At 64.6% G+C, this 57,112-nt stretch carries 54 protein-coding genes (2 of these 54 cut by a window edge); 32 read left to right on the top strand and 22 right to left on the bottom strand.

What is annotated here, in order from left to right; translation table 11 throughout:
• The 7 genes from MWU77_RS08330 to MWU77_RS08300 all read right to left on the bottom strand — a co-directional run.
• Nucleotides 1–649 carry the 5' portion of an alpha/beta hydrolase gene (locus MWU77_RS08330; protein ID WP_247273400.1) on the bottom strand. Its footprint begins 290 nt before the window's first position, so the window shows 649 of its 939 coding nt (coding positions 1–649); the start codon lies at nt 647–649; the stop codon falls past the left edge of the window.
• Nucleotides 646–2,307 (bottom strand): OB-fold domain-containing protein, encoded by a 1,662-nt coding sequence (locus MWU77_RS08325; protein ID WP_247273452.1) that lies wholly within the window; start codon nt 2,305–2,307, stop codon nt 646–648. Before MWU77_RS08325 ends, MWU77_RS08330 begins: the two co-directional genes overlap by 4 nt.
• Nucleotides 2,308–2,435: 128 nt before the next feature.
• Nucleotides 2,436–3,800, bottom strand: a complete 1,365-nt coding sequence (locus MWU77_RS08320; protein WP_247273399.1) for a cytochrome P450 — start codon at nt 3,798–3,800, stop codon at nt 2,436–2,438.
• Nucleotides 3,801–3,818: 18 nt separating this feature from the next.
• Nucleotides 3,819–4,010, bottom strand: coding sequence for a ferredoxin (locus MWU77_RS08315; RefSeq protein ID WP_169687391.1), 192 nt, complete (start codon nt 4,008–4,010; stop codon nt 3,819–3,821).
• An 85-nt stretch (nt 4,011–4,095) separates the two neighbouring features.
• The gene (locus tag MWU77_RS08310) at nt 4,096–4,956 is read right to left on the bottom strand and encodes a mycofactocin-coupled SDR family oxidoreductase (protein WP_247273398.1); all 861 of its coding nucleotides are present in this window, start codon (nt 4,954–4,956) and stop codon (nt 4,096–4,098) included.
• A 104-nt stretch (nt 4,957–5,060) separates the two neighbouring features.
• Complete coding sequence (locus MWU77_RS08305) at nt 5,061–5,765, bottom strand: SDR family NAD(P)-dependent oxidoreductase (RefSeq protein ID WP_247273451.1); 705 nt, start codon at nt 5,763–5,765, stop codon at nt 5,061–5,063.
• A complete protein-coding gene (locus MWU77_RS08300) occupies nt 5,762–6,577 on the bottom strand; it encodes a TauD/TfdA family dioxygenase (protein ID WP_247273397.1) in 816 nt (271 codons plus the stop codon). Before MWU77_RS08300 ends, MWU77_RS08305 begins: the two co-directional genes overlap by 4 nt.
• 218 nt (nt 6,578–6,795) lie before the next feature.
• Here MWU77_RS08300 and MWU77_RS08295 point away from each other — a divergent pair, with 218 nt between their 5' ends.
• The 11 genes from MWU77_RS08295 (at nt 6,796) to MWU77_RS08245 (ending at nt 19,673) form a co-directional block, all read left to right on the top strand.
• Nucleotides 6,796–8,295, top strand: coding sequence for an aldehyde dehydrogenase family protein (locus MWU77_RS08295; RefSeq protein WP_169687388.1), 1,500 nt, complete (start codon nt 6,796–6,798; stop codon nt 8,293–8,295).
• A complete protein-coding gene (locus MWU77_RS08290; protein ID WP_247273396.1) occupies nt 8,292–9,497 on the top strand; it encodes a CaiB/BaiF CoA-transferase family protein in 1,206 nt (401 codons plus the stop codon). Before MWU77_RS08295 ends, MWU77_RS08290 begins: the two co-directional genes overlap by 4 nt.
• Nucleotides 9,498–9,530: 33 nt before the next feature.
• Nucleotides 9,531–10,733 carry an OB-fold domain-containing protein gene (locus tag MWU77_RS08285; RefSeq protein WP_247273395.1) on the top strand — a complete coding sequence of 401 codons (1,203 nt, stop codon included), beginning with the start codon at nt 9,531–9,533 and terminating at the stop codon, nt 10,731–10,733.
• On the top strand, nt 10,730–11,887 hold the full coding sequence (locus tag MWU77_RS08280; RefSeq protein ID WP_247273394.1) for a beta-ketoacyl synthase N-terminal-like domain-containing protein: 1,158 nt from the start codon (nt 10,730–10,732) through the stop codon (nt 11,885–11,887). The genes MWU77_RS08285 and MWU77_RS08280 overlap by 4 nt, the downstream gene beginning before the upstream one ends.
• A 270-nt stretch (nt 11,888–12,157) precedes the next feature.
• The gene (locus MWU77_RS08275; RefSeq protein WP_132474016.1) at nt 12,158–13,111 is read left to right on the top strand and encodes an ABC transporter permease; all 954 of its coding nucleotides are present in this window, start codon (nt 12,158–12,160) and stop codon (nt 13,109–13,111) included.
• Nucleotides 13,108–14,010, top strand: coding sequence for an ABC transporter permease (locus MWU77_RS08270; RefSeq protein WP_247273393.1), 903 nt, complete (start codon nt 13,108–13,110; stop codon nt 14,008–14,010). The genes MWU77_RS08275 and MWU77_RS08270 overlap by 4 nt, the downstream gene beginning before the upstream one ends.
• Before the next feature lie 57 nt (nt 14,011–14,067).
• Nucleotides 14,068–15,654, top strand: coding sequence for an ABC transporter substrate-binding protein (locus tag MWU77_RS08265; protein ID WP_247273392.1), 1,587 nt, complete (start codon nt 14,068–14,070; stop codon nt 15,652–15,654).
• A gap of 28 nt (nt 15,655–15,682) precedes the next feature.
• On the top strand, nt 15,683–16,696 hold the full coding sequence (locus MWU77_RS08260) for an ABC transporter ATP-binding protein (protein WP_374229832.1): 1,014 nt from the start codon (nt 15,683–15,685) through the stop codon (nt 16,694–16,696).
• Nucleotides 16,686–17,732 (top strand): ABC transporter ATP-binding protein, encoded by a 1,047-nt coding sequence (locus tag MWU77_RS08255; protein ID WP_169687380.1) that lies wholly within the window; start codon nt 16,686–16,688, stop codon nt 17,730–17,732. Before MWU77_RS08260 ends, MWU77_RS08255 begins: the two co-directional genes overlap by 11 nt.
• A gap of 11 nt (nt 17,733–17,743) precedes the next feature.
• On the top strand, nt 17,744–19,195 hold the full coding sequence (locus MWU77_RS08250) for an MFS transporter (RefSeq protein ID WP_308198777.1): 1,452 nt from the start codon (nt 17,744–17,746) through the stop codon (nt 19,193–19,195).
• Between the two features lie 16 nt (nt 19,196–19,211).
• On the top strand, nt 19,212–19,673 hold the full coding sequence (locus tag MWU77_RS08245) for a pyridoxamine 5'-phosphate oxidase family protein (RefSeq protein ID WP_169687379.1): 462 nt from the start codon (nt 19,212–19,214) through the stop codon (nt 19,671–19,673).
• A gap of 84 nt (nt 19,674–19,757) precedes the next feature.
• On the opposite strand, the gene MWU77_RS08240 is transcribed toward MWU77_RS08245, so the two are convergent.
• From MWU77_RS08240 to MWU77_RS08225, 4 genes are read right to left on the bottom strand one after another with little or no spacing between them, the layout of a single operon-like run.
• Complete coding sequence (locus MWU77_RS08240; RefSeq protein WP_169687378.1) at nt 19,758–20,048, bottom strand: DUF3263 domain-containing protein; 291 nt, start codon at nt 20,046–20,048, stop codon at nt 19,758–19,760.
• Nucleotides 20,049–20,083: 35 nt separating this feature from the next.
• Nucleotides 20,084–21,511 carry a FadD3 family acyl-CoA ligase gene (locus MWU77_RS08235; protein ID WP_247273390.1) on the bottom strand — a complete coding sequence of 476 codons (1,428 nt, stop codon included), beginning with the start codon at nt 21,509–21,511 and terminating at the stop codon, nt 20,084–20,086.
• Nucleotides 21,508–22,689, bottom strand: coding sequence for an amidohydrolase family protein (locus tag MWU77_RS08230; RefSeq protein WP_169687376.1), 1,182 nt, complete (start codon nt 22,687–22,689; stop codon nt 21,508–21,510). Before MWU77_RS08230 ends, MWU77_RS08235 begins: the two co-directional genes overlap by 4 nt.
• A gap of 31 nt (nt 22,690–22,720) precedes the next feature.
• A complete protein-coding gene (locus MWU77_RS08225) occupies nt 22,721–24,271 on the bottom strand; it encodes an AMP-binding protein (protein ID WP_247273389.1) in 1,551 nt (516 codons plus the stop codon).
• Between the two features lie 164 nt (nt 24,272–24,435).
• On the opposite strand from MWU77_RS08225, the gene MWU77_RS08220 reads away from it, so the two are divergent.
• Both MWU77_RS08220 and MWU77_RS08215 read left to right on the top strand, forming a co-directional pair.
• Nucleotides 24,436–25,152 carry an enoyl-CoA hydratase/isomerase family protein gene (locus MWU77_RS08220; RefSeq protein ID WP_169687374.1) on the top strand — a complete coding sequence of 239 codons (717 nt, stop codon included), beginning with the start codon at nt 24,436–24,438 and terminating at the stop codon, nt 25,150–25,152.
• A 270-nt stretch (nt 25,153–25,422) separates the two neighbouring features.
• Nucleotides 25,423–26,151 (top strand): M23 family metallopeptidase, encoded by a 729-nt coding sequence (locus tag MWU77_RS08215; RefSeq protein WP_374229837.1) that lies wholly within the window; start codon nt 25,423–25,425, stop codon nt 26,149–26,151.
• A gap of 64 nt (nt 26,152–26,215) precedes the next feature.
• Here the strand turns inward: MWU77_RS08215 and MWU77_RS08210 are convergent, their stop codons facing one another.
• A complete protein-coding gene (locus tag MWU77_RS08210) occupies nt 26,216–28,183 on the bottom strand; it encodes a M13 family metallopeptidase (protein ID WP_247273388.1) in 1,968 nt (655 codons plus the stop codon).
• A gap of 180 nt (nt 28,184–28,363) precedes the next feature.
• On the opposite strand from MWU77_RS08210, the gene MWU77_RS08205 reads away from it, so the two are divergent.
• Entirely contained in the window at nt 28,364–29,536 is a 1,173-nt protein-coding gene (locus MWU77_RS08205) for a serine hydrolase domain-containing protein (RefSeq protein ID WP_247273448.1), read from the top strand.
• Here MWU77_RS08205 and MWU77_RS08200 read toward each other — a convergent pair.
• From MWU77_RS08200 to MWU77_RS08190, 3 genes are read right to left on the bottom strand one after another with little or no spacing between them, the layout of a single operon-like run.
• Nucleotides 29,514–30,449, bottom strand: a complete 936-nt coding sequence (locus tag MWU77_RS08200) for a PaaI family thioesterase (RefSeq protein WP_169687372.1) — start codon at nt 30,447–30,449, stop codon at nt 29,514–29,516. The genes MWU77_RS08205 and MWU77_RS08200 overlap by 23 nt on opposite strands.
• A gap of 33 nt (nt 30,450–30,482) precedes the next feature.
• Nucleotides 30,483–31,121, bottom strand: coding sequence for a response regulator transcription factor (locus MWU77_RS08195; RefSeq protein ID WP_247273387.1), 639 nt, complete (start codon nt 31,119–31,121; stop codon nt 30,483–30,485).
• Nucleotides 31,118–32,344, bottom strand: coding sequence for a sensor histidine kinase (locus MWU77_RS08190; protein WP_247273386.1), 1,227 nt, complete (start codon nt 32,342–32,344; stop codon nt 31,118–31,120). Before MWU77_RS08190 ends, MWU77_RS08195 begins: the two co-directional genes overlap by 4 nt.
• Nucleotides 32,345–32,459: 115 nt before the next feature.
• On the opposite strand from MWU77_RS08190, the gene MWU77_RS08185 reads away from it, so the two are divergent.
• A complete protein-coding gene (locus tag MWU77_RS08185) occupies nt 32,460–32,996 on the top strand; it encodes a hypothetical protein (RefSeq protein ID WP_247273385.1) in 537 nt (178 codons plus the stop codon).
• Between the two features lie 8 nt (nt 32,997–33,004).
• Complete coding sequence (locus MWU77_RS08180; RefSeq protein WP_247273384.1) at nt 33,005–33,142, top strand: hypothetical protein; 138 nt, start codon at nt 33,005–33,007, stop codon at nt 33,140–33,142.
• Nucleotides 33,143–33,145: 3 nt separating this feature from the next.
• Here MWU77_RS08180 and MWU77_RS08175 read toward each other — a convergent pair whose 3' ends face one another.
• Nucleotides 33,146–34,195 carry a sigma-70 family RNA polymerase sigma factor gene (locus tag MWU77_RS08175; RefSeq protein ID WP_281499224.1) on the bottom strand — a complete coding sequence of 350 codons (1,050 nt, stop codon included), beginning with the start codon at nt 34,193–34,195 and terminating at the stop codon, nt 33,146–33,148.
• Between the two features lie 76 nt (nt 34,196–34,271).
• Here MWU77_RS08175 and MWU77_RS08170 point away from each other — a divergent pair, with 76 nt between their 5' ends.
• From MWU77_RS08170 to MWU77_RS08135, 8 genes are all read left to right on the top strand, one after another.
• The gene (locus MWU77_RS08170) at nt 34,272–35,825 is read left to right on the top strand and encodes an AarF/ABC1/UbiB kinase family protein (RefSeq protein WP_247273383.1); all 1,554 of its coding nucleotides are present in this window, start codon (nt 34,272–34,274) and stop codon (nt 35,823–35,825) included.
• A gap of 118 nt (nt 35,826–35,943) precedes the next feature.
• Nucleotides 35,944–36,753 carry a crotonase/enoyl-CoA hydratase family protein gene (locus MWU77_RS08165; protein WP_169687366.1) on the top strand — a complete coding sequence of 270 codons (810 nt, stop codon included), beginning with the start codon at nt 35,944–35,946 and terminating at the stop codon, nt 36,751–36,753.
• A gap of 24 nt (nt 36,754–36,777) precedes the next feature.
• Nucleotides 36,778–37,935: an acyl-CoA dehydrogenase family protein gene (locus tag MWU77_RS08160; protein ID WP_169687365.1), complete on the top strand. Its 1,158-nt coding sequence runs from the start codon at nt 36,778–36,780 to the stop codon at nt 37,933–37,935.
• A 2-nt stretch (nt 37,936–37,937) separates the two neighbouring features.
• Nucleotides 37,938–39,506, top strand: coding sequence for an acyl-CoA synthetase (locus MWU77_RS08155; RefSeq protein WP_247273382.1), 1,569 nt, complete (start codon nt 37,938–37,940; stop codon nt 39,504–39,506).
• Complete coding sequence (locus MWU77_RS08150) at nt 39,503–40,120, top strand: TetR/AcrR family transcriptional regulator (RefSeq protein ID WP_169687363.1); 618 nt, start codon at nt 39,503–39,505, stop codon at nt 40,118–40,120. The genes MWU77_RS08155 and MWU77_RS08150 overlap by 4 nt, the downstream gene beginning before the upstream one ends.
• Nucleotides 40,117–41,262: an acyl-CoA dehydrogenase family protein gene (locus MWU77_RS08145; RefSeq protein ID WP_247273381.1), complete on the top strand. Its 1,146-nt coding sequence runs from the start codon at nt 40,117–40,119 to the stop codon at nt 41,260–41,262. The genes MWU77_RS08150 and MWU77_RS08145 overlap by 4 nt, the downstream gene beginning before the upstream one ends.
• Nucleotides 41,259–42,287 carry an acyl-CoA dehydrogenase gene (locus MWU77_RS08140; RefSeq protein ID WP_247273380.1) on the top strand — a complete coding sequence of 343 codons (1,029 nt, stop codon included), beginning with the start codon at nt 41,259–41,261 and terminating at the stop codon, nt 42,285–42,287. Before MWU77_RS08145 ends, MWU77_RS08140 begins: the two co-directional genes overlap by 4 nt.
• Nucleotides 42,288–42,371: 84 nt before the next feature.
• The gene (locus tag MWU77_RS08135; protein WP_169687360.1) at nt 42,372–42,899 is read left to right on the top strand and encodes a DoxX family protein; all 528 of its coding nucleotides are present in this window, start codon (nt 42,372–42,374) and stop codon (nt 42,897–42,899) included.
• A gap of 92 nt (nt 42,900–42,991) precedes the next feature.
• Here MWU77_RS08135 and MWU77_RS08130 read toward each other — a convergent pair whose 3' ends face one another.
• Nucleotides 42,992–43,768: a CoA-transferase subunit beta gene (locus tag MWU77_RS08130; RefSeq protein ID WP_247273379.1), complete on the bottom strand. Its 777-nt coding sequence runs from the start codon at nt 43,766–43,768 to the stop codon at nt 42,992–42,994.
• The gene (locus MWU77_RS08125) at nt 43,765–44,685 is read right to left on the bottom strand and encodes a CoA transferase subunit A (protein ID WP_247273378.1); all 921 of its coding nucleotides are present in this window, start codon (nt 44,683–44,685) and stop codon (nt 43,765–43,767) included. The genes MWU77_RS08130 and MWU77_RS08125 overlap by 4 nt, the downstream gene beginning before the upstream one ends.
• Before the next feature lie 109 nt (nt 44,686–44,794).
• Here MWU77_RS08125 and MWU77_RS08120 point away from each other — a divergent pair, with 109 nt between their 5' ends.
• A complete protein-coding gene (locus MWU77_RS08120; RefSeq protein ID WP_169687357.1) occupies nt 44,795–45,688 on the top strand; it encodes a LysR substrate-binding domain-containing protein in 894 nt (297 codons plus the stop codon).
• Between the two features lie 53 nt (nt 45,689–45,741).
• Here MWU77_RS08120 and MWU77_RS08115 read toward each other — a convergent pair whose 3' ends face one another.
• Nucleotides 45,742–47,178 carry an MFS transporter gene (locus MWU77_RS08115; protein WP_169687356.1) on the bottom strand — a complete coding sequence of 479 codons (1,437 nt, stop codon included), beginning with the start codon at nt 47,176–47,178 and terminating at the stop codon, nt 45,742–45,744.
• 234 nt (nt 47,179–47,412) lie between these two features.
• Between MWU77_RS08115 and MWU77_RS08110 the strand changes: the two genes are divergently transcribed.
• The 3 genes from MWU77_RS08110 (at nt 47,413) to MWU77_RS08100 (ending at nt 50,248) form a co-directional block, all read left to right on the top strand.
• Complete coding sequence (locus MWU77_RS08110; protein WP_169687355.1) at nt 47,413–48,627, top strand: CaiB/BaiF CoA-transferase family protein; 1,215 nt, start codon at nt 47,413–47,415, stop codon at nt 48,625–48,627.
• Nucleotides 48,628–48,764: 137 nt separating this feature from the next.
• Nucleotides 48,765–49,961: an acetyl-CoA C-acetyltransferase gene (locus tag MWU77_RS08105; protein ID WP_169687354.1), complete on the top strand. Its 1,197-nt coding sequence runs from the start codon at nt 48,765–48,767 to the stop codon at nt 49,959–49,961.
• Between the two features lie 11 nt (nt 49,962–49,972).
• Entirely contained in the window at nt 49,973–50,248 is a 276-nt protein-coding gene (locus MWU77_RS08100) for a WhiB family transcriptional regulator (protein ID WP_169687353.1), read from the top strand.
• 63 nt (nt 50,249–50,311) lie between these two features.
• Here the strand turns inward: MWU77_RS08100 and MWU77_RS08095 are convergent, their stop codons facing one another.
• Both MWU77_RS08095 and MWU77_RS08090 read right to left on the bottom strand, forming a co-directional pair.
• Entirely contained in the window at nt 50,312–50,809 is a 498-nt protein-coding gene (locus MWU77_RS08095) for an SRPBCC family protein (protein WP_169687352.1), read from the bottom strand.
• A gap of 75 nt (nt 50,810–50,884) precedes the next feature.
• Entirely contained in the window at nt 50,885–51,577 is a 693-nt protein-coding gene (locus MWU77_RS08090) for an SDR family NAD(P)-dependent oxidoreductase (protein WP_169687351.1), read from the bottom strand.
• A 188-nt stretch (nt 51,578–51,765) separates the two neighbouring features.
• Between MWU77_RS08090 and MWU77_RS08085 the strand changes: the two genes are divergently transcribed.
• From MWU77_RS08085 to MWU77_RS08070, 4 genes are all read left to right on the top strand, one after another.
• Nucleotides 51,766–52,482, top strand: a complete 717-nt coding sequence (locus tag MWU77_RS08085) for a dienelactone hydrolase family protein (RefSeq protein WP_169687350.1) — start codon at nt 51,766–51,768, stop codon at nt 52,480–52,482.
• 119 nt (nt 52,483–52,601) lie between these two features.
• The gene (locus tag MWU77_RS08080) at nt 52,602–54,557 is read left to right on the top strand and encodes a 2-oxoacid:acceptor oxidoreductase subunit alpha (RefSeq protein ID WP_247273446.1); all 1,956 of its coding nucleotides are present in this window, start codon (nt 52,602–52,604) and stop codon (nt 54,555–54,557) included.
• A complete protein-coding gene (locus tag MWU77_RS08075; protein WP_247273445.1) occupies nt 54,557–55,654 on the top strand; it encodes a 2-oxoacid:ferredoxin oxidoreductase subunit beta in 1,098 nt (365 codons plus the stop codon). Before MWU77_RS08080 ends, MWU77_RS08075 begins: the two co-directional genes overlap by 1 nt.
• Nucleotides 55,655–55,703: 49 nt before the next feature.
• Nucleotides 55,704–56,603, top strand: a complete 900-nt coding sequence (locus tag MWU77_RS08070; RefSeq protein WP_247273377.1) for an LLM class flavin-dependent oxidoreductase — start codon at nt 55,704–55,706, stop codon at nt 56,601–56,603.
• A 4-nt stretch (nt 56,604–56,607) separates the two neighbouring features.
• On the opposite strand, the gene MWU77_RS08065 is transcribed toward MWU77_RS08070, so the two are convergent.
• Nucleotides 56,608–57,112: the end of an amidohydrolase family protein gene (locus MWU77_RS08065; protein WP_247273376.1), read on the bottom strand. 896 nt of this gene lie beyond the right edge of the window; 505 of the gene's 1,401 nt are visible here — the last part of the coding sequence; its start codon lies beyond the right edge, outside the window — the gene reads right to left on this strand; the stop codon is at nt 56,608–56,610.

The following is a 57,112-nucleotide window of genomic DNA, read 5'->3' as shown; positions in this document are numbered from 1 at the left end:
CGGCTTCGTAATCCGGTGTGCGAGAGGAGATTGCCGATCCTCCCATGATGTCGGAAGGATAGAGGTCCTCTGCCGGAGTCCAGATCAACTCGCCAACACCTTTTGCCTGGGCGTAGCGCTCGCGCGTGCCGAGGATCCCGGCAGCCAGTTCGTGGTGCTCGCGGCCGGTGCCGGAAATTGCGAGGCCGAGAAGGCCGTGGCCGTGGTCGTCTGTAGCCATCCGAACCGCCAGTTCGCTACCGACCGAGTGGCCCCACAGGAACAGTCCGCTCTTACAAGCACCCGAGCCGAGCACGGCGTCCACCGCAGCGTACGTGAGGTCGGCCCGGCGCTGCGAGTCGCGAAGTTCCTCGGCGAACGGTCTGGACGTGCCGTAGCCGGGACGGTCGAGCGCGAGCACCGTGTATCCGTGCAGCGCGGCGGAGCGCATCATCGACAGTTCGGGGTGACCGGGGCAATCCCAGTAGGCGGAGAACGAGGCACCTCCGTGAAGGGCAACGATCACCGCCCGCGGTTCGGGGGCCTCGAGGAGCAGCCCGGAGATCGGAATACCCTCGATATCGACGACGCGGGAGACGGGTGAGGAACTCCACGCGCCGCCGACACCGGCCTCCTCGATCGGTGAGGACTGTGGGGATGCGAAAGTCATGAGTCGGTCCGCAGAAGCATCGCGCCGCCGGGGGACAGTCCGCCGGTCGCGGCCACCGCGACGCGCGCACCGGCAACCTGCCGCGCACCGGCTTCGCCACGTAGTTGGGTCACGGCCTCGTGGATCAGACCCATGCCGTGTGTGCGGCCGTGTGACAGCTGGCCACCGTGGGTGTTGAGGGGGAGGATTCCGTCGCGGGCAATGTTCTTGCCGCCTGCGAGGAAGTCCTTGGCTTCGCCGATACCGCAGAATCCGAGTCCTTCGAGCCACGACAGGCAGTTGAAGCTGAAGCCGTCGTAGAGCTCGGCCACGTCGACATCCTCGGGCTTCATCGAGGTGCGCGACCACATGTGGGCAGACGGCCCGAGCGAATGAGGTTCGTGGGTCAGAGTGCTCTGATCCCAGTCCATTCGTTCGATGATCTGGGTGCCGACGGCCTCGACGAGCACCGGAGTCTGCGGGAGATCATGCGCGGCGTCGATGGCCGAGACGATGACCGCGATCGAACCGTCGCACGGGACGTCGCAGTCGTAGAGGCCGAACGGCGTGGTGATCGGACGGGCCGACATGTAGTCGTCCATCGTCATCGGGTCGCGGTAGATCGCGGTGGGGTTCAGTGCCGCGTTGGCGCGTTGGTTGAGCGCGATCCACCCGAGTGTTTCGCGGTCGGTTCCGTAGCGATGGAAATGCCGCTGAGCGTTCTGCGCGAGGGTATGGGCAGCAGATGTGGCACCGAACGGCATGAACCAGTTCGGGGTGCGCCCACCGGACGGGGGTGCGATCTCCCCGCGCTTCATCAGTTCGGCGTACGTTGCCTCCCACAGCGTGCGGTAACACAGCACATGCCGTGCGGCTCCACTGGCGACCGCGATCATCGCGGCGATCACCGATCCGCCGGGGCCGAATGTCTCGATACCGCCGTTGTGCCAGGTAGGGCGCAAGCCGAGCGCCGCTTCGACCTGCGTGATGCCGCCTTCGCCGAAGCCCCCGACGTTTCCTCCACCGGGGTAGCTGGCGATGCCGTCGATGTCATCCATGGTCAGACCGGCATCGGCGACCGCTCGTTCACACGCCTCGATGGTCAGATCGATGGGCGACCGCATCAGCCGGCGACCGATTTCGGACATGCCGATGCCGGTGAGCGCAACCTTGTCCTCGTACTTGTCCTGCGTAGCCGGGGGTCGCACATGGAACCGGAACTGATCGGGCTCGATCTCTTCCGCAGGCAAGGGGGAGAGCTCACTCTGCTCCTGTGCCGGTCGAAAGAGCGGAAGCCACACATCCGCATCCTGCTGGAAGACGACTTCCATGCGCATGCCGAGTTCGAGCTCCTCGGGATCGCACTCGATGATGTTGGTCGTCAGTCGGACCCGAGGATCTTCCTCGATCGCAACCTGCGCGACGACATACTGCGCAGGCAGACCGGGCACAGAGAATCGGTGGTTGACCGTGAACCCCGCCAGGGTTGCAAAACCGGATACCTCGCGGACACCCAACCGGTGCTCTCTGCAGTACCGGCAGATCGGTTGTGGCGGATGGATAAGAGCCGAGCACGACTCGCATTCCTGGATCCGCAGCACACCGTCGGCGCCGGCCGTCCAGAAGAATCGGTTCTGAGAGGTGAGTTGGGGTAGGGGACGACCCGAGGCTTTCGCCACGGGTGTGTCTCCGGTCTGGTCGACCACCGCTGTCTCGGCCACGTGCGTCGAATTCCTTACTGTCCGTGCCGGGGACGCCGCTGCGTATCAGGCAGCAGCGCCCCCGGGTGAAATCGGATGCTGTCGGCTCAGTTACCGATGTCCGCCGAATCCTTCTTGCGGGTGATCGGATCTGCGAGACGCTGCTCGTCGCAGATCTTCTGCAGCTTCTTCAGCGTATCGTCGAGATTGTCGCCGAGACGCGGTCCGGGGGTGAACGTCGCAGGCAGGTGCCGCATGCCCTGGATCACACCGATGGTGTCGTAATGCACCGTTCCCTCGACGTCGACGGTGTAGTCGGGCATGCGATCGAGAACGGCGAGCAGCATCCGCTTGAACACCATGCGGGCCATGTTGGATCCGACGCACCGGTGGATTCCGAGTCCGAAGCTGAAGTGACGGTTGCCTCGGCGCTCGAGATCGATGTTGTTCGGATCGTCGAACAGTTCAGGGTCGCGGTTGGCCATGGCCCACGACAACCAGAGCCGGTCGCCTTCCTTGAACTCCGTACCGTCGAGTTCGTAGTCGTCCGCGAAGGTGCGGCCGTTGCCCGGCGCCGGAGTGAAGTAGCGCAGGAACTCTTCAGTGGCGGGGTTGAGGAGCGTGTCGCGCTCCTCGCTCAGACGAGTCCGCTCGTCGGGATTGAGGCCCAACCATTCGAGCGAATGAGCTGTGAGCGCCGTCGTCGTGTCGAATCCGCCGCCGATCAGGAGACTGAGGATGCCCAGCAGTTCCATGTCGTCGGGCTTCTCGCCGAGGACCTCGACGTTGGCAATCGCGTTGATCAAGCCCGGGCGAGGATTCTCCCGGATCTCGAACAGGTTCGTGAGGAGGTCGAGCCCCATGGCGCGGTGCATCTCGTTGATACGCGGGATGTCCGGGGAGTCCGGCGGTGTGTAGACCGCGGCGTGCACAGGCTCGTTGTAGATGACCCACTTCTCGATAGGAATCCCCATCATGGCCAGGGTCAGCACCGCCGGCACGACGTTGGCGAGATCGTCGACGAAATCGATCTTGCCGCTTTCGATCTTCTCGTCGATGACTGCGCGGACGACCTCGTCGACGAAGGGAATCCATCGCTCGACGGCAGCGGGGGAGAGATAGGGGTTGAGCAGGCCCCGGAACTCGTGGTGCTCGGGATCGTCCATTTCGAGGATGCCACCGCGGACACCGGATGCGCGTTCCATGGACGGAATCGCGATTCCCTTGTAGCCCTTGCGCTTGTTGTGGAGGTCGTGGTCGTTGGATACGTCAGCAGAGCGGGCGAGATCGAAGACCTGGCGGCTACCCGCGGCGACCCAATGGCCACCGTGGGTGTCGGACCACGCCATCGGGCACTTCGACTGCATTTCCTCGGTGACGTCGAGGAAGCGATCCCGGTAATCCGGGGCGTGCCGGTCGAAATCGTATTTGGGGGACCTGTGGGTTGCGTCGGCAACTGGGTCGACACTCATGACTGTCCTCTCGGCAATTCAGAGAATGGTGATCGCTTGCTCAGGACACGAGCGCACGGCCTCGCGCACGTTCTCCTCGAGATCTGCAGGGATTTCGGAGTCGATGGCCGTGGCGTGGCCGTCGATATCGCTCAGCTCGAAGACATCCGGTGCTGCCATTGCGCACAGCGTATGGCCCTGGCAGCGATCGGGGTCGACTCGCACCTTCATGATGTTCCTCCCGTTCGAATGGGGATTTGTTGATGGGCTGTACATTTCGGGGAGTCGGTCCCGGCCCGAGGGCGGGGTCCCGTCATCAGATGTGGTAGTCGTACCACTTGAGATAGCCGCCGCCGTCCACACGCATCTGCATGCCGGTGACGTACCGGGACTCGTCGGAGGCGAGGAAGAGCACCATGTTGCTGCTGTCTTCGGGTTCGATGAACGGAATGCGCATGGCCTGCTGTACGCCGAAAGCGGGCTCGGCATCCGCGCGGGTCGGGTGCTCGAGATCCGGACGGAACGACCGATACATCGGCTCACTCTGCAGCATGTCGGTGTTGCAGTTGGTGGGGTGCAGCACGTTTGCACGGACACCGGCAGGTGCGAGATGGGTGGCCAAGTCGTGGATGTACTGCGACAGGGCGCGCTTCGAGAACACGTAGGCGGCACCGCCGAGGTCCTTGCCCGGCTGGTCGACCTTCGACACATCCATGAGCGCGGCGGTCGAACCGGTCGCGATGATCGATGCGCCGTCACCGAGGTGCGGCAGTGCGGCCTGCACGGCGTTGATGGTGCCGACCAGGTTGGTATCGACCACGTCGGCCCACGCCTGTCGCTGCGGCTCGCCCTTCATGCCTGCGACACCGGCCTGTGCGACGACGATGTCGATCTTGCCGAGTTCGTCGATGCCCTGCTGGACCGCTGCGCGCATCTGCGCGGCGTCGCGGACATCAGCCTTGACCGTCACGATGCGACGGCCTTCCTTCTCGACGAGTCGAGCCGTCTCGTCGAGATCCTCCTGCGTGGCCATCGGGTATCCGATGGTCGAGAAGTCCTCGCACCGATCGACGGCGATGATATCCGCGCCTTCGGATGCGAGCTTGACCGAGTGGCTGCGGCCCTGGCCACGCGCCGCGCCGGTGATGAATGCAACCTTGCCTTGTACGCGCCCCACTGTTCGTCCCTTTCGATCGAGTTCGTGGTTTCACAGGCCCGATGGTGGGCCGGCAGTGTCTACGTATTGCGCAGTGTCTACGTATTGCGTTTACGTACTGAGGTTTACGTGTTTCGTCCGCCGTTGACGCCGAGGATCTGTCCGGTAATGTAACCGGCTTCTTCCGAGATCAGGAACGCACACGCTGCAGCGATGTCCTCCGGACGGCCGGCCCGACGGACCGGTGTGCGCTGGATGTGGTCTTCGATGGTGCCGCCGAGGAGGCCTTTGCTTTCGGAGCGCCGGAGCATGGGGGTGTCGACGAAGCCGGGCGGCACCGCGTTGACGGTGATTCCCTCGGGCCCGTATTCGAGCGCGAGCGACTTCGTGAGGCCGTTGACGGCGGCCTTGGCCGAGACGTACGCGGACATGAACTGCTGGCCCGACTGCGCGCTGGAGGAAGATATGTTCACGATGCGTCCCCAGCCGGCTTCGATCATGTCGGGGAGCGCGGACTGGACGCAGTGGAAAACGCCGCCGAGGTTGACGTCGACGACCTTCTGCCAGGTGGCGTAGTCGATGTTCTTGAATCGCTTGTACAGCTCGAGGCCGGCACCGTTGACAAGGATTGTCACGGGCCCGAGCTCCTCGCGGACCTGCGCGAATGCTGCTGCGACCTGCTCCGGATCGGAGACGTCGACCCTGTATTCGAGCTCTCCACCCGATGGGTTGAGATCGAAGACCGCGACCTGGTGGCCGTCCTTGCGCAATCGCTCCGCGATGGCCTTGCCGATGCCCGAGCTTCCGCCGGTCACGACGGCTGTTTTCACGCCCACGGTTCATCTCCCACGATCGTTGTGCGGCGCATGAGGCGCTCGGAGGACGGGTCGTACGGGAGTGCACGGTGGAGCATGCCGGTGTTCTCCCAGACGACGAGGTCGCCGACGGCCCATTCGTGCGAGTAACTGAAGCGTTCCTGTGTGGTCCATGCGAGGAGCTCGTCGAGGAGCTCGCGGCTCTCCTCTGGACGCATGCCGACGATGCGGTCGGCCGTTGCGCCGATCGCGAGTGATCGCCGGCCGTCTCGGCGGTCCCACACGAGTGAGGTCTCGTGTTCGGGCAGCCGGCGCCATCCCGCAACCTGTTCGTCGGTTGGGTCCGGATTCACCAGGCGTTGAGCGGCCTCGAAGCTGTGGACGACGCGAAGGCCCTCGTAACGCTTCTTCTCGTGGTCGGGCAGATTCTCGTATGCGGCATAGGTGCTGGCGAATTCGGTTCCGCCGCCGACCATCGCCACGTGGCGCGCCGTGAGTGTCGTGGCCTTCGCCGGTACGTCGTTGGTGGTGTCGTCGATGTGCCAGCAGAACGTTCCCCTGAGATAGTCAGCGGACGGCGTCTTCGCGGGATCGAGTGAGACGGTGAAGATCTCCTGGCCTGGGGCAGGCTGTACCACCTCCCCGAGTCGACGACTGAAGGCCAACTGTGCCTCGTCGTCGAGGTTCAGGCCGCGGATGAGCAGCACCCCCCGCCATTTGAGTGCCTCGAGAAGTTGGGCCGCGACCGTGTCGTCGTTGATGTTGCTGCTGTCGAGGCCCGTGACTTCCACGCCGAGCGAAGGACTGAGGGCTGTTGTCTCAATCACAAGAATCTCCCTTCCGGATGCGAGAACCATACTCTCGTTCGATTCAGGGTTGCAAGACCGGATTTGTCCGGGTCTTGCAGGCAGCACCCTATTTCATTTCCGTGGTGTGAATCACGTTCTGGGGTAGGCGTGAGCCGGTTGACTTGGTACAGTCGCGTCCAACAGATCTCTGATTCTCAGATGCGAGAATAATATTTCCACCAGTGTGAGGAGACGGAATGTCACCGCAGGACAACGGGTCGACTGCAGTAGTCGACGGCGCTACATCGACGGGCGTGACGAAACCCCTGCTCATCGACGGCGAACTGGTCATGCTCGACAAGACCTTCCCGTCCTACAATCCTGCGACCGGTGAGCTGTTCGGTCACGCTCCGGACGCCGGAGTGGACGAAGCAGAAGCTGCGGTCGCCGCTGCTCGCCGCGCATTCGATACCACCACCTGGGCAACCGACGCCGAGTTCCGTGCCAACTGTCTGGACCAGCTGTACCAGGCGCTGCAGGACAACAAGGAAGAGCTGCGCGAGCTGCTGATGGGCGAAGTCGGTGCCACCCGCGTGCTCACTCACGGCAATCAGCTCGAAGCGCCGATCGAGATCGTCAAGTACTACGCCGACCTGCTGCGGACCTACCCGTTGACCGAGACGCTCGGTGAGATCGAGATCCGCGGACAGCAGCACCGCCGGTGGATCGACAAGGAAGCGGCCGGTGTCGTTGCCGCGATCACCGCGTACAACTACCCCGTCCAGCTCGCGATGGCCAAGCTGGCACCCGCACTCGCCGCAGGTTGCACGGTCGTCCTCAAGGGCGCACCCGACACCCCGCTCGTCACCAATGCCCTCGGCGAGATCATCAAGGAACACACCGATATCCCAGCGGGCGTGGTCAACGTCCTGTCGTCGTCGGGTATCCCCGTCGGCGAGGTCATGACCACGCATCCGGAGGTGGACGTCGTCACGTTCACCGGCTCCACCCCGGTCGGTGCGCAGATCATGGCGGCTGCCGCGGCCACGATGAAGAAGGTCTTCACCGAGCTCGGCGGCAAGTCCGCTCTGATCGTGCTCGACGACGCAGATCTCGACATGGTCGCGCAGTTCGCCGCCTTCAGCATCTGCTCCCATGCCGGCCAGGGTTGCGCGTTGACCACCCGACTTGTCGTGCCGCGCGAGAAGCACGACGAGATCGTGGCGCGCGTCGCGGGGTTCATGGCCAACGTGCCGTTCGGCGATCCGACGAACCCCAAGATGTACATGGGGCCGCTCATCAGCGCGAAGCAACGCGACAAGGTCGACGGACTCGTGCAGCGCGCGATCGAGGCCGGCGCCACACTGGCAACCGGCGGCAAGGCCGTCGAGCCCGGCTACTTCTACGAGCCGACGCTTCTCGCCAACGTCGACCCGTCGAGCGAGATCGCCCAGGAAGAGGCGTTCGGCCCTGTTCTCGCGGTGATTCCGCACGATGGCGACGACGATGCCGTCCGGATCGCCAACGATTCGAAGTACGGACTGTCCGGCGGTGTGCTCACCGCCGACGACGAGCGCGGCATCGCGATCGGACGTCGCATCCGCACCGGTACCTTCAGCATCAACGGCGGCAACTACTTCACCCCCGACATGCCCTTCGGCGGATACAAGCAGTCGGGTATCGGTCGCGAGATGAGTGCGCACGGTTTGGAGGAGTTCCTCGAGACCAAGGCCTACGCAGCCGTGGTGAAGGCATGAAGCCCCTGGACGGGGTCCGCATCCTCGAGGTCGCGATGTACGGGTTCGTTCCCTCGGCGGGCGCGGTGCTCGCCGAGTGGGGCGCAGATGTCATCAAGGTCGAGCACGCCGTCACCGGTGATCCGCAGCGCGGCCTCCGGCAGATCGGCCACATGCGCGTCGAGGGCGATCCGAATCCGAATGTCGAACATGCGAATCGGGGAAAGCGCAGCATCGGCGTGGATATGAGTACGCCCGAGGGCAAGGAACTCCTCCACGACCTCGCGCGCAACTGCGACGTGTTCCTGACGAGTTTCCTCCCACAGGCACGGACGAAGTTCGGTATCGACGTCGACGACATTCGAGCCGTGAACACGAAGGTGATCTACGCCCGCGGGAGTGCGCTCGGTCCTCGTGGCGAAGAGTCCGACAAGGGCGGCTACGACATGACCGCCTTCTGGGCGCGAGGCGGAATCGCTGCGACGCTCACCCCGCCCGGCACCGAAGGCATGATCACTCCGCCGGGGCCCGCCTTCGGCGACACCATCTCCGGTACCAACCTCGCGGGCGGAATCGCTGCGGCATTGTTCAAGCGCGAACGTACCGGTGAGCCGTCCATCGTCGACGTGTCGCTGCTCAGCAGTGGCGTGTGGGCGATGGGGCATGGGATCGCGTTGTCGGTGCACATGAACGATCACATGGTGGCTCCGGTGCCCGGCGGACACGGCGCGGTCACCAACCCTCTGTCCGGGTTGTACGAGACTGCGGACGGACGCTTCCTGTCGTTCGTGATGCTGCAGCCGACGAAGTACTGGGCCGAGGTGTGCACGCTCATCGAGCGTCCCGAACTGATCGACGATCCTCGCTTCGCCGGTGCGGAGCAGATTGCTGCCCACACCGCAGAGGCCGTCGAACTCATTCGTGAGGCCATCCGCACCCGCACCCTCCCCGAGTGGACTGAGCGTTTCGGAAGCCTTTCCGGTCCGTGGGCGCCCGTGCAGGATTCTCTGCAGGTGGCGAGTGACCCGCAGGTCCGGGCGAACGAGTACATCGTCAAGGCAGGTGAACTCGAATTGGTCAGCAATCCCGTCCAGTTCGACGTCACAGCACCCACCATCGGGGCGGCACCCGAATTCGCCGCTCAGACAGAGGAAGTCCTGCTCGAGCTCGGGCTCGATTGGGACCGGATCATCGCCCTCAAAACTGCCGGCGCAGTTACGTAGTTCGGCAGTAGTCCAGTTCGTCGGGAGAATCCCATGCCATACATTGCTTCGATCGGTACGTACCTGCCGTGCTGGGGTACATCCGACTCCCGAGTACCGGGAGACGACGAGGACGCGATCACGCTTGCTGTCGAAGCAGGTCGCGCCGCGCTCGAATCCGGAGGCTCGGTCGAGTACGTCGTGCTCGTGAGCCGAGACCTCCCGCTCACGGAGAGCAGCAATGCTGCGGTTCTCCTCGCCGGACTCGGGCTCGATCCAGAGCTCGAAGTCATCGAGCGATTAGGTGGGGCCCCCGCGACACTCGACGCCCTCGGCTCGGCCAGGCCCAGAACGCTCGTGATCGGCGTCGACATCGACGGTGCCGGTGCGGCGGCAGCACTCACTGCGGAACGCGGCCTGCAGGTTCGCACCGCCGCACGGGTGTCCCGGAGTCTGCCGGTCCGAACACGGAACAGTTCGGGGGATGTCCACGACTACGGCGATCCACGACTGCTCAAGAAGCGCGGCTACCTCGCCTCCCTGGCGACGGCGTGGGTCGACAGCCCTGTCGTCGTCGCGGGCGTCGGACGCAAGGACGCGGCGCCCCTCGCCGTCGGTGATTCCGTTGCACTTCCCACCACCGGTGCGAGTTCGAGTCTGTTCGCGTTGGCAGCCATGGCGGAAGCCTCGATGACCGGACCGCTGGTAGGGATCGAACAGGCGAGTCTGTCGGGGATCACGGTGGCGGACGGCTCGGCTTCGGTCCTTCGCCGGGAGCGAGCCCCGCAGCCTCTGCCCGAATCCGGCCAGCTCGCGACCGGTGAGATCCCCATCTCCCTTGCCGCGTACGAGCGGGCCTTCGAGGCGAAGGTGCGCTGGGAGGCGGGTAAGTTCTCCGACAGCGACGAACTGGACTTTCCTCCCCGATACCGGGTGGACCAGGACGGAACATTGAAGACGGAGTACACCTTCGTCGAACTGCCTCGCACGGGCACCGTGTACACCGAGGTGACGGTGCACGCCCCGGTGCCCGGGCTGAAGACGCCGTACACACTCGTGATCGTCGAACTCGATGACGTGGGTGTGCGGGCGCTGGTGCGGGTCACCGGTGTCGAGGCAGGCACCGTCGATATCGGTGACCGAGGCCGACTGGTGCTCAGGCGCGTGGCCGTCCGCTCGGGTGTGCCCGACTACGGCTATGCATTCGAGCCCGACACCGCGGGTGCGGTCGGTACAGGAACGGAGGATGCGGCATGAGGAACGTAGCGATTGTCGGTGCGGGAATGACGCCGTTCGCGGAGCACTTCGCGTTGGGCATCAGGGACCTTCTGCCGATGGCGTTCTCCGAGTGTGCGGCAAGCATCGACAAGGGGCTCGATCTCTCGGATCTGCAGGCTGCCTGGTTCGGCTCGATGGGTACCGCCGACGGCTTCCCATCGGGGATCCTCGCCGACACTCTGGGCCTACGCGACATCCCCGTGACCCGAGTCGAGAACTCGTGTGCCACGGGGCACGACGCGATTCGAAATGCCATGTTCGGCATCGCATCCGGAGCCTACGACGTTGCTCTCGTGGTGGGAGCCGACAAGCTCCGAGAAACGGCGTCGAAGGGGATGCTGTGGGAGTGGGAGGCCATGTCCCGGGACATGGCGTGGGACTACCCACTCGGGCTCGCACAGGCGGGATTTGCGTTGCACGTGCGCAGATACCTGCACGAATCGCCGACGACCCGTGAACACATGGCGATGGTGGCCGTCAAGAACCATCACAATGCGATGAGCAATCCCAAGGCGTGCCGACGATTCGAGCTCACGGTCGAAGAGGCGCTCGCAGCGGACACCGTCGTCACGCCCTTCGGGGTCTACGACTGCGCACCGCAGAGTGATGGTGCTGCCGCGGTGGTCCTTGTCGCCGAGGACGTGGTTGACAGGTTCACCGATCGTCCGGTCTGGATACGTGGAAGTGGCGTCGGACTCGATTCCGTTATGCATCAGCACAAGCGAGACATGACCTCTTTCCCTGCGACAGTGCGCGCGGCGAAGCAGGCGTTTGCGATGGCCGGGATGACTCCATCCGACATCGACGTGGCGGAGGTACATGATTACTTCACGGGCATCGAGCTGATCAGTTACGAGGATCTCGGCTTCGTCGAGAAGTTCGAGGCGTTCAAGCTCATCGAGTCCGGCGGCGCGGGTGTCGGAGGAACCCTGCCGGTGAATCCAAGCGGGGGGCTCAACACCAAGGGGCACCCGCCCGGCGCCACCGGAGTGGCCCAGTGCGTAGAGCTGTTCGAGCAACTGCGTGGCGATGCAGCCAACCAGGTCGACGGAGCTCGGATCGGGCTGGCACACAATGTCGGGGGTCCCACGGCTGTTGCGGCCGTGACGATTCTGGAGGCAGCAAGAGGCTGATGGCCTGCAACGGAAACCTGCGCACACGCATTGTGTGACGCGGGTTTTCGTCGCACTGTGGGCCCTTTCGTCATACCCGATCTGCCCGGATCGATGAATTGTTGCCGGGGTGCAAGATTGCCGTTCTGTAATTTGAATACATTGGTTCTTTTTTATGTGAACTGATATTGCCGTTGACGCGAGAACGTCCTACTGTGGGAGCCGTCACAAGTACTTCGTCTCTTGTTCTGGGCGGCACGATTCCTGTATCGCGATGAAAGTTGAGTTCGGATGATTTCCACGGTTTCCAAACGGGTGGGACGCAGCATTCTGGTTGTCCTGCTGGTGACGATTGCGGTCGTCGCCCTGCTCAGCTTCGCGCCGGGATCGGTCGCCCAGGTCATCCTGGGTGAGAACGCCACACCCGAAGCCGTCGCGAAGATGAACTCCGAACTCGGCCTGGATCAGCCCTTCTGGGTTCGGTACATCGACTGGCTCGGCAACGCCCTCCGTGGTGACCTCGGAACCTCGCCGCTCACCGGGCAATCGGTGAGTGAGGCGATCGTCGAGCGCCTGCCCGTCACACTCCAGCTCGCGGCCATGGGCCTGATCATCGCGCTGGTCGTGTCCCTCGTGATGGGCATCGTCTCGGCATCGCGTCCGGGCAGCAAGGTCGACCGGGGGATAAATGCACTGTCTGCGGTGTTCCTCTCGGTACCGGCCTTCATCGCCGGCCCGGTGCTGATCTACTACTTCGCCATCCAGCTGCAGATCTTCCCGGTGATGGGCTGGTCACGAATCAGCGAGGGGCTCGGCGATAACTTGCGCGGTGCTCTCCTTCCCGCGATCGCGATCGCACTCACCGAGATCGCCGCATTCCATCGGCTATTGCGAACCGACCTCATCGGTACGCTCCGCGAAGACTTCGTGGCGTCGGCGCGAGCAAAGGGTATGCCGTCCTGGTACGTGATGATGCGGCACGCGCTGCGGCCGTCGTCGTTCTCCCTCATCACGGTCGCCGGCATCAACCTCGGACGTCTGATCGGCGGCACCGTGATCGTCGAAACACTTTTCGGTCTACCGGGATTGGGGCAGTTGGTTGCCTCGTCGATCACGTCACGTGACGTAATCATGGTGCAGGGCATCGTCGTCTTCATCGCGGTCGTGTACGTCGGTATCAACACCCTCGTCGACCTCAGCTACCAAGTCATCGACCCGCGGGTCAGGAAGGTGGTCGGAGCATGACGCAGGTCGCGCTCGAGAAGCGTGGGGACGGCGTCTCCACAGGAAAGAGCGCCGCGACGTTACCCGACGTCCCGGCCGTCAAGAAGAAGCGTTCGATCCTGGTCTACCTGTCGATCGTCTGGCTGGTGGTCATCATCGGTGCAGCGATTTTCGCGGGCCTGCTTCCCATTGCGCCCTACGATGTCCCGATCGGATCCCCCCGCCAGTCACCGTCGTTCGAATCCCTCGACACGTTCCTCGGAACCGACACTCTCGGCCGATCGATGCTCTCGCGCATCATCTACGGCGCGCAGGTCTCACTCGTCATCGGTGCTGTCGCCGGTTTGACCGGCTTTGTGATCGGTTCGTTCTTCGGCTTGATCTCCGGCTATTTCGGCAAGAAGCTCGACTCCGTGATCACCCTGATCACGGATGCCATGCTCGCGTTCCCCCCGCTGATCCTGCTCCTCGCGCTGGCGTCGATCCTGACCCCGAGCGTGCCGACCATGCTGCTGGGCCTCGGGCTGATGGCTGTTCCGTCGTTCATCAGATTGTCCCGCGCGAATACACTTTCGTGGTCATCGCGTGAATTCGTCAGGGCTGCAAAGAATATGGGATCCGGAAACGGTCGAATCCTGTTCCGGGAGATCATGCCCAACGTGATTGCGCCCCTCGCGTCCTATCTCCCCATTGTGATGGCCGCGCTCATCGTCGCCGAAGGCTCCCTGAGCTTCCTCGGCCTCGGAATTCCGCCGCCGCAGCCGAGCTGGGGCGGGATGATCAACGACGGAAAGGACGCGTTGTCCACCTCACCCCACCTGGTGATGGTTCCTTCACTCGTCATCTTCCTTACGGTGTTCGGCCTCAACCAGGTAGGCGATCACCTCCGCACGAAGTACGACCGCACGCTGCACGACTGAGTCATCTCGGCGTGCGCCGGTCGTAGTCCCGAAGTACATGAAAGTATGAGGTCGAGAATGATCCGACACAGACGCATGGCGGCCGCCGTCGCGGCAGCATGCTCCGCTGCACTGGTCCTGGGTGCATGTGGTTCCGGAGGAGACTCCGGATCCGATACCAATGCAACCGCAGCCACAGTCGAAGCGGGTGAACCCGTTGCGGGCGGCACCGGTCGCATCCTGCAATCGGGTGAGCCGCGCTCGCTCGACCCCTCGCAGTTGTCCAATACCTGGGCGCACCAGCCTACTCTGGGCAACGCCCTGTACGGCGCGTTGATGATCACCGACAACGAGACGTTCGACCTCGAATACAAGATGGCCACGGACTTCTCGACCGACGACGGTGGGAAGACGTTCACCCTCACCCTCCAGCCCGATCTGGTCTTCAGCGACGGAAGCCCATTGGACGCCGCAGCGGTGAAGTACAACTGGGATCGGCTGAAGGACCCCGCGCTGGGGTCCACAACGATCCGGCAAGCGGTCCAGATCGAGTCGACCGAGGTGGTCGATCCGGTGACGATGCGCGTGACCATGGTGGAGCCGAATCCGCAGTTCGGGCAGGCGGTCGTCGCCGGCGCTCTCAACTGGATGGCGTCGCCGGATGCGCTCGAGCAGGGGCAGCAGGCGTTCGATGCCAACCCGATCGGGGCCGGACCGTTCACGCTCGTGAACTGGGCTCGTCAGGACGTCATCGAGCTCGAAAAGAATCCCGAGTACTGGGATGCACCGAAGCCGTACCTCGACAAACTCGAGATCCGCACTGTGGCCGATGCCAACCAACGTTCCAACACCATGACGACCGGTGGAGCAGACCTGGCCTCGGAGACGAGTCAGAACAACATCAACAAGGCTGAAGCTGCCGGTCTGCAGTACCTCGTAACATCAACCGGCGGTGGGCAGTTCGCGGGCATGAACCAGCGTCGTGCGCCTTTCAACGACGAGCGGGCGCGGCGTGCGGTGTCGCTCGCTGTCGACCTCGACGCCGTGAACACCGTGGTTTACAACGGTGAGGGTGAAGTTCCCAGGACACTTTTCCCAGAAGATTCGCCCTTCTACTCCGACATCCCCCTCAGCGAAACAAATGCCGAAGAGGCGCAACGCCTGTTCGATGAACTCGCCGCCGAAGGCAAGCCGGTGTCGTTCACCTTCTTGTCCTACCCGACGACGGAGACTCGTCTCCTCGCAGAGGCGCTCCAGGCCCAGCTGAGTGCGTTCGAGAACGTCGAGATGAACATCGAGGTACTCGATTTCGCCGCCGTGACAGCACGTGCGGGTGCACGCGACTTCGACATGCTCGTGTCGTCTGCGGTCACCCAGGACCCCGACTATGCCTTGACGATGGCATTCGACTCGCGATCAACCGGAAACTTCATGGGCGTCAACAATGCTGAGCTCGACGCTGCCCTCGAACGGGGCCGCTTCGGGGAGACCACCGAGGAGCGCAAGGTTGCATACGACGAGGTACAGCAGATCCTCGCGGACACCGTGGTGGGACTCTGGTATGTCCGAGCGTTGCCGTCGGTGACGTTCAGCGAGGACATGCACGGGGTGCGGTTGTACACCCTGGGGGCACCTCTGCCCGCAGAGTTCTGGATCAGTAACTAGCCGACACGACCGAAAGGGCCGGCTCACCGTGAATACTCAGCCGCTTCTCGAAGTGAGAAATCTACGTGCCTACATCGGCACGCCGCGAGGCACCGTCCGCGCTGTGGACGATGTGTCGCTGACCCTGGACTCCGGACAGGCGCTGGGTATCGTCGGTGAGTCCGGCTCCGGCAAGTCGGTCATGGCCCGCGCGATCATGGGTCTGATGCCGCCGCGCTCGGGTCGCTCGGGGGAGGTGACCTTCCAGGGGCGTGATCTGTTGTCCCTGAGCAAGAAGGAGAAACTGGAGATCTGGGGAAGCCAGATCGCCATGGTCTTCCAGGATCCAGGACGGTCCCTCAATCCTGTTGTACGGGTGGAGCGTCAGCTCACCGAGGGGATGCGACGGCACCTCGGCGTGAGCAAGTCCGAGGCGCACGATCGCGCGCTGAAGCTCCTGGACGAAGTCGGTGTACCCGATCCGGAGCGGAGACTGCGCAACTATCCGCACGAGATGTCCGGTGGCATGCGCCAGCGTGTGATGCTCGCGATCGCCCTGGCATGTGAGCCGGACCTTCTGATCGCGGACGAGCCGACCACAGCTCTGGACGTGACGGTGCAGCGTCAGATCCTCGACCTGCTCCGGCGCGTGCAACGCGATAGGAACATGGCGATGATGCTCATCAGCCACGACCTCGCCGTCGTCGCCGGTCGCACCGACCGGGTGGCTGTCATGTACTCGGGCCGGCTCGCTGAGATCGGGTCCACCCGAGAAGTGTTCGACGCGCCGATGCATCGCTACACCCATGCGCTCCTGGGCGCGACACCCTCGATCGATCACGAGCGGCATTCTCCTCTGCGCCTGATCGAAGGGTCGCTTCCCGACCCGATCTCGCCCCCTGAGGGGTGCAGGTTCGCCCCTCGCTGCTCGCACGCGGAGGACGCATGCTCGGCTGCGCCGATCGAGCTCGAATCATTCGGCGTCGATCACGACGTCGCGTGCACGAACCCCGTCAAGGTTCCGGTGGGGTCTGTAACCGGAGGTGAATCACATGGCAGGTAGTGGTACCGCGCATCTGCGCGGAGATGAAGCTTTGCTTTCGGTGCAGGACCTCGTCGTCGAGTACCCGTCGAAGGCCGGCACGGTGCAGGCGGTGTCGAAGATCAGCTTTGATCTGCTTCCCGGCGAAACGCTGGGAATCGTCGGCGAATCCGGGTGCGGTAAGTCGACCACCGGCCGTGCGGTTCTCCGCCTCGACCGGGTGACGGCAGGCCGGATCCGGTTCGGTGAGGAGTGGATCGAGGACGTGAGCGAGAAGCACATGCGCTCGCTGCGGCGCGACATGCAGATGATCTTCCAGGACCCGGTGTCGTCCCTCAATCCGCGTCGCGCGGTCAAGGACATAGTCGTCGAAGGCCTGACGGTTGCCGGCGCGGATGCCGAGGAGCGCGGGAAGAAGTCTGCGTCGATGCTCGAGCAGGTGGGACTTCCGGGCGACCGGTTTGCTGAGATCCTTCCCCGGCAGCTGTCAGGTGGCCAGGCGCAGCGCGTCGCGATCGCACGTGCTCTCGCGCTCGGGCCGCGCCTCCTGATCTGCGACGAGCCGGTCTCGGCGCTGGACGTATCGGTCCAGGCACAGATCCTCAACCTCATCGAAGAACTCAAGGCGGAGTTCGACCTGACGGTAGTGTTCATTGCCCACGATCTCGGTGTGGTTCGCACTGTCAGCGACAACGTGATGGTGATGTATTTGGGCAAGGTCTGCGAGTTCGGTGACTCCATCGAGCTCTACGACGATCCCGCGCATCCCTACACTCGCGCATTGCTGGACTCGGTTCCATTGACCGATCCCGACAAGGCTTTCGCGGGGCCGGCGCTGGCCGGTGATGTGCCCTCGCCGCTGTCCCCGCCGACGGGGTGCCGCTTCCGGACACGGTGCCCGCACGCACAGGACCGATGCGAGAAGGAAGAACCGGAAATGCGGGAAGTGCGTCCGGGACAGTACGCTGCGTGCCATTTCCCGCTGCCCTCCGTCGTGGGACGCAAGAACCTGTTCGAGATCGAGACGATCGACCTCGAGGAAGCCGAGGCGTCGTAGGCGGCGTGCCGGTGGAGAGCACTGCATCGAAGGGTGGTGCAGTGTCGGACGGTGGAGCCGGTCCGACCATCTGGGTGCTGGTCTTCGCCGGCACGGTCACGACCCTCATGTCGACGCTGGTGGTGCCCCTTCTGGGCGAACTGCCGACGATTCTCGGGACCGGTCCGTCCAATGCGTCCTGGGTCGTGACGGTGACATTGCTGTCCGGCGCGATCGCGACTCCGGTGACCGGCCGACTCGGCGATATGTACGGGTCGCGCCGGATACTCCTGCTGTGCACAATTCCTCTGATTATCGGGTCGTTCGTGTGTGCGATGTCGTCCACCCTCGGCCCGATGCTCGTGGGCCGCGCGCTGCAGGGCGCCGGTTTCGGAGTGGTCCCGTTGGGAATCAGCGCGCTACGCGCTGCGGTCCCACCGGAACGCCTCGGTTCGTCGATCGCCATGATGAGCGCATCACTCGGGGTCGGTGGTGCCCTGGGACTGCCTCTCGCCGGGATCATCATTCAGACCATGAGCTGGCGAATGATGTTCTGGGGAGTGGGAATTCTGAGCATCCTGGTTGCAGTTCTCATCGTGTGGATAGTCCCGGCCACTCCGGTCTACGGGGCTCGCGGCCATTTCGACGTGTTCGGGGCCGTGGGCGTTTCCATGGCGTTGGTGTGCCTTCTGCTGCCGGTATCCAAGGGTGGTGACTGGGGGTGGGCGAGCCCGATCACCATCGGATTGTTCGCGTCGGCGGTCGTCATGTTCGTCGTATGGGGATGGTGGGAGTTGCGAACCCGGCATCCCCTGATCAATCTGCGAATATCGGTGGGGCGACCTGTCCTGGTGACCAACGCGGTCACGATCCTGATCGGCTTCTCCATGTATTTCCAAGCGCTGCTCGTTCCGCAGATGCGGCAGCTTCCCGAAACCACCGGATACGGACTGGGACAGTCGATGATCGTGATGGGACTGTGGAGTGCCCCCGCAGGCCTGGTGATGATGGCCGTTGCACCGCTCGGGGCCCGCCTGACGACGGCGCGTGGACCCCGGAGTACGTTGCTAGCAGGATGTCTCATGATGGCGGTTTCCTATGGCTGTTCGGTATTCGCGATGAGCAACACCTGGGGGCTGTTACTGATCACCTGCGGCGTTGCCGCGGGAATCGGGTTCGCCTACGGTGCAATACCGACACTGATCATGGGCGCGGTGCCTCAGTCCGAAATATCGTCGGCGAACAGCGTCAACACACTGCTGCGTTCTGTGGGTGGTACCGCGTCCGCTGCTGTCGCCGGTGTGGTGGTGGCCCAGATGAGCGTCGCGTTCGCGGGGAAGATCATCCCCAGCGAACAGGGATTCTTGACCGGGCTGATGATCGGTGCCGTCACCGCGCTGGTCGCGGCGGCAGTGACCCTCGCTATCCGCGTCCGATATTCGGACGACACGAACCCGGATGACGTAATGAGTACGGCTCGATGATGAGGAACGAGGATTGATGACCAGCCAACGACGAGGTACCGCAATCGCGATGTCCGACGACGAACGCGACGAGTTCCTGCAGAATCAGCCGGTGTGCCGGGTTGCGACCCTCGGCTCGGGTGGACCACACCTGAGCGCACTCTGGTACGTCTGGGACGGAAAGGCGTTGTGGCTCAACTCCCTGGTCCGTAGCCAACGCTGGACCGACATCGATCGCGATGCACGGCTTGCCGTGATCGTCGATGACGGGGGCTCCGACTTCATGAGCCTTCGAGGTGTCGAACTACGCGGACGCGCAGTGATGGTCGGTGAAGTGCCGCGTCGCGGAAATGATGTCGACGAACTTGCCGAACCCGAAAGGCTTTTCGCGGACAAGTATGCCGGCGGGCGAGGTTTCTCCTACGACGGGCGGCATGCGTGGCTGAAGCTCGTGCCGACGAAGCTCGTGAGTTGGGATTTCGGCAAGATGCGCAAGTAAGGCCGGGTGAGCGTTGCTCCGGCGTGGCGGTGCGCTACCGGAGGCGAGACTGCGGTGTCGTACGGACCGTACCGGAGCAACGCGTCAGGCCGAGAGCTTGCTGAGTGGGTGCTGGGGCGAGACGAACTTCGCCCGGTCGCGGTCGGCGACCGACCGGATGTCGATAGCACCGATCCGCTCGTCGCAGACCTTGACGAGTTGGTCGAGGATCTCCGGGTCGAGCCGATTCCACCGGTCCCGTGTCAGAAGCACGCGTAACCGGTGGAAGAATTCCGTTGGGGTGATGCCGAACTCGACGAAGATGTCTTCGTCGGGGCCGCCGTTCCAATGCCTCCACTTCAAGGCGAAGGCCAGCATTGCAGCTTCGTCCCTCATCGTGCCTCCTCCTGTAGTGCGGTGGGCGATTCGACCTACCGCAGTTGGTCTTTCATGACTTTTCCGGTGGCGCCCAGTGGTAGCGCATCGAGATACTCGACGAAGCGGGGCGCCTTGAACCCCGCCATGCGCTCGCGGCTCCATGCGATGAGGTCGTCGGCCGGTATCGGATTGCTCGAGACGACGAATGCCTTGCCCACCTGGCCGAGCCGGTCGTCGGGAACACCGATCACGGCGACCTGGTCGACGGCAGGGTGTTCGAGCAGGAAGCCCTCGATCTCGGCGGGGTAGGCGTTGAAACCACCGACGATGAACATGTCCTTCTTGCGGCCGACGATGCAGAGCCGCCCTTCGTCGTCGAGCGTGCCGAGGTCGCCGGTGTGCAGCCACCCGTCGTCGTCGATCGCCTCCGCGGTGCCCTCTGGATCGTCGAGGTAGCCCTGCATGACGTTGTAGCCGCGGATGAGCACTTCACTGTCGTCGGCGATGCGGACTTCGATTCCGTCGCAAGGTTTTCCGACGGTGGTGGCGATCTGTTCGAATGTGTCGCCGCGCCGCGACGCGGTTGCCGTCCCGCCTTCACTCAATCCGTAGCCGGTCATGATCGTCTCGAAGGGCAATTCGTTGCTGATGCGCCGGATGAGCTCGACGGGAATGTCGGCAGAGCCGGTGACGGCAGCGCGCAGAGACGAGAGGTCATGTGAGGTAGGGGCGTTCAGCAGCGACTGATAGAGAGTCGGGGGTCCGGGCAGCATCGTGACCTTCTCGCGCTCGACGAGTTCGAGCACCCGGTCGACGTCGAGCACGGGGATCGGCAGGATCGTGGCGCCGCGGATCATCGAGGCGATCAGTCCGGCCTTGTAACCGAACATGTGGAAGAACGGATTGACGATCATGTAGCGGTCGCCTCGGCGGAGATCGGCGAGATCGCACCATTCCGAGAACATCCGCAGGGTCTGCTGGTGGTTCATCATGACGCCCTTGGGGCGCCCTGTGGTGCCGGACGTGTACATGATGTCGGCGATGTCGTCGCCGCGCACTGCTACTTCGAACGGTTCTCCGCTGGAAAGGAAATCGGATTTCAGGTCGAACACCGGGACGGGTTCGGTGACCGTGAAGTCCTGGCCGAGAAAGCCCTTCTCGACGAGGACGGCCTTCGCCCCGCTCCGGCGGATGATGTCGGCGGCCTCGTCCTCCCGGTACCGGGTGTTGATCGGGACGAGTATCCCGCCTGCGGTGAGCAGGCCGAACGCGGCGATTGCCCATTCGGCCGAGTTGGGACCCCAGATCGCTACTCGATCACCTTTGCGGATGCCGATGTCGGCGAAAGCGCCCGCAGCGCGACGTATCCGGTCGGTGAGATCGGAGAAGGTGATCCGGAGGTCCCCGTCGACGACCGCTTCGGCATTGCCGAAGCGGTCGCCCGAACTCAGGACCATCTCGGGGATGGTCTGCCAGTTCATACCTTCAGGAGCCTCGCAAGGTTGCCACCCATGACCAGCTTCTGATCCTCGAAGGGGAGGTGCTGGATGTGATTGATGTAGGTGGTCGGCTCGGCCAGGCCTTCGGGGTGCGGGTAGTCGGATCCGAACAGCACGCGCTCCGCGCCGATGAGGGCGGTCAGCTTGCTGAAGTCCTCTTCCCAGAAGGGGCTGACATGGATGCTCTTCTTGATGGCAGCGACCGGGTCCTGCATGCCGAAGCCCTCAGGCGCCTTCTTGAAGGTGTCTTCGAGGGTCTGGAGGACGTGCGGGAGCCAGGAGGCGCCGTTCTCGATGACCGCGATCCGCAGTTCGGGGAAGCGGAAGAGCGCGCCGTGGCACACCCAGGAGCAGACCGCGTCCTGAATCGGGCGCCACTCGCTGACCATGCGGAACGCGTTGGTCACGAACGGGAGCATCTCCGCGCCCGTGCCGTCCCACTCCTGGTTGTAGCGGGCGTAACCGCTGTCGGAGGAGTGCTGGGTGACCAGGACGTCGAGTTCGACGACACGCTTCCAGAACGGGTCGAACTCGGGGAGGGCGAACGACCGCGGCCCCTTGAATCCGGGCACCGGTGCGGGACGCACGAGAATGGCCTTCGCGCCACGCTCGACACACCACTCGAGCTCCTCGATCGCCTTCTCGACGATGGGGAGGCTGATGACGGGAACGGTGAAGATACGTTCCTTGTAGTTGAATCCCCAGGTCTCGTACAGCCACTGGTTGAGCGAGTGGACTACCGCGTGGATCAGGTCCGGATCGTCACGCATGCGCTCTTCGACGAGGCTGGCGAGCGTCGGGAACATCAGGGTGCGCTCGATCTGCAGCTCGTCCATCAGCTCGAGACGTGCGGCAGGCTCACGGAAGGCCGGGATGGACTTCATCGGCTTGCCGAAGATCTCCCGCTTGCTCTTGCCTTCGGGGTTGCCGTTCTTGAAGTAGTCCTCCATGGCGCCGGGTCGGGCGACGACCTCGAAGGTGGGGTTGGGGATGTACTCGCTGATCTGATTGCGGATCGCGATCTTGGTGCGGCCATCGACCTGAACGTACTTGATCGCACCCTTGTACTTGTCCGGGAGGAACTTCGTCAGCGCCTCTTCGGTCTCGTACAAGTGGTTGTCCGCATCGAACAGCTGGTACGGCAAGTCTTTCGCTGTCATCAGAAATGCTCCTTCTCTCGTTGTGAGAATACTATTCTCTTCCGATGCGTGCCGCAATATCCTTTCGAACCAAGAACTTCTGGATCTTGCCGCTTGCGGTGCGGGGGAAGTCTGTTACTTTGTGCAACTCCTCGGGCCACTTCTGCTTCGCGATGCCTGCCTGCGTGAAGTGGGCTCTGACGTCGTCGAGCGAGGGCAGCGCATGCCCCGGGTGCAGCCGAAGGACCGCCGCGGCGTGCTCGCCGAGGCGCTCATCGGGAGCGGATACGACCGCGGCTTCCGCGACCGAGGGCAGGGTGAGTAGAACCTCCTCGACCTCGAGGGCGCTGATGTTCTCGCCACCGCGGATGATGAAGTCGGCCTTGCGGTCGGTGATGGTGAGATAGCCGTCGTCGTCGAGCACTCCGATATCACCGGTGTGATACCAGCCCTCGTCGTCGAACGCCTTCGCGGTCAGCGCCGGGTCGGTGTAGCCGGCACACAGGTCCGGTCCGCGGCTGAGGATCTCGCCCTCGTCGGTCAGCCGGATCTCCACGCCCGGCGTCGGGTTGCCGTCGGTGTAGAGCCGTTTGTCCTCAGGATCGGTCGACAGCGAGCTCGTGATCGACGGGTGCTCGGTGCTGCCGTATGCGCGGAAGACCGTGATGCCGTAGTCGGCAAGCCGCCGCGTCACCGCAGCCGGGACCGTGGATCCGCCGAGTCCCGCATATTTCATGAACGGAATGTGTCGCTCGGGTGCGAAGTGGGGATGGTCGACGAGGCTCGTCATGAAGTACGTGGCACCGCCGCCCACCACGAGCGCGTCGCTCTCCATGAGTTCGAGAGCACGCTGGGGGTTCCACACGTCCAGCAGATTGATCGGGCTGCCGTCGAGGATCGGGATGAGGAAGGCATTGACCATTCCGATGAAGTGGCCGACCGGCGCGGCCGTCAGCTGCTTGCCGCGGTCGGCAGGGTATCGCGCGGCGAGCTGCCGGGTTTCGCATCCGATGGTCCGGTGGGTGTGGATCACGCCCTTGGGGTTGCTCGTGGTGCCGGATGTGAACGCCAACAGGGCAGGACCGGCCGTATCGGCGGGCAGCACACCCTCGAACGGCTCGTCATCGAGCAGATCTTCGAACGAAGCCTGGCCCACGACACCGACGATCGGGATATCGGCGCAGAGATCGGGCTGGAACTCCATGTTGCCGAAGCGCTCCGCACTCACGAACGCCTTCGGTTTCGCCTCGCCCAGGATGTAGGACAACTCCTTGCGCCCGTAGAAGTGGACGATCGGCACAACCGCGGCACCGAGGAACGACGAGGCCCAGAACACCGCCGCGGCCTCCATCCAGTTGGGAAGCTGGAACGCGACCGTGTCGCCGGGGCCGACGCCGCGCTTGTGCAGTCCCGACGCGAGGCGCCGCGCCACGAGGTCGACGTCGGCGAACGTTCCCTCCCACGGGCGTACGTCGGAGAAGACCCGGAACTCGGCGTCAGGAGCGGATTTCAGGCCGCGAGCGAGGAGATCACCGAGTGTGTCGCGCGTCCACCACCCTTCCTTTTCGTAGCGTTCGACAAGTTCGGGTGGTATCTGCCGCATCTGCTGTGCTCCAGGTGGTTGCGGAGCGTGGTGCTCCGGAGTGGTCAGGAGCCGCCGCCGAGGTACACCGCGGCGTCGGCGGAGTTCCTGCCGGTCTTCACCGGCATACGAGCATGTTATTCTCCGTAAGCAAGAATTCCAATATCACCTGGGAGAATTACCCTATGGTCGAGCTCGAACTGGACGACGGATTGGCGGTCCTCACGATCGATCGTCCGCAGGCACGCAACGCGATCTCGCTCGAGACGATGGATCGGCTGGACGAAGCGCTCGACAAGGTGGGGGATGCTCGCGTCCTGGTCATCACCGGCGCGGGCGACCGCGCCTTCGTCTCCGGAGGCGACCTCAAAGAACTGGCCAAGCTGCGCACCCTGGAGCAGGCTGCGGACATGGCAAGGCGCATGCGGACGATCTGCGACAGGATCGCAGCCTTCCCGGGGCCCGTGGTCGCGGCGCTCAACGGTCATGCGCTCGGGGGCGGTGCGGAGTTCGCCGTAGCGGCCGACATCCGAATCGCTGCCGACGACATCAAGATCGGATTCAACCAGGTGTCGCTCGCGATCATGCCTGCGTGGGGAGGGGCCGAGCGCCTTGCCGCCCTCGTGGGTCGTGGTCGGGCGCTCATGCTCGCGGGTTCGGGAACGATCCTCGGCGCAGAGGAAGCTCGCCGTGTCGGTCTCGTCGATCAGGTGCTGCCTCGCGAATCGTTCGACGACGGTTGGCGCTCGCTGGCGCGCTCGCTCGTCAACGAGTCGTCCGGTTCGATCAAGCGCGTCATCAGCGGCGCGTCACCCGATGAGGCGATCGATGCGTTCGCCGAGTTGTGGGTCGCCGACGCTCATTGGGAAGCCGCCGACAAGGTGATGAACCGCGGAAAGTAACGGCTCGGCTCGTGAGGCCGCACACACTTTCGATGTCATGGATGAGGGTGGGTGGTGTTCCTGTGACTCATGTGGGGAAATTTCGGACATTTTGCTGACCGGAAACCGGGCGACGTCAAATCGACACGCCGCGGGTGATTGAGCAACACGTACTCTGTGATGGATTTGTAATCCTTTCGTTACCGAGAGGCCGCTCAGAGGAACGCTGTTTTGTCTTTCACTGCCCAGAACCATGCTTCGTCCGTTGCCTCCCGAGGCCGCCCCGCTGCCGTGCGCGTGGGGAGGTGGATATCGCTCGTACTCGTCACCGGGGCTGTGACGGCAGCCGGAACGACGGCTGCCCATGCCGACAACACGACGCCCCGCGCGCAGGCCGGGATCTCGTGGACCGGAAGCAGCGAGGCGCTGTCCACGGCGCCGCAGGTGCTCTCCGTTCCGGGAATCGACACGTCGAGCTACTCGGAGAAACTCCGCAAGGCCACCGAGCGGGAACAACAGCGCATCGCCGAGGCAGCAGCGGCACACCAGGCCGAACTGGATCGCATCGCGCGTGAGGCCGCGGGGCAGGCTGCACGCGAGGAAGCGGCGCGCCGACCCGCATCGGTGTTCCCTGCCGCGGGAATCTTCACCTCCGGCTACGGTGCCAGGTGGGGCACGAACCACAACGGTATCGACATCGCAGGCCCTATCGGAACGCCGATTCTCGCCGTCACCAACGGTCACGTGATCGAGACCGGCCCCGCATCGGGATTCGGGCTGTGGGTCCGAGTGCAGCAGGACGACGGCACCGTCGGTGTCTACGGCCACATCGACCGGTCGCTGGTCTCGGTCGGCCAGCCGGTCAGCGCCGGCGACCAGATCGCCACGATGGGAAATCGCGGGCAATCCACGGGGCCGCACTTGCACTACGAGGTTCACCTCGCCGACGGCACCAAGATCGACCCCGCTCCGTGGCTCATGCACCGCGGAATCCCGATCCCCGGCGCACATCTGTCCTGAGGCGCCTGCTCCACGATTACGGCCCCGCACACCCGGCCGGGTGTGCGGGGCCGCGATCGTTCGATCACCAGATCTTCACGCGCTCCTCGGGTTCGAGGTAGAGCCCGTCGCCCGGCTTCACGTCGAACGCAGAGTGGAACGCATCGATGTTGCGCACGACACCGTTGCACCGGAACTCGGGCGGGGAGTGCGGGTCGACAGCGAGCCGGCGCGTCGCTTCCTCGTCGCGCACCTTCGTGCGCCACACCTGTGCCCACCCGAAGAACACCCGTTGCAGACCGGTCAGTCCGTCGAGGATCGGCGGTTCCTTCTCCCCGACGGCAATCTCGTAGGCCTTCAAGGCAATCGACAGTCCGCCCAGATCGCCGATGTTCTCACCGATGGTGAAGCTGCCGTTGACGTGCTTGCCGGGAAGCGCCTTCGGTTCGAACTCGTCGTACTGGGCGATGAGAGCGGCAGTGCGCTTGCCGAATTCGGTGCGGTCCGAGTCGGTCCACCAGTTCTCGAGGTTGCCGTCGCCGTCGTACTTGGCGCCCTGATCGTCGAAGCCGTGACCGATTTCGTGCCCGATCACCGCGCCGATCCCGCCGTAGTTCGCGGCGTCGTCGGCATGCAGGTCGAAGAACGGTGGCTGCAGGATCGCCGCGGGAAAGACGATCTCGTTCATGCCCGGGTTGTAGTAGGCGTTGACAGTCTGGGGAGTCATGAACCACTCGTCCCGGTCGACGGGGCCGCCGAGTTTGGCGAGTTCGTGGTCGTACTCGGCGGAGTAACCGCTGCGGTAGTTGCCGACCAGGTCGTTCGGGGTGATCGTGACCGCCGAGTAGTCCCGCCACTTGTCGGGATAGCCGACCTTCGGGGTGAACTTCTCGAGCTTACGGAGCGCCGCCTGACGGGTCTCCGGGCTCATCCACTCCAGATCGGTGATGCTCTGCCGGTACGCCTCGGTGAGGTTCTCGACGAGCACCTGCATCCGGGTCTTCGCCTCGGCCGGGAAATGGCGTTCGACGTAGAGCTTCCCGACGGCCTCACCGAGAAGGTCCTGCACGAGCGACACGCCGCGCTTCCAGCGTTCGCGAATCTCCTCGGCGCCCGTGAGAGTGCGGCCGTAGAACGCGAAATTCTCGTCGACGAACGCGTCGGTCAGATACGGGGCACGCGCACGCAAGATCCGCCACGACGCCCACGCCTTCCAATCCTCGAGCGACTCGCTCGACCACACCTGCGCGAACACTTCGAGGAAGCTCGGCTGCCGCACCACGATCTCGGCCCACTGCTGTGCGGTCGCCCCCGTCGCGGCAATCCAGCCGGACCAGTCGAAATCGGGGAGATCGGCGAGCACCGAGTCGAGGGTGACGAGGTTGTACGTCAGGTCGGCATCGCGACGCTTGACGACGTCCCAATGCCCCGCGGCCAACTTCGACTCGAGCGCGAGCACACGCTGTGGATCGTGGTCGATGCGTGCGAGCGCGAACATCCTGCCGATATGCGCGACATACTCGTCGCGGATCTCGGCGTACTGGTCCTCGCGGTAGTACGACTCGTCGGGCAGCCCGATGCCGCCCTGTGCGACATGCATCAGGTAGCGCTGGGAGTTCTTCGAATCAGTATCGACGTAATGCCCGAACGCGCCGCCCACCCCCACTCGCTGCAATTGCCCGAGTACGGACGCGAGTGCGGTGCGGTCGGAGGCGTCCGCGACAGACGACAGTTCGCCGGCGATCGGCCCGAGCCCGGCGGCCTCGATCGTGTCGGTGTCCATGTAACTGGTGAACAGGTCGCCGATCTTCTGTGCATCGGTTCCAGGTGCGGCGTCCGACTCGGCTGCCTCCCCGATGATCGTTCGCACATCCACCTCGGCCTTGTCGGCGAGGGTGCGGAAGGCGCCGTCGAGGGCGCGGTCGGCCGGGATCTCGTGTTCGGTGAGCCAACGGCCGTTGACGTGCTCGAACAGGTCGTCCTGGGCGCGTGTGCCCTCGTCGACGTGGTCGAGATCGATTCCGGATCGGGTCTCCGAGTGCGCAGTGGTCATACCAACCATCCTTACACCTCGTAACAGTCCGGACGCAGTAAGCGCTCCGACGCCGGAGAACGTGCGCACGCCGTCCGGGCGATCCCTACCATCGGGTCGGGAACCTACGGACAGGAGAAGAATACGGTGGCCAGCGGTGACGAACGGGCGTCGGCGTCGAACGCGACAGTGCGCACGGAAATGCTCGTCGACAAGCGATTCCTGCCCGTCGCCGACCTCTTCTTCCGGATGTTCGACAAACCCAGCCAGGGTGGCGGCGCGATCGCCGCGTACCTGCACGGTGAACCCGTACTCAATGTCTGGGCGGGGTGGGCCGACAAACAGCGGCGCTGGGCCGGCGACACGATCGCGCTGTCGTTCTCGACAGGCAAAGGTGTCGCCAGTACGGTGCTGCATCGTCTCGCCGAGCGTGGCCTGGTCTCGTACGACGCGCCGGTCGCACAGTACTGGCCCGAATTCGGTGCGGCCGGAAAAGAGGCGATCACCGTCCGTGAACTCATGTCGCATCGCGCGGGTCTGCACAAGATCCGCGGACTCGTTCCGGGACGGTACGGTCTGCTCGACTCCGAGAAGGTCGCCGCGGCACTCGCGGCAGCGTCACCGGACGCGCGCAGCCGCACCGGCCCGGGCTACCACGCCGTGACCTACGGAAACCTCGTTGCGGAGGTCGCCGCGCGGGTCTCGGGCGTACCGTTCCAGGATCTCGTGCGGCAGGAGATCGCCGAGCCGCTCGGTGCAGAGGAATTCGGAGCAGCGGAGTACTGGTACCGCGTGCCCCCCGAGCAGCGGCACCGCATCGCGCGAGTGTTCCCCAAGATCAACTTTCTTCCTACGCCGTGGGCGACCACCAGCGCTGTTCTGTCGCGGATGCCCGGCATCAAAGGCCTCGCCGAGGCCGGAATGGCCGAGGGATTCGACGAGGTGATGCGCAGCCCCCGCGCCCACGACGCAGTGATGCCCGGCTGGAACGGAGTATTCACCGCACGCTCACTCGCGCGGATGTACGGCGCGCTCGCAAACGGGGGTGCCCTCGGCGGTGGTGACCACCGGCTGCTGAAAGACGAGACCGTCGAACAATTGCTCGAAACACAGACGCGTCGCCGCGACTACGTCCTCGGCTTCCGGCCCAACTGGCGGCTCGGCTACCACCCCGCTTGGGTCGCGGTGCGACAGCAACCGCTCAGGTCCATCGGACATTACGGATTCGGAGGTTCCGGCGCGTTCGCCGATCCCGAGACCGGACTGTCGTTCGCCTTCGTGACCAACCGGCTGGGCAACGCGTACACCACGATCTCGGACGGACGGTTCCCGCGCCTCGGGGGCGCAGTGGTCACCGCTGCTCGGATGACCTAGCGAACAACTGCACGCTCGCGTACGCCCGAACGTACACGGTGCCGTCCTCGCCGGTCAGCAGCGTTTCCAGCGATGCGAGCCGCCGTCCGGCCCGCACCACGTCGGACCGCACCTGCACGGGCGGTCCCGGCACCGCGGGCGAGCGCAGGTAGTCGAGGGTGATCTGAAGCATCCGGTACTGGCCGCCTGCTTCGGTGAGGCTCTGTGCTGCGAGGCCGGTGACGCTCTCGGCGATCGAAAGAAGCACGCCGCCCTGGATCGAGCCGATGAAGTTGGTCATCCATTCGCTCGGCGTGACGGTGGCGCGCACCGCACCGCGTTCGACGGTGTGCACCCGGAGGTCGTGCATCCCGGCGAGCGGGCCTCTCGGCAGAGTGCCGGCAGCGATGCCGCTGACGACGTCGAGGCCGGACGTCGAGTCGAGGACATGTCCGTCGATCCACGGTTCGTACTCGTCCGGGGCGGTGGGGAACGGGTCGGCCGCCGAGCCGGCCCGGTCGGTGGGTGTGCGCCCGACCACGATGGTTCGTCCGGTCAGATGCAGGACGAGGTTGCCGTTCTCGTCGAGGATCTCTGCGGACGACAGACCGGAGGTGTCGTCGAAATGCATGCTGCGTCCGACACCGGAGACCTGTCCGGCGTGCGGGAACGGATTCGCGGTCGACGCCGTGAGCTGCGCGAGCACAGCCTGTGCGACGACACCGGTGGCGTGCTGACGGGCGACGCCGGCGGGAGCGGCTCCGACGATGTCGGACAACGCGCCGAACGCCGAGATCGTGACCTGTCCGCGGTGGTCGAAGAACTTGGGGCCGACCGTTTGCGTCACCGACACCGAGTCGGGTGACACGCTCACTCCGACCCCCGAGTACGTGGCCGGTCGGTCGATCGGGAACGTGGCGATTTCGAGCGTCATACCCAGATTCTCGCTCAGAGGCCGGTGGGCGGCTCAGCGGGACTCGTGCGCGAGGATCGCGGCCTGAATCCTCGACTGCAGATCCAGCTTGTGCAGAACCCGCGCGACATGCGTCTTGACGGTGGTTTCGCTCACCCCGAGGCGAGTGGCGATCTGCCTGTTCGACAGACCCTCACCGATGAGGTCGAACACTTCGCGCTCGCGGCCGGTGAGAGTGTCGAGAGCGGGAAAAGGCGCGGGCGTGGGCTCGCGTACGGCAGCGAACGCGTCGATCACCGTTCTGGTGACCTCAGGCGCGAGCACCCCGTCGCCCGCATGGACCGAGCGGATCGCATGCAGGAGGGCATCGGCCGATGCAGTTTTGAGGAGGTAGCCGCCCGCGCCCGCCCGAAGACTGTCGAACACGTAATCGTCGATCTCGAAGCTGGTGAGCACGAGGACCCGGCTATCGGTTTCCGAGGTGATGATGCGCGTCGCGGCGATGCCGTCGGTCCCCGGCATCCTGATATCCATCAGCACCACGTCAGGTTTCAGAGCGCGCACCTGCGACACGGCGACCGCGCCATCGGCTGCTTCACCGACCACCTCGATGTCGGGGTCGGAGTCGAGAATCATGCGCAGGCCGCTGCGGATGGCGGTGTGGTCGTCGGCCAGCAGCACAGTGATGGTCATCGAGGGCCTCCGTCTCGCAGCGGCAGATGTACTTCCGTTTGCCACCGCTTCCCTCCGTCGCTTTGCTCGAGTGGGTCTTTCCCGTCGCTTCGCTCGCCTGGGTCCTCGACGATCTGCGACCGGGCTCGGCCACCGATGGCTGCGGCGCGTTCGGCGATGTTGCGCAGACCGTGCGAGTCACCGTGTCCCACGCGGGCGGGCTCTGCTCGACCCCGGTCCGGGGGGAGCGGGTTCGACACCCGGATCGTGAGTTCACGATCGTCCATCCCGAGTTGCAGGAGGACCGGGAGTCCGGGGGCGTGTTTCATTGCGTTCGTCATGGCTTCCTGGATGATTCGGTAGGCGGTCACGTCCACGTCGGCATCGAGTCCGGTCAGGTCGGGGGCCTCTACGGTAACGATGCTGCCGCTCGCCTCGGCCGACGCCACCAGAGCGGTCAGATCGGTAAGCCGCCCCGCGGTAGCGGTCCCCTCCCGGACGTCGTCGCTACGCAGCAGGGTGACCATCGATTGCATCTCCCGCAGGGCGTCGACACTGTTGGCTCGCACCGATTCGAGTACCGACATCGCCTTCTGCGGATCGTGGTCGCGCAGCCGCAACGCGGCCTCGCTCTGGATGGCGATCGCCGACAGGTGCCCGGCAACGATGTCGTGGAGATCGCGTGCGAGGTGTGCTCGTTCGGAGCTGATCGCCGCCGCTCGGTCGAGTTCCGCGACCTGGGCCAATGCCTGGGCTTTGGTGCGCTCGGCCTCGGCGGCGTCACGGTGGGTTCGCACCGATCGGGCCCACCACACCGGCAGTGAGATCAGGAGCACGCCCATGGCCGCGACGAATACCGCAGACCTCAGCTCGCCCGTGTAGATGCCGAAGCCGACGGCGAGTACTGCGATCGAGACGATCGGTGTCCGCTCCAGGAACACGCTCGTCCGCGCACTCCCGTACAGCGCGGCTGCGAACAGCAGGTCGCCGTATGCGATCCAGACCGGTAGGGAGATATCGAGCGCGAAGTCGACGGCGATGGGCACCGAGGCCAGCACCAGACCGAGTAGGGGGTGCGACCGGCGCAGGAGGATCGGTGCGCACACGGCAGCGAGAAGCAGCAGTCGCACCTGAATCGAGGTTTCGTCGTGCGCAACCAGGGCGCCGAGATCCAGCAGATACAGCACCGCGCCGCACACGAAATATGTGAGTGCGATGAGAGCCGGTGCATATCGGTCGATCACGATGCCATTCGATCACAACGACCTGCCCGAACAGGCCGGCGTCATCCGAAGTGATGACGTTCTGCGACCCGATCGGCGGACGCGGAGACGAGTCGCCCGACGACATGCTCGAATCATGTTCGCCAGCCATATCACCGCATTCATCATCGCCAGCGAGGTCGGGTTCTGGGTGGTCCTCGCTCTGGGGCTCGTCGTCCGTTATCTGCTGCGCCTGCCGAAGGCAGGTGCGGTGGTCCTCGCGCTGATTCCCGTCATCGACGTCGTGCTGCTCGTTGCGGTTGCACTGGACCTACGGAACGGCACCGAGGTCGGCTACATCCACCGCATCGCCGGAATCTATCTGGGAGTGAGTGTCGCGTTCGGACCCAGCATCGTCCGCTGGGCCGATCGTCGGTTCGCCTACCTGTTCGCCGGCGGCGAGAAACCCACACCTGCGCCGAAGGAAGGGCCGGAAGCGTTCCGGCACGAGACCGCGAGTTTCGGGCGCTGGCTCATCGCAGCCGGTATCAGTGGCGCGGCCATCCTGGGACTCGGTGCGACGGTCGCGGACGAGGCACAGAGCGCCGCCCTCAACGCCGTGTTTCCGACGCTCGGAATCATCACCGTCATCTGGCTGATCACCGGGCCGGTATGGGTTCTGAGCAAGGTCTGATCATCGCGATGAGATTTCCGTCGGCCGTGGGTCTGTCTACTTCGCGATTCCGCGATCTCGACAACCACGTCTGGGAGGTCATGTGGATGGATGTCGAGGCCGCTGCCCAGCAGTGGGCGCCCGAAGAGAAGGGTGCTCAGGCCTGAGTGTCAGGACTGCTCGGACACCCGGCTTCGGGCGACCGGAAACTCCGGTAGCCCGAAGCGCGCGAACAACCCGACAGGGTCGTCGCTGAAGAAGACCGTCGCGTGCGCGACCTTGCCGTCGACGATATCGAGCACCTGGAGTTGAAACGGTCGATGCTGCCCATCTTCACCGCGCATATAGAGTCCGAGGGCCGGCTGTCCGTTCGCCACCGTCGGGAGCAGGACCTGATCGCCCGGCCCGTTTGCCGGGCAGTTGCACTTGATCAGAGTCACGATGGCGTCGGCACCTTGATACCAGCCGTCGAACGGCGGCATTTCCCAGATGGCGTCCTCCGTGAGCATCGTGACGAGCGAATCGATGTCGTACTTCTCGAATCCTTCGACCCACCGCTTCACGAGTGCGCGGGTCTCGGCGCTGTCGGGGTCGCTGAGCTCGCTCTTTGCCTCCTGGACATCGCGCAGTTGCGCGCGGGCGCGTTGGAGCAGGCTGTTGACGGCGGCGGTAGTGGTGTCGAGTGCGGCAGCGACTTCGCTTGCACGCCACTGCAGTACATCGCGCAACAGGAGTACTGCGCGTTGCCGCGCCGACAGGTGCTGTAGCGCGGCGACGAATGCGAGCCGGATCGAATCGCGTGACGCGGCGATCGTTGCGGGATCGCTCGGGTCGTCGGTGCGGCCGTCGTCGGTGTAGCTGCCGGGAATCGGCTCGAGCCAAGGGACTTCCTGACGCAGCACGAGGTCGTCCGTCGGATCGGAGCTCGGTGCACCCAGCCCTGTGGGCAAGGGTCTGCGCTTGCGTCCCTCGAGCGCTGTGAGGCACACGTTCGTGGCGATGCGGTGCAGCCACGTGCGCAACGACGAGCGCCCACCGAAGTTGTCGTATCCGCGCCACGCCCGCAGGTACGTCTCCTGTACCAGGTCTTCGGCGTCGTGGAGGGAACCGCTCATGCGGTAGCAGTGCGCGAGCAATTCGCGCCGGTACGGTTCGGCGGCATCCATGAATGTGGCATCGCCGAGGCCACTCGTTGTCGTGTCAAGGAGCTGCTCTGTCATGGGTCCCCGCCCTCGGTCGACTTCCTGAACAACTACCTGCCCGAGCGTAGTACCGGGCACCGACACACAACAGACCATGAAGTCTTACGAAGCAGGTTGCGGGCACTTCGATTGTGGCGGTTCTCCGGGTAGCGTGCACGAAGCCGTGTCCTGGTGGGGGGCACGATGGGATGGATTGGGGCGGGTGTTGCACGAGAACACCGGACGGAACGGTGCGTCGGACGGGGCGGGGCCGGTGGGTCCGTTCGCGGGTGGGCCGCCTCCGGGCGCGCTGCATGTCGATACTCCGCCACTCGAACGGTTCGGACTCGCCGAACTCGGACGCGCGGTCGTCGTCGCCTGCGCCCTCGTCGCCTTCGTGACGTGGGCGATCCTGCGGTGGTCGGTGCTGCGGCCGATGGGGCGTGCAGACTGTCGCAGCCTCGTCGACGCTGCCGCGCACGGCACGGTCGACGCTTTCGAACATCTCGGACCCACGTTCGTGAAGCTCGGGCAGCTCGTCGCGTCGTCACCGGGACTGTTTCCCGCTCCGCTCGCCGACGCTTGCCTGCGCATGCTCGACGACGTGCCCACCTTCCCGTCCGAGCAGGCCCGCGCGGTCATCGAGGAAGACCTGGGGCATCCGATCGGCGAGATGTTCTCGTCCTTCGACGATGTGCCACTCGCGGCGGCTTCGGTGGCGCAGGTCCACGGTTGTGTGCTCCGGGACGGGCGCGAAGCCGTGATCAAGGTGCAACGGCCCGGGATCGCGCGGCGCATGCTCGTCGACCTGCGCGCGGCGTACGTCGGCGCCAAGATCCTGCGGATCTTCGAGTTCTTCCGGATCGCCAACACTCCCGCGATCATCCGCGATCTCTACAACGCCACGATGACCGAGCTCAACGCCGCGGTCGAAGCGGACCGGCAGGATCGCTTCCGCAACAATATCGGGGCGTTCGGCGACAACCGATTCGTGACTGTGCCCGAGGTGTACTGGCAGTGGTGTGGTCCGCGGGTGATCTGTATGGAGCGACTGAAGGGAACACCCCTCGATCGTGTCGTGCGGGAGGACGACGGTCTCGACACCGCTCTGCTGGTTCGGCGCGGCGTGAAGGTGTGGATCGAGGCGGTGCTGATGCACGGCCCGTTCCACGGTGATGTGCACGCCGGAAACCTGTGGTACCTCGACGACGGCCGCGTTGCGCTACTCGACTTCGGGATCGTCGGCGAACTCCCCGAACAGTGGCGGACGGTGCTGCGTGAGCTGTTCCGCTCGGCGCTGCTCGACGGTGACTTCTCCTCAGTTGCGAGGAGCATCCGGGAGCTCGGCGTCGCGGAGAACCTCGATGTCGACGATGTGGAGGTCGGACGGCAGGTGGCGGAGACTTTCGGGCCGTTACTGGGACGCGATCTCTCGGAGCTCCGGCTCAGTGCGCTGATCGGTGCGCTCGTATCGCTGGGACGACAATGGAACACCACCAGTCCCGAGGAAATGGTGCTGTTCGGTAAGCAGATCGGCTACTTCGAGCGTTATGCAACCGCGCTTGCCCCGGGCTGGGTGCTCGGCCGAGATCCGTTCGTCTTCCGCAATGTCTTTCCCGAGGAAGTGGCCATAAGAATTGCCGAATCGGGCGTAAGCCTGCCCGACTGAGCGAAATCGGCGGGGACTCTTTACAGTCTGTTGCGCACACCGTAGTTTAACGATCGTTCGACCCAAAAATTTGGGTTCGGCAACCGTCGACAGCATCGCTACGGAAGGACCACTCCCCATGAGCGCCTCGCAGGATGTCGTACTCGCCGAACGGGACGGCCACGTCGTCACGTGGACGATCAACCTTCCCGAGGCGCGGAACCCCATCTCGGGAGACGACGTCGTCGAACGCCTCGTCGCACTCGTCGACGAGGCGAACGCGGACGTCGACACCCGCGTCGTGATCCTCACCGGTGCAGGCTCGGCGTTCTCCGCGGGCGGCAATGTCAAGGACATGGTCGATCGCGCCGGCATGTTCGCCGGTGCCCCGCATGCGCTCCGCGACGGCTACCGGCGCGGCATCCAGCGCCTGCCCAAAGCGATCTTCCACTGCGAGGTGCCCATCATCGCGGCTGTCAACGGGCCGGCCGTGGGTGCGGGTTGCGACCTCGCGATGATGTGCGACATGCGGGTCGCGTCGACCAAGGCGTTCTTCGCGGAGAGCTTCGTCAAGCTCGGCATCATCCCAGGTGACGGCGGCGCGTGGCTGCTCCCACGCGCGATCGGTGCCGCTCGCGCCGCCGAAATGGCCTTCACCGGCGACCGCGTCGACGCTGCCACCGCACTCGACTGGGGCATGGTTTCCCAGGTCACCTCACCCGAAGAGCTGCTCGCCACCGCCCGCGCCCTCGCCGATCGCGTCGCCGTCAACCCGCCGCACGCACTGCGCATGACCAAGAAGCTGCTCCGCGAAGGACAGCGCGTCGACCTCGACACCCTCCTCGAACTGTCCGCCTCGCTGCAGGCGCTGTCGCACCACACCGAAGACCACCGAGAGGCTCTCGCCGCGTTCATGGAACGCCGGCCGGGCAACTTCACCGGTAACTGAACTCCGAGACCGAAGGACACAGCTGTGAAGAGGACGATCCTCACCGAAGAGCACGACGCGTTCCGCCAGATGGTGCGCGACTTCATCGAGCGCGAGGTTGCCCCGCACCGAGAGGAGTGGGACGAGCTCGGGCATCCCCCGCGTGAGTTCTTCCGGCGACTCGGCGAACTCGGCATCCTCGGTATCCAGGTACCCGAAGAGTTCGGTGGCGGAGGAGAATCCAGCTTCATCTACAACACGATCGTGTTCGAAGAGGTCGCGCGCGCCGGCGTGTCCTTCGGTGGTTACACCGTCCACGCGTGCCTGATCCTGCCGTACCTGCTCGAGTACGCCACCGAGGAGCAGCGCAAGCGCTGGCTCCCCGGCTTTGCGGACGGTTCGATCATGACCGCCATCGCGATGACCGAGCCGGGCACCGGTTCCGACCTCGCGAACATCGCGACCACCGCGAAGCTGTCGGAAGACGGCTCGCACTACATCGTCAACGGCGCCAAGACGTTCATCACCGGTGGCGCCACCGCCGATCTGATCCTCACGGTGTGCCGCACCTCGCCGTTCGATCCGGAGAACCGGCGCGGTGGCCTGTCGATCATCGCCGTCCCCACCGCGACCGAGGGTTTCGCCGTCGGCCGCAAGCTCAACAAGATCGGTCTGCACCAGCAGGACACCGCCGAGCTGTCCTACAGCGACGTCAAGGTTCCGGTCGAGAACCTCCTCGGTGAGGAGGGTGCCGGATTCGGCTACCTCGCGCACAACCTTCCCCAGGAGCGCCTCGCCATCGCACTGAACCAGGTCGGATTCGCGGAGGCCGCGATCTCGCATGCGATCGCATACACGCAGGACCGCAAGGTGTTCGGCAAGCCCGTCGCCTCGTTCCAGAATTCGAAGTTCGTGCTCGCCGAGTGCTCCGCCGAAACTCAGGCCGCGCGCGTCTACGTCGACCACTGCCTCGAACTGCTCGACCGCAAGGAACTATCGGTCGCCGACGCCGCGCGCGCAAAACTGTTCTGCACGGAAGTTGCGGGCCGGGTCATCGACAAGTGCCTGCAGTTGCACGGTGGCTACGGCTACATCACCGAGTACCCGATCGCGCGGCTCTACGCCGACACGCGTGTCACCCGGATCTACGGTGGCACCAGCGAAGTCATGAAGACGATCATCTCCAAGGATCTGGGGCTGTAATCATGTACCCGGGCCGCTACGCAGCAACGCACCCGGATCGGCCCGCGGTACACGAGGCCGCGACCGGACGGGTGATCACCTATCGTGAACTCGAAGATAACTCCGTCCGGTTCGCGCATTGGTTGCGTGCGCACGATGTGGGTGCCGGTGACCACATCGCAGTGATCACGGTCAATGACGCCACGGTGTACGAACTGTATTGGGGTGCAATTCGTTCGGGTGTCTACATCACATTCGTCAATTCGCATCTCGCGGCTGCGGAGGCCGCGTATGTCGTGGACGACTGCGACGCGAAGATCCTCGTTGTATCGGCGCCTCTCGCGTCGCTCGCCGCGGAGGTCGTCGACTCGACACCGAAGGTGCAGCATCGCATCGCCTTCGGCGGTTCGATCCCTGGTCATCTCGACTACGAATCAGAGGTCGCCGGCCTCCCCGCTGTGCCGCCCACCGACCAACCGCGAGGCAGCGACATGCTGTACTCGTCAGGAACCACGGGGCGTCCCAAGGGAATCAAGCCCCGACTCAGCGGTGTGCAGATCGACGAGGACCCGGGTATCCCCCTCATCGGAATGATGCGGCATCTCGGATTCGGTGACGACACCGTCTACCTGTCGCCCGCACCCATCTATCACTCCGCGCCACTGCGCTACAGTGTGCTCACTCAGGCACTGGGCGGCACCGTCGTACTGATGGAGCGTTTCGACGCGGAACAGGCGCTGGAACTGATCGAACGCTATCGCGTTACGCACAGCCAATGGGTCCCCACACATTTCGTGCGACTACTTCGTCTCCCTGAAGAGGTGCGGAACAAGTACGATCTGTCGTCGCTGCGGTGCGCTGTCCACTCGGCGGCGCCGTGCCCCGTCGAGGTCAAACAGCGCCTCATCGAGTGGTGGGGCGATATCGTGTACGAGTACTACTCGGCCACCGAGGCGATCGGCAGTACCTTGATCACGCCGCAGGAGTGGCTCCGCAAGCCCGGAAGTGTCGGGCGCACAGGGGGGCCCGGAAGTAGCGGAATCGCACACATCTGTGACGGTGACGGAACCGAGCTGGCTGCGGGCCGAGCGGGGACCGTCTACTTCGAGAAACCCGTGCAGAACCTCGAGTATCACAAGGACCCGGTCAAGACCGAATCGGCGCGACATCCGTTCGAGAAGAACTGGGCAACCAACGGCGACCTCGGCTATCTCGACGCGGACGGCTACCTGTTCCTCACCGGTCGCGACAAGTTCACGATCATCTCCGGTGGCGTGAATATCTACCCGCAGGAGATCGAGAACATTCTTGCTCTCCACCCGGTGGTGGGTGATGTCGCGGTCGTGGGTGTGCCGGATGCAGACCGTGGTGAACGGGTCGAAGCGTTCGTGCGACCGGCAGACGGCGTCGACCCCAGCGATGAGCTCGAACGGGAGATCATCGATTTCTGTCACGAACGGCTGTCGAAGTTCAAGTGCCCGAGAAAGGTTCGGTTCGTCGACGCCCTGCCGCGTACGGCGACCGGAAAGATGGTCAAGGGTGCATTGCAAGACCTCATTGCGGATGCTGCCGGTGCGGGGACGTCGGGATGACTCCGTCTCCCAAACAGCGGCTGTTCATCGATGTGGGGCGCAAAGAGTTCGTGCGCAACGGGTACGGTGCCTCTTCGATCCGCACCATCGCGCAGGAAGCGGGCGTGAGCCTGTCGGCGCTGTACTACCACTACAAGAACAAGCAGGATCTGCTGCTCGCGATCCTGCTCGACGGTGTCGACACGTACGACGCGGTGTGCGATGCCGAACTCGCCGGTGCGGGAGATGATCCCGTAGCGCAGTTGCGAGCATTCGTCCGGGGCAACGTCAAGTTCCGCACGCAGTACCCGCTGCAGGGGCAGTTGATCGCGACCGAGGTGCGCAACCTGGAACCCGACGGAGCACGGCAGTACGACGAGCGCCGTCGAGCGGGTCGCAAGCGGATGCGAGGCATCATCGACGAGGGCGTCCGCCAGGGGCTCTTCACGACGAAGTATCCCGACGATTGCCGTAGATCGATCCTGGCGATGGTGTCGGCGATCGCGAACTGGTATGACCCCGCAGGCCCTGACGGTCCCGACGCGATCGCCGAGCGGTACGCCGACATGGCGATGGATTTGTTGTGCCCGAGCGGGACGAGCATTGCCCCGCACGACGGAAGAGAATCACGATGAGTACACGATTGGTCCCGCGGGCGGAGGCACCCGACCCGGCGCTCGCCGAACTACGTGCGCAGGTGCGGGTATTCCTGAGGGAGCAGATCGACGCCGGTGTGTTCACACCGGGAATCGATACGTGGCTGACCCAGTGGAACGTCGATTTCACCCGGGCACTTGCTGCGAAGGGGTGGGTCGGCATGACGATTCCCATCGAATACGGTGGCCACGGGCGCACCTTCATGGAGCGGTTCGTGGTTACCGAGGAACTCCTGGCTGTGGGTGCTCCGGTGGCGGCGCAGTGGGTCGCCGACCGGCAGGCCGCGCCGTCGCTGCTGAAGTACGGCACCGAGGCACAGAAGCAGCGATTCCTTCCCGGCATCGCGGCGGGCGAAATCTGCTGGGCCATCGGGATGTCGGAGCCGGAGTCGGGGTCGGACCTGGCCAGCGTCAAGACCCGCGCCGTGCAGGTCGACGGCGGTTGGAAGATCACCGGCACGAAATTGTGGACGTCGGGCGCGCATCACGCCGACGCGTTCTTCGGACTCGCCCGCTCCGCGCCGCTCGATCCCGCTCACCGTCATGACGGTCTGAGCCAGTTCATCGTGCTGCTCGACTCGCCAGGGGTGACCATTCGTCCGATCCTGTCGATGTCGGGCGACCACCACTTCAACGAGGTGCTGCTCGAGGACGTCTTCGTTCCCGACGACCTGGTGCTGGGGGCAGTCGGGTCGGGTTGGGAGCAGGTCACGAGCGAGCTCGGCTTCGAGCGGAGCGGACCCGAACGCTTCTTGTCGACGTTCGGTGTGCTGGAGGGCCTCGTCCGCGGGGTCGGAGCCGGAACTGTCGAAGCCGACACCGGGCTCGGCGCGGCCATCGCCCGGATCGCGGGACTGCACCGGATGTCCACAGCGGTGTCGGAATCGCTCGAACGCGGTGAGAATGCAGAACTTGCGGCATCGGTGGTGAAGGTGCTCGGCACCAAGACCGAGGGCGACATTGCAGACCTCGCCGACGAACTCGCGGGGTATACCGCGGGCGACGAGTATCTGGCGAAACTCATCCGGGCGGGAGTCATGCAGCGTCCGGGCTTCACATTGCGCGGGGGCACCAGCGAGATCCTGCGCGGCGTCATCGCACGAGGATTGGGATTGAGATGACCGACGAGACCAGGGACAACACCGAATTGCGTGACTTCGAGCGAATGCTCGCCGAAGTCTTCATCTCCGGTGACGACCACCGCATCGGCGAGGTCATCGAGTTCGACCGCGCCCTGTGGAACACGTTGAGCGAACTGGGGCTCGCCCGCCTCACAGGTGACGAGTCCGCCGGGGGCAGTGGCGCAGGCTGGACGGAGGCGGCGCTGCTCCTCACCGCGGCCGGGGCAGCGGCAGCGGCGGTGCCTGTCGCCGAGAACGACCTGCTCGCGGGGTGGCTGCTCGCTACCGCCGGACTCGAAGCGAGCGACGGTGTGCGCACCGCCGCCGTGCTCGATGTCGACGGTGATGCCCGATTCGTGCCGTGGGCGCGCGACGTGGACTCGATCGTCGTGCTCTGGCAGGACCGCGCAGATGCGTGGCGGGTCGCCGATGTGCCCCGCGCTCGGATCGAACTCACCGAGGGTGTGAATCTCGCGTCGGAGCCACGCGACCACGTCCATGTCGATGTCGCCGCGCTCTCGGGTGCGGAGGTGCCCGCGTCGGTGGCCGCGGAATTTCGGTACCGGGGTGCACTGGCGCGCACACTGTCCTCGGTGGGTGCGATGGACCGGATTCTGCAACTCGTCGTCGAACACGTCACGGCACGCGTCCAGTTCGGACGTCCGCTCGGAAAGTTCCAGGCAGTCCAGGCCCTCGTGGCCGATATCGCCGCGGAGTCGGCTCTTGCACGCGCCGCTGCGGACGCGGCGGTCGCAGCGGCCTCCGCGAACGGGTTCGACAGCAGTGCAACGAGATTTGCGATTGCCGTCGCGGCATCCTGCACAGGCCATGCGGCGGCCGTGGTCGCCCGAAATGCGCACCAGGCCCTCGGTGCGATCGGCTTCACGATGGAACACGAACTGCATCGGCACGCGAACCGCGTCCTCTCGTGGCGGAGCGAGTTCGGAACTGTGTCGTCGTGGGACGCGGAGCTTCTCGAGGCGGCTGTCGCGGCCGGGGATGTGTGGTCGGCGATCACCGAGTGACGCAGGTAACAACCTCCTGATGTCGTCGGTGTGGCAACGTCAGGAGGTCCGTCACGAGCGGACCTGTCCAGGAACGGAGCATACGTGGATACGATCGACACCGGGCTGCTGATACTTCGCGTGCTGTTGGGATTGACGATGGCAGCACACGGCTACGGAAAGCTTTTCCGGGGTGGCCGCATCCCGGGCACGGCCGGATGGTTCGACAGTATGGGGATGCGACCCGGCAAGGTGCACGCCTGGCTTGCCGCGCTGACGGAAGTCGGTGCCGGTCTCTTACTCGCGGTCGGCCTGCTCACCCCGTTCGCCGCCGCCGGGTTCGTGTCGCTGATGTTCGTCGCTGCGTGGACGGTGCACCGGGGCAGCGGTTTCTTCGTGACCGCGAACGGGTGGGAATACAACCTGGTTCTCGCAGGTGGTGCTGTCGCTGTCGCGGTGATGGGTGCGGGCAGCGCCGGCCTCGATCACCTGATCTTCGGCGACAACCTGCTCGACGGATGGGCCGGTGGAATCATCGCCCTGGTCGGTGGACTCGCCGCCGCCGGAGTCCTCCTCGGCACCTGCTATCGGCCCGCGCCGAAGGCGGACGACGAATCGGTGTCGGTGTCCTGACGCGTCCGCTCGCTCGGACTTTCCCCCGTTTGCACGGGTTTCCGTTGGTCCACGATCAGAGGAAACCCGTGCGACGGGAGGAAAGCTTCCCGTCACCGCAGGTAGAGGCGCACCTTGTCGATTTCGTTGCGCAAGAGGTCGATTTCTCGGGCCGTGGGCGGTTCGGTGATGGTGAGGTCGGCCGAGACCCGCAGATCCCAGCCCGTGGCCGCGCGTACCTCGTCGACGGTGACACCGGCGTGGACGCTGGTGAGTTCGAGTTCGTCGTAAGGGCCGCTGCGGGAGAGGACCCCGAGACTGGTGAACACCTTGGTGACGCCGCGTCCCCGCGGCATGATGCCTGCGCCTGCCTCGCGGGCCCGCACCGGGCTCGGTGACGTGCAGAAGTCGAGTTCTGCAGGGAATGCGCTCGGATCGTGCCTGCGCATGACGACGAATACCTCGCCGGCGTTCGGCATGATCTCCGCGGCACCGCCCGCTCCGGGAAGCCGCACGGTGGGCTTGTTCCAGTCACCGATGAAGCTCGTGTTCAGGCTGCCGTAGCGGTCGATCTGGCCGGCACCGAGGAACCCGACGTCGACGTTGCCGCCTTGCAGGACGTATCCGAACAGTGACGCCATGGAGACGACGGATTCGGCGCCGGACACGACGACGGAATCGGCAATGCCTTCGGCCATGGCCTCCGGGTGTGCCCCGCACACACCGGATTCGTAGATGAGTTCGATGTCCGGGTTCGAGGTGCGGCACGCGAGGTCCACCGCGAGGGTCGGCAGGCCGACTCCTGCGAAGACGCGGTCCTTGCCGGCGAGCGCCCGGGCGGCGACCGACACGATCAGTTCTGTCGTGGAAAACTTTTCGGCAGTAGTCACTTTCGGCTCCCGTAGTTGACCGCTTCGGAGTATCTCGGCGCGACCTCGAGATCGCTCCAATAGTCTTCGCCGAGCTTGGCGAGATACTCGTCGTGGTCGGTGATTTCGTACACCCAGTCCTTCAACCACGTGCGGAGGGCTTGTGGGTCCTTGCTGATCTCGGTCCAGCGCCGATAGAACCCGCAGTCGCGGTCGTAGTAGCCCTGCGCGTACGACGGGTGGGCGCCGCGCGGGCACACGACCACTGCGTCGACAGCGTGTGACGGGATGAGCGTGCGGCTGGGGTCGGAGCGCACTGTCTCGTCGTCGACGATCTCCTCGACCACGACGATCGCGTGCTTCGCGGCGTACACGGCTTCCTGTTGGACCCCGGCGATTCCCCAGATCTGGATGTTCCCTGCCCGGTCCGCGCGCTGCGCATGGATGATCGTGACATCCGGGTTGAGCGGCGGAACCACGTAGGTACTGCCGTTGCCGTAGGGGTCTTCGACGAGCTTGATCTTCGGGTTCAGGGCGGGCAGGTCGCTCCCGGCGTATGAACGCAGCGGGAAGAACGGCAGGCCTCCTGCGCCTGCCTGGTAGCGGCACACCATGCCGTAGTGGCTGTACTCCTCGACTTCGAGTTTCACGGGGTCGTGCTTCTCGATGCGTCGGCGGATCTCGTACAGTGACCCGGCGGATCCACTCGCGAAGAACGATGCGACGAGGGTCGTGACGCAGTCTGCGGCGATGAGCTGGTCGGAGATGATGTCCGGCGTCATCCGGCACAGTGTCAGGTTTTTGCGGCCCTGACGGATGATCTCGTGTGCTGCGGCGAACGGGATGAGATGCGAGAAGCCCTCGAGGGCTACGGTCATCCCGTCCTGGACGTATGTCGCGATGGCATCGCGCATGGTCATGGTTTTGTCTGCTGGCATATCCATCTCCTGCCGCGGTCTGGCGTCACACTGACTGTGACATGAGTAATAGATGTAGTCCAATACAAAGTGTCGAGCTCTTTATTGCGCTGTTGGTAATAATGAACGGGTGGAAATCCATCAGATCCGGGCCTTTCTCGCGGTGGCGGAAGAGTTGCATTTCGGCAGGGCGGCGCAGCGGTTGCACCTGGCGCAACCCCCGTTGAGCCGGACGATCAAGCAGCTCGAGAAGCAACTCGGCGCGTCGCTGTTCGAGCGCAGCACGCGCAGCGTGCAGCTGACAGAAGCCGGACGAGCGCTCGTGGAGCCTGCCCGGGCAGTCCTCGACGCAGTGCGGCTCGCGGAGATGGCGGTGACATCGGCGGGCCGCGGACAGACCGGCCGCGTACGCATCGGATTCGCGGGGTCGTCGTCACATCACCTGGTGGGGCAGTGGGCGAAGCTCGTGCGGAGTACCCACCCCGGTATCGAGTTCGTGCTCGCGAGCTCGGCCTACGCGAGCGAAGTTCTGAATCGGTTGTCGGAGAACACGCTCGACATCGGTATCGTGCGGATGCTGTTCTTCCCGCCGGGGATCGCCTCGCGTGTGATCGCTCGTGAGGATCTCGTCATCGGACTGCCGAGGGAACATCGGCTCGCCGAGGAACCGGCAGTGCACCTGGCGGATCTGGCAACCGAGCCGTGGGTGATGCTTCCGTCGGAGCCGGGCTCGATGCTGCGCGACCTGCTGCTGAAGCTTGCGCACGAGGACGGGTTCACACCGAGAATCGTGCAGAGCGCCCCTGATTCGCTGGGCTTGGTGGCGTTGGTCTCGGCCGGAGTGGGGTGCACACTGACGGTGTCGTCGGTGGCCCGGCACGTCGTGAATTCGGAGGTCGTGTTCGTACCCCTCGCCGAGCAGGGCCCGATCGATGTGCGCCTGGTATGGCGGGAGGACGACACCAGTTCGGCACTCGCCGAGGTCCTCAGGCTGTCCGAAGAGGCGCTGCCGACTCGCGAATGAGCGGTGCCGACGGTCGCTGGGACCGTCGGCACCGCTCGGATCGGAGGTTCGAATCAGGTTCCCACACGCACCTGTTCGTGCTTCGCGGCCTGGACGGTCTCGGTGTGGATCGACGATTCGTCGTTGCCCGTGGGTTCGCCGTCGTGGCGGTCGAGCTCGAGCTCGTTCTCGTCGGACTGTTCCGCGTGGGACAGGGCCTTCGGGTCGTAGCCGGTGCGATTGAGCAGCAGCAGCGTGCATACGAGCGACACCGCTGCGTAGCATCCTGCTGCGATCGCGACACCGGTGACATTGCCCGACGAATTGAGGATCCACTGGGCGAGCACCGGAGTGCCGCCGCCGACGATGAGTGAACAGAGCTGGTAGGACGCGGAGAGTCCCGAGTAGCGGATGTTCGCAGGGAATGCCCGGGCGAGTACGCCTGCAATGGCGCCGTAGAACATCGAATGTGGAATCGTCGCAAGGCACATTCCGATGGCCGCGATAGCGAATGTCTCGGTGCGGATCGCGAAGAACATCGCGGGCATCAGGAAGAGCTCGGGCACGATCATCAGGCACATGGCCTTGCGCATATCGATCCTGGAAACCAGGACCGCGCCGAACGGCTGGACGATGAACTGGACGACGAGGGCAATGGCGATGATCGCGAGGAAGGTTCCTCGTTCGTATCCGAGTTCACTTGTCGCCCAGGACAATGCGAAGGTGTTCTTGAAATAGGTCACCTGAGCGAGGGGGAGAGCGCCTGCACCGAGCAGCACCAGAACCCAGTGCTTGCGCAGTACTTCGGCGATGGGGAGCTTGACGACCTTCTTGCTGGCGATGACTGCTTTCATCGCGTCCGACTCTTCGAGCTTGAGGCGGATGATCATACCGACGATGACCAGCAACGCAGAGACGAGGAACGGGATGCGCCAGCCGTAGAGCAGGAACTCGGGGGTGGGCATCGCGGCGAGGAAGAAGAACGCCATGGTCGCGAGGAGGTTCCCGGCGGGGGAGCCCTGCTGCGCGAACGCGGAGTAGAGAATGCCCTTGCCCTTGGGTGCGTTCTCGGAAGCGATGAGAACCGCACCGCCCCATTCACCGCCGACCGCGACACCCTGTAGGACTCTGAGTGCGACGAGCAGGATCGGTGCCCAGATCCCGATCTGGGCGTAGGTGGGGAGCAAGCCGATGCCCACGGTCGCGATGCCCATCATGATGAGGGTGATGACCAGGGTGTTCTTGCGGCCGATGCGGTCGCCCAGGTGCCCGAAGATGATGCCCCCGATGGGCCGGGCAAGGAAGCCGGCCCACAGCGTGACGAATGCGAGCAGGGTTCCGACGCCGGCGGGTAGATCGTCGGAGAAGAAAATTTCTCCGAAGACGAGCGCAGCCGCCGTTCCGTAGATGTAGAAGTCGTACCACTCGATGGTCGTGCCGATGAAGGAGGCAATTCCCGCTTTCCGGGCCTTCTTCGCGACTTCCTGTTCGGTGGGTGCCGAGGGTGTCATGCGACTCCGCTCTCTGGTCGATCCGGTCGCATGAAGCAGCCGGATGTGTCGTACGTCTCATTGAGATTGGCAGCCGGATCTGATCCCGTCCAATACTTGATTCCTGTCGAATTGTTTCGAAAAACGTATCAATAACTAGTCTATTGATGCTCATAGATACTATGTTTTGCGAAATATCGATCAGGAATCGCTGGTAGAACTACAAGCCGACCCAGTTTCGAGGGAGGACGCAATATGACAGCCGAGCAAACCGACAGCGCTACAAGTGCGTACGAGCTGCCGCTCGAGGGCATCACCGTGGTGAGTCTCGAACAGGCAGTTGCTGCACCCCTGGCGACCCGGCATCTGGCCGACCTCGGCGCACGAGTCGTCAAGGTCGAACGTGTCGGCGATGGTGACTTCGCCCGCGACTACGACAGTGCGGTCCTCGGACTCGCGGCACACTTCGTGTGGCTCAACCGGGGCAAGGAATCGTTCGCGGTGGATCTCAAGGCCACCGAGGGCGTCGAAGCGGTGAAGTCGCTCATCGCGGGCGCCGATGTGTTCCTGCAGAACCTCGCTCCCGGCGCGGTCGATCGCCTCGGTCTGGCTGCCGACGATCTGCGCGCCGACCATCCAGAGCTGATCGTCGTCAATATGTCCGGCTACGGGACGGACGGACCCATGCGTGACCGGAAGGCCTATGACCTGCTGGTTCAGTCGGAATCGGGGCTGTGCTCGATCACCGGTACGCCGGAGACTGCGGTGAAGACGGGTATCCCCACGTCGGACATCGCCGCCGGAATGTATGCGCTGACCTCGATCCAGGCGGCGCTGCTGCGCAGATATCGGACAGGCGTGGGCGCAACCATCGACGTGTCGATGTTCGATGCGACCGCGGAGTGGCTCGGATACCCGATGTACCTGCAGATGTACCAGGATCGGCAGGTGCCGCGGATGGGGCTCGCGCACACGTCGATCACCCCGTACGACAAGTACCCGACCGCCGACGGTGAGATTCTCATCGGTGTGCAGAACGATCGGGGCTGGCGTGCGCTCACCGAGGTGCTGGGGATGCCGGAGTTCGCGAACGACCCGCGGTATGCGACCAACGTCGAACGAGTCGCTCGCCGGGCCGAGGTCGACAAACTGGTCGGTGACGCCACCGCTGCCTATGCGAGCGCAGACTTGGACGAGAAGCTCGCCGCGGCCGGAATCCCCGCGGCGAGATTGCGTGACCTGTCGGGGCTGATCGACCATCCGCAGTTGAGCGAGCGCGATCGATGGCGTGAAGTGAAGACCGAATCGGGAGCGATACGCGCCATCCTGCCGCCGATGAACTTCCGCGATGTCGAACTGCCCATGGGTGCGGTGCCTTCGCTGGGTGAGCACACCGACGCCGTTCTGGGCAGACTCGGCCTGACGGACGAACAGGTTGCCGGCCTGCGAGCGGCCGGGATCGTCGGGTAGGGAATATCCGGCCATATAGGTACGGCAAGCCGTTCGTATCGGCGATTCGGATCATCGGTGCAGCCCCTGCCGATTGACCTCGGTGCGTACATATTCAAAAATGGCCGTACAAATCATTGTTCGCAGAGGAGTGGGTCATGACCCGAGCGGCACTCGTCGCCCCCGTTCGTACCGCCGTCGGCCGCTTCGGAGGGGCCCTGAAAGATGTCTCGGCGGTGACCCTTGCGACCACCGTCATCAAGGAGACCGTCGCACGTTCGGGTATCGACCCCGAACTCATCGAAGAAGTGGCGATGGGTCAGTCGTACGCGAGTTCGGAGGCACCGTGCATCGGCCGGTGGGCTGCGCTCGACGCGGGTCTGCCGATCTCGGTGGCAGGCATTCAGACGGACCGCCGTTGTGGCACCGGCCTCCAGGCGCTCGTGACCGCGGCAATGATGGTGCAGACCGGTGCCGCGAATGTCGTGGTGGCCGGGGGCGTCGAGTCGATGAGCAACATCGAGCACTACACGACCGGTGCCCGCTGGGGCGCTCGCTCAGGTGGCCTGAACCTGTACGACCGCCTCGATCGGGGTCGCGAACGGTCGCAACCCGTATGGCGGTTCGGCAAGATCAGCGGAATGATCGAGACGGCCGAAAACGTCGCGGAACAGTGTGGAATCACACGCGAGGACTCCGACGCGCTTGCCGCAGAGAGTCATCGTCGGGCCCATGCTGCCTGGGAGGCCGGTCGTTTCGACGACGAGGTCGTCGGGGTCGAGGTCAAGGACCGGAAGGGCAACGTCACCGTTGTTGCGCGGGACGAGGGTATCCGTCCGGACAGCACCCCCGAATCCCTTGCGAAGCTGCGATCCGTGACGCCGGGCGGGGTGGTCACCGCGGGTAACGCCAGTCAGCAGAACGATGCGGCCGCAGCGCTTCTCGTGGTCGCGGAGGACAAGCTCGACGAGTACGGTCTCGAGCCGATCGGCTTCCTCGAAGGATGGACCGCAGCCGGATGCGACCCGGCGACCATGGGGCTGGGCCCGGTGGCGGCCACCCGAAAGCTGTTCGATCGCACCGGCCTCGGATTCGACGATGTCGATCTCGTCGAACTCAACGAAGCCTTCGCGTGCCAAGTGCTCGGTGTGCTGTCGCAATGGGGCTGGGACGATCGGGACAAGCTCAACGTCAACGGATCCGGGATCTCCCTGGGTCACCCCATCGGGGCGACGGGTGTCCGGATGGCGACGACGGCTCTGCACGAACTGAAGCGTCGCGGTGGTGGCCGCGCGCTGGTGACGATGTGCATCGGCGGTGGCCAGGGAATGGCCGCGTCGATCACCACGGCTTGAGGGGGAGCGGTATGAGCGGGCTCGCCGACAGGGAATGGATGCTCGCCGCGCGCTGCCGCGGATTCGACACCTCCGTGTTCTTTCCACAGAAGGAATCGGGCCGTGGCCCGGTGGCACGTGCGACGAACGATGCGAAGAAGATCTGCCGCACGTGCCCGGTGATCATCGAGTGTCGAGATCACGCGTTGGCGAACGACGAGCCGCACGGCATCTGGGGTGGGATGACCTACTCCGAGCGCCGCGCGGTCTCGAGGGCCAAGAAGCTGGGCAGGCCCGTACCCGCCTGATCGGGAATTCGCCGCTCCGATGCTCGACCGCCAGTAGTCCTGTGCCCGACAGGCAGAGTCGCCTCAGTTGTGGTCGGCTGCGAGTTCCTCGAGTAGAGCCAGATTGGCCGTCATCCCATCTCGCCATACACCGAGCCGGTAGGCGACGATCTCGCCTTCCCGGTCCGGATGCTGCTCGATGAAATCGGAGAACGGTGACTTGCCGGTACCGACCTTCGCCCACTGCCTGACGACGGCGCCGCCTTCGGCCGGGTCCACCTCGAAACCCCAGAAGGCGATCGGTTCCGCGGCGGTGCCCACTCTCCACACCCAACGGCGACCGTCCTCGACTTCGACGACCTCCGGTTCGGTGTGCCACTCGCCGATCTGTGAACTGTGGTTGTGTCCGCGGAACCGGGCGCCTACCGCGACGCCGTCGGCGCCGTCCAGCCACTCTGCGCGCTGTAGTTCGCCGTCAGTGCGTGTGGGTAACTCGATGTCGGTGACCAGCGCCCAGGCGTGGTCCGGGCTGCAGGGCAATGTTCCGGTGACTTCGATGGTCGGGCAATCGCGCAGACGCACAGATGCTCCTTCTGATCTCGATTCGATCTTCGGCGGTGACGCTGCCGATGCTATTCGAGACCGCGACGTCGCATTTCAGCCGACGTTCGTCACCGGGATCAATCCGCCGGTGATGGGCGACCCGGCGTCGGACAGCAGGAATTCGATCACCTTGGCAACCTCGGCGGGCTGCGACCACCGACTGGTGTCGGCGTCGGGCATCGCCGCGCGGTTGGCCGGGGTGTCGATGACGACGGGGAGCAGAGCATTGACTCGGATGTGGTCGTCGCGGTACTCGACGGCCATGGTCTCGACGAGCGCCGAGACGGCTGCCTTCGAGGCGATGTACGACGCGCCGCCCGAGAACGGATTGTGAGTCGCGGCGGCGGAGATGCAGACGATCGATCCACCGCCGCGACGGATCAGGTGGGGCAGCGCGGCCTGGCTGACGGAGTAGGCCGTGCGTACGTTGAGGTCGAATTGGGAATCGAGCACGCCGATCGGCGTCTCGTGGACTCGCGGACCGGAGGAGAACCCGCCGACCAGATTGACGACACCGAACAGTGGGGCGCCGGGGTCGTCGGCCGCGACCGCTAGGACCTCCTCGAGCTGCTGTTCGTCGGAGAGGTCGGCCTTGACGAGGTGCAGATTCGGATGAGTACCGACGCGTTCGAGTTCTTCGGGCGCCACCCACGGGACCACGACACGCCAGCCGGCGTCGAGAAGGTGTGCGGTCACAGCGGCTCCGAGTCCGCCGGTGCCGCCGCTGACGAGTGCGGTGCGAGTCATGGCCACCGTCCTTCCGGGTGTTGTCGAGGTCTCGCGTGTTGATCCGGTCCTGTCCGGTGCGGGACTGATAACGACCCTATCGCATAGGGAAATGACATTCTCGAAAATCTCATACAGTGGGAACAGGGTGTCCTTTGCTCTGTGATCGGCATGATGGGGCGCAGGTCCATCGTCGAAAGGTGCATCACGTGACCGACATCGAAGCGGAGTTCGTCGAAGCCCGTGGTCTACGGGCGTTTCTCGCCCGCCCCCTCGGCGGAAGCAGCGGCGGGATGCTGCTGCTCCCCATGATCACCGGTATCAACGAGCAGGTCCGCGAGTACGCCGAGGACATCGCAGGCACCGGCGTGACCGCCCTCGTGTGGGACCCGTGGCACGGCCACAGTGCCGAGGACACGCCGCGGGAAAAGCTGGTCGAATGGATGGGCGCACTTCAGGACAACGCCGTCCTCGCCGAGTTGAACACTCTGCTCGAGTACGCCTTCGGTGAACTCGGATTGTCGAAGATGGGGGTGATCGGCTGGTGTCTCGGTGGCCGGCTGGCGCTGATCCTCGGCGGTGGCGATCCCCGGCTGGCGAATGTGATTGCCTACCACCCATCGATCTTCGCGCCCTCGCCCCCGAATCACACCGTCGAGGCGGTCGAGTCCGCATCACGTATCACCGCACCGGTGATGATTCTTCACGCCGGCGCCGACACCGTCATGTCCCCCGAGACGTTCGGCGAACTGCAGAGCGCGCTGCAGAATCGAACCGCGGGCGCGAGCATCATCGCGGTTTTCCCCGGGGCCGAGCACGGATTCAGCAGCCGAGAACGCCACACGAACCCGATCAATGCCGACGCATATGCCGTGTCGTGGCCGCAGGTACTGCGGTTCATCGGCGACACGTTGCCGCGCGTCTAGCCGACGTCCAGCCGGGAAGTTCCACAGAAACTGCTGGAACCGGTTGCATGTACGCGACAGAAGACGACTATGGAGCGCAGGCACCGGACCGCACAGGGGCCGGGGGAAGCGAGACAAGTATGGAGTCGAAGGGCACCCGCACGTCGCACATCGCGAAGCCCGACCAGCACGTGACGAGGCTGGACCAGGTCGTCATCCGCATCGCCGGAGACTCAGGCGACGGCATGCAGCTTGCCGGAGACCGGTTCACTGCCGAAGCCGCAGCCTTCGGGAACGATCTCGCCACGCAACCGAACTTCCCGGCTGAGATCCGTGCACCGCAGGGCACTCTCCCCGGGGTGTCGAGTTTCCAGATCCAGATCGCCGACCACGACATCCTCACCGCGGGTGACCGGCCCGACGTGCTCGTAGCGATGAATCCGGCAGCGCTGAGATCGAACGTCGGCGACCTGCCCGACGGCGGCATCCTCATCGTCAACAGTGACGAGTTCAGCAAGCGGAACCTCTCGAAGGCGGGGTACGACAGCAACCCGCTCGAGTCGGACGACTTCGAGCACCTGCAGGTACATGCCGTCCCCATGAGCACCATGACGCTCGGTGCGGTCGAACCCTCCGGAGTGGGGAAGAAAGAGGCCAACAGAGCGAAGAACATGTTCGCGCTCGGCCTTCTGTCGTGGATGTACGGCCGCGCGATCACTGCGGTCGAGGACTTTCTCGAAGCCAAGTTCGCGTCGCAGCCGGACATCGTCCGCGCCAACATACTTGCGTTGCGCTCGGGTCGGAACTACGGGGAGACGACCGAAGCCTTCGCATCGACCTACGAAGTGGACCGCGCTGATCTGCCGCCGGGTACCTACCGCCAGATCACCGGCAATACTGCGCTCGCCTATGGACTGGTCGCTGCGGGCAAGGCGGCAGGTATGGAAGTTTTCCTCGGCAGCTACCCGATCACGCCCGCGTCGGACATCCTCCACGAGCTGAGCCGACTCAAACGTTTCGGCGTCCACACTTTCCAGGCGGAGGACGAGATCGCCGGTATCGGTGCGGCGGTAGGGGCATCGTACGGTGGCGCGTTGGGGGTCACCAGTACCTCCGGTCCTGGGATCGCATTGAAATCCGAGGCCATCGGACTCGCGGTGATGACCGAACTGCCGCTCGTCGTCGTCGACGTCCAGCGCGGCGGGCCGTCGACCGGTCTTCCGACCAAAACCGAGCAGGCCGACCTGCTGCAGGCGCTGTTCGGTCGCAACGGTGAGTCGCCGGTTGCGATCATTGCGCCGCAGTCGCCTGCCGACTGCTTCGACGCGGCGCTCGAGGCCGCGCGAATCGCCGTGTCGTATCGGACACCGGTGATGCTCCTGTCCGACGGCTCGATCGCCAACGGCTCGGAGCCGTGGCGTATTCCCCAGGTGAGTGCCCTCGCCCCGATCGAACCTCGATTCGCGACACCACCGGATGACGACGACCCGGGCTACCAACCGTATGCCCGCGATCCCGTGACACTCGCACGGGACTGGGCGATTCCCGGCACCGCATCGCGGGAACACCGTATCGGCGGACTGGAGAAGGCGAACGGCACCGGCGACATCTCGTATCACCACACCAATCACGAGTTGATGACCCGCATACGCGCGGCTCGCATCGCAGGTATCGACGTCCCCGACCTCGAGGTGGACGACCCCACGGGCGACGCCGAGATCCTCGTCCTCGGTTGGGGTTCGTCCTACGGTCCGATCGGTGAGGCGGTGTTCCGTGCCCGCCGTGGCGGCCGTGCGGTCGCCAGGGCTCACCTCCGGCACCTCAATCCCATGCCGAAGAACCTCTGCGACGTGCTCGAAGGCTATCGGCGCGTACTGGTTCCGGAGATGAACCTGGGACAGCTGTCGATGTTGCTGAAGGCGCGGTGTTCCGCACAGATCCAGCCCGTCACCAAGGTTTCCGGCATGGCCTTCCGCGCGGATGAACTACACGCAGCACTCCTCGCGGAGTTCGACGGCACACTGAGCGACAGTGAGGACGCCAAGACTCTCTCCGCGATCTCCGCGGCCGCGACGATTCAGCGAGGTGATCGATGATGGGAAGAACCGTGAACGGTGCCGTGCGCAACGGTAGCGCACACGTGCCTGTCGGAACCGACCTCGGGATCAGTGCTCTTGCCGATGTGCCACGAACCGACAGTCCGCAGAAGGCGAAGGATTTCACCTCCGACCAGGAAGTCCGGTGGTGTCCGGGATGTGGTGACTACGTCATCCTCGCGACGGTCCGCGCCATGCTGCCGCAGTTGGGTCTGAAGCGGGAGAACATCGTTTTCGTGTCGGGTATCGGGTGCTCGTCGCGGTTCCCGTACTACCTCGACACCTACGGCGTCCATTCGATCCACGGCCGGGCCCCGACCTTCGCTACCGGTCTCGCCGTGACCCGACCGGACCTGTCGGTGTGGGTGGTGACCGGTGATGGCGATGCGCTGTCGATCGGTGGAAATCACCTGATCCACGCCCTGCGACGCAACGTGAACATGCGGATCCTGCTGTTCAACAACCGCATCTACGGGTTGACGAAAGGGCAGTATTCGCCCACCTCGGAATCCGGCAAGATCACCAAATCGACGCCGATGGGGTCGATCGACACCCCTTTCAACACGATGTCACTCGCCCTCGGTGCCGAGGCGACCTTCGTGGCGCGGGTGCTCGATTCCGACCGCGCAGGGCTCACCGAGATCTTGCTGGCGGCGGCCGAACATCGTGGGGCCGCCTTCGTCGAGATCCTTCAGGACTGCCCGATCTTCAACGACGGGTCGTTCGATGCACTCCGCAAGGGGGATGCCGAGGACCATCTCATCCACGTTCGTCACGGCGAACCGATCATCTTCGGGACCGACGACGAGCTCTGCGTCGTACGAAGAGGATTCGGGCTGCGCGTGGAACACATCACCGAGGTGGACCGAGACGAGATCGTGGTGCACGACGCGCACTGTGAGGATCCCGAGTACGCGTATGCGTTGTCGCGGCTGTCTGCGCAGGACCTCACCTACACGGTCACGGGAATCGTACGGTCGGTGTCGCGACCCACCTACGACGACGGGGCGCGCGCCCAGGTCGCGGCCGCCGTGGCCGACGAACCGGCAGATCTGCAGTCGTTGCTCGATGGCTCCAATACCTGGACGGTGTCATGACATCCGTTTCGTCGATCCTGCCCATCCCTTCGATGTCGGAAAGTAATCGATGACAATACAATTCGGTGTGTTCGTTCCGCAGTTCCGGCTCGGTGTCGACGAAGTGAAGGCCCGGGCGTCGGCAGCGGAGCAGGCCGGTTTCGACTCGTTCTGGCTCATGGATCATCTGTATTCACCGGGTGGCAGACCGACGGATTCGCTCGAAAGCTGGACATTGTTGACAGCGCTCGCCGGCGCCACCTCCACCATCCGGCTCGGGCACATGGTGGGCTGTGCGCCGTTCCGGCACCCGGCCCTGCTCTCGAAGATGGCCGCCACCGTAGACCACATCAGCGGCGGTCGGCTCGACCTCGGGCTCGGATGGGGTTCGGTGGAGGCAGAATTCGAGACCTTCGGTGTCGAGGTCGGCTCGCGGCGGCAACGCGCGGAAGCGCTCGACGAAACGCTCGAGATATTCCGTCTGATGTGTACGGGCGAGCAGTTCGACTACGACGGCAGGCATTTCCGGTTGCGCGGGGCGTACGGACTGCCGACACCCGTACAGGATCGAATTCCGGTGCACATCGGTGGCGCGGGGAAGACCTTGACGATGCCGCTTGTCGCACGTCACGCAGACTGGTGGAACTGTGTAGGTCATGCACGGAACCGGCTCGAGGAACTCGCACCGCTCAAGGGTGATGCCCGGATTTCGGTCCAGTACGCGGTGGGATTTGCGGACGAAGCCGAGGACATTCCAGGCGTGACGGCGTCGGTGTCGCGTAGACTACCGGAAAGTGGTTGGGGCGCACCGCTGATCGGTACAGCCGAGGATCTGATCGAACAGATCGCCGTCGAACACAAGCGCGGAGTGGAACTGTTCGTGCTCCGCTTCCACGACTTCTCACCACCGGAAACCCTCGAAAGGTTCGGGCGTGATGTCATCGCGCCACTTCAGGAGCGGGGCCTGTAGTAGATCAGGGGCCGGAGTAGACGCAGCGGCCACCGATCCACGTGGCACGCACCCTCCGCGCATCGGGATCGTCGAGGACTTCCGTGAGCGGCCCGTCGAGCAACACCAGATCGGCCTCGGCGCCGATCGTCACGTGACGCGCCGGTCCGCCCGGGTCGTCGAGGGGCGCAAGGTAGCGGTCGAGCGCCTCGGGCGGCGTGATCCGCTCTACTGCACCGACGACGTCACCGGTCGGGCAGCGCCGGGTGACGGCGGCGACCATGACCTCCCACGGATCCACCGGGCCGTACGGGGCGTCACTCGACAACGCGAGGGGCACTCCGCCGTCGATCAGGCTGCGGCAGCGGTAGAGATCGGGCAGGTCGGTGGGATCGACATCGCGGAGATATGCGTCGCCGCGGTCGCCGAGGAACCCAGGTTGCGTCACCACGTGGATGCCTCGTCGTCGCAGGTCGTCGATCGATTCGGCCGGGACGAGTGCGCCGTGCTCGATCCGGTCGCCGCGGTGC

It is taken from the genome of Rhodococcus sp. F64268 (genome assembly GCF_023015605.1).
Classification (GTDB): domain Bacteria; phylum Actinomycetota; class Actinomycetes; order Mycobacteriales; family Mycobacteriaceae; genus Rhodococcus.
The sequence above is the reverse complement of the archived record's forward strand: the minus strand, read 5'-3'. Positions and strand labels throughout refer to the sequence as shown.

Bases quoted from the DNA above. Each gene is read 5' to 3' on its own strand.
- MWU77_RS08225 (WP_247273389.1), bottom strand. From the start codon at position 24,271: ATGCGGCAGATACCACCCGAACTTGTCGAACGCTACGAAAAGGAAGGG.
- MWU77_RS08315 (WP_169687391.1), bottom strand. From the start codon at position 4,010: ATGAAGGTGCGAGTCGACCCCGATCGCTGCCAGGGCCATACGCTGTGC.
- MWU77_RS08240 (WP_169687378.1), bottom strand. From the start codon at position 20,048: ATGAGGGACGAAGCTGCAATGCTGGCCTTCGCCTTGAAGTGGAGGCAT.
- MWU77_RS08100 (WP_169687353.1), top strand. From the start codon at position 49,973: ATGAGCGGGCTCGCCGACAGGGAATGGATGCTCGCCGCGCGCTGCCGC.
- MWU77_RS08105 (WP_169687354.1), top strand. From the start codon at position 48,765: ATGACCCGAGCGGCACTCGTCGCCCCCGTTCGTACCGCCGTCGGCCGC.
- MWU77_RS08075 (WP_247273445.1), top strand. From the start codon at position 54,557: ATGGGAAGAACCGTGAACGGTGCCGTGCGCAACGGTAGCGCACACGTG.
- MWU77_RS08210 (WP_247273388.1), bottom strand. From the start codon at position 28,183: ATGACCACTGCGCACTCGGAGACCCGATCCGGAATCGATCTCGACCAC.
- MWU77_RS08070 (WP_247273377.1), top strand. From the start codon at position 55,704: ATGACAATACAATTCGGTGTGTTCGTTCCGCAGTTCCGGCTCGGTGTC.
- MWU77_RS08280 (WP_247273394.1), top strand. From the start codon at position 10,730: ATGAGGAACGTAGCGATTGTCGGTGCGGGAATGACGCCGTTCGCGGAG.
- MWU77_RS08140 (WP_247273380.1), top strand. From the start codon at position 41,259: ATGACCGACGAGACCAGGGACAACACCGAATTGCGTGACTTCGAGCGA.
- MWU77_RS08165 (WP_169687366.1), top strand. From the start codon at position 35,944: ATGAGCGCCTCGCAGGATGTCGTACTCGCCGAACGGGACGGCCACGTC.
- MWU77_RS08275 (WP_132474016.1), top strand. From the start codon at position 12,158: ATGATTTCCACGGTTTCCAAACGGGTGGGACGCAGCATTCTGGTTGTC.
- MWU77_RS08285 (WP_247273395.1), top strand. From the start codon at position 9,531: ATGCCATACATTGCTTCGATCGGTACGTACCTGCCGTGCTGGGGTACA.
- MWU77_RS08200 (WP_169687372.1), bottom strand. From the start codon at position 30,449: ATGACGCTCGAAATCGCCACGTTCCCGATCGACCGACCGGCCACGTAC.
- MWU77_RS08270 (WP_247273393.1), top strand. From the start codon at position 13,108: ATGACGCAGGTCGCGCTCGAGAAGCGTGGGGACGGCGTCTCCACAGGA.
- MWU77_RS08175 (WP_281499224.1), bottom strand. From the start codon at position 34,195: ATGACAGAGCAGCTCCTTGACACGACAACGAGTGGCCTCGGCGATGCC.
- MWU77_RS08265 (WP_247273392.1), top strand. From the start codon at position 14,068: ATGATCCGACACAGACGCATGGCGGCCGCCGTCGCGGCAGCATGCTCC.
- MWU77_RS08195 (WP_247273387.1), bottom strand. From the start codon at position 31,121: ATGACCATCACTGTGCTGCTGGCCGACGACCACACCGCCATCCGCAGC.
- MWU77_RS08170 (WP_247273383.1), top strand. From the start codon at position 34,272: ATGAAGTCTTACGAAGCAGGTTGCGGGCACTTCGATTGTGGCGGTTCT.
- MWU77_RS08290 (WP_247273396.1), top strand. From the start codon at position 8,292: ATGAAGCCCCTGGACGGGGTCCGCATCCTCGAGGTCGCGATGTACGGG.
- MWU77_RS08205 (WP_247273448.1), top strand. From the start codon at position 28,364: ATGCTCGTCGACAAGCGATTCCTGCCCGTCGCCGACCTCTTCTTCCGG.
- MWU77_RS08145 (WP_247273381.1), top strand. From the start codon at position 40,117: ATGAGTACACGATTGGTCCCGCGGGCGGAGGCACCCGACCCGGCGCTC.
- MWU77_RS08115 (WP_169687356.1), bottom strand. From the start codon at position 47,178: ATGACACCCTCGGCACCCACCGAACAGGAAGTCGCGAAGAAGGCCCGG.
- MWU77_RS08245 (WP_169687379.1), top strand. From the start codon at position 19,212: ATGACCAGCCAACGACGAGGTACCGCAATCGCGATGTCCGACGACGAA.
- MWU77_RS08235 (WP_247273390.1), bottom strand. From the start codon at position 21,511: ATGAACTGGCAGACCATCCCCGAGATGGTCCTGAGTTCGGGCGACCGC.
- MWU77_RS08185 (WP_247273385.1), top strand. From the start codon at position 32,460: ATGTTCGCCAGCCATATCACCGCATTCATCATCGCCAGCGAGGTCGGG.
- MWU77_RS08320 (WP_247273399.1), bottom strand. From the start codon at position 3,800: ATGAGTGTCGACCCAGTTGCCGACGCAACCCACAGGTCCCCCAAATAC.
- MWU77_RS08180 (WP_247273384.1), top strand. From the start codon at position 33,005: ATGAGATTTCCGTCGGCCGTGGGTCTGTCTACTTCGCGATTCCGCGAT.
- MWU77_RS08125 (WP_247273378.1), bottom strand. From the start codon at position 44,685: ATGCCAGCAGACAAAACCATGACCATGCGCGATGCCATCGCGACATAC.
- MWU77_RS08255 (WP_169687380.1), top strand. From the start codon at position 16,686: ATGGCAGGTAGTGGTACCGCGCATCTGCGCGGAGATGAAGCTTTGCTT.
- MWU77_RS08150 (WP_169687363.1), top strand. From the start codon at position 39,503: ATGACTCCGTCTCCCAAACAGCGGCTGTTCATCGATGTGGGGCGCAAA.
- MWU77_RS08110 (WP_169687355.1), top strand. From the start codon at position 47,413: ATGACAGCCGAGCAAACCGACAGCGCTACAAGTGCGTACGAGCTGCCG.
- MWU77_RS08230 (WP_169687376.1), bottom strand. From the start codon at position 22,689: ATGACAGCGAAAGACTTGCCGTACCAGCTGTTCGATGCGGACAACCAC.
- MWU77_RS08220 (WP_169687374.1), top strand. From the start codon at position 24,436: ATGGTCGAGCTCGAACTGGACGACGGATTGGCGGTCCTCACGATCGAT.
- MWU77_RS08090 (WP_169687351.1), bottom strand. From the start codon at position 51,577: ATGACTCGCACCGCACTCGTCAGCGGCGGCACCGGCGGACTCGGAGCC.
- MWU77_RS08295 (WP_169687388.1), top strand. From the start codon at position 6,796: ATGTCACCGCAGGACAACGGGTCGACTGCAGTAGTCGACGGCGCTACA.
- MWU77_RS08080 (WP_247273446.1), top strand. From the start codon at position 52,602: ATGGAGTCGAAGGGCACCCGCACGTCGCACATCGCGAAGCCCGACCAG.
- MWU77_RS08155 (WP_247273382.1), top strand. From the start codon at position 37,938: ATGTACCCGGGCCGCTACGCAGCAACGCACCCGGATCGGCCCGCGGTA.